Annotated in this window: 54 protein-coding genes and 1 riboswitch (2 of these 55 running past the window's edge); of the genes, 24 read left to right on the plus strand and 30 right to left on the minus strand. The window is 71.8% G+C overall.

All coding sequences use genetic code 11. The features are described 5' to 3' along the window. The 5 genes in view from ACIBLC_RS34280 to cobM are tightly spaced (at most 44 nt apart) and all read right to left on the minus strand, a layout consistent with a single transcriptional unit that may run on beyond the window. Positions 1 to 51, minus strand: partial view of a sirohydrochlorin chelatase gene (locus ACIBLC_RS34280; RefSeq protein ID WP_399215277.1) — the start only. 879 nt of this gene lie to the left of the window's left edge; only the first 51 of its 930 coding nucleotides appear in the window; its start codon is at positions 49 to 51; the stop codon falls past the left edge of the window. Continuing rightward, positions 48 to 647, minus strand: a complete 600-nt coding sequence (locus ACIBLC_RS34285; protein ID WP_399215365.1) for a precorrin-8X methylmutase — start codon at positions 645 to 647, stop codon at positions 48 to 50. The genes ACIBLC_RS34280 and ACIBLC_RS34285 overlap by 4 nt, the downstream gene beginning before the upstream one ends. A gap of 14 nt (positions 648 to 661) precedes the next feature. Further along, positions 662 to 2353 carry a precorrin-3B C(17)-methyltransferase gene (gene cobJ / locus ACIBLC_RS34290; protein WP_399215279.1) on the minus strand — a complete coding sequence of 564 codons (1692 nt, stop codon included), beginning with the start codon at positions 2351 to 2353 and terminating at the stop codon, positions 662 to 664. After that, positions 2350 to 3600: a precorrin-6y C5,15-methyltransferase (decarboxylating) subunit CbiE gene (gene cbiE / locus ACIBLC_RS34295; protein ID WP_399215366.1), complete on the minus strand. Its 1251-nt coding sequence runs from the start codon at positions 3598 to 3600 to the stop codon at positions 2350 to 2352. Before cbiE ends, cobJ begins: the two co-directional genes overlap by 4 nt. Positions 3601 to 3644: 44 nt before the next feature. Next, positions 3645 to 4481, minus strand: coding sequence for a precorrin-4 C(11)-methyltransferase (gene cobM / locus ACIBLC_RS34300; protein ID WP_399215280.1), 837 nt, complete (start codon positions 4479 to 4481; stop codon positions 3645 to 3647). A 213-nt stretch (positions 4482 to 4694) separates the two neighbouring features. On the opposite strand from cobM, the gene ACIBLC_RS34305 reads away from it, so the two are divergent. Next, positions 4695 to 5423: a ZIP family metal transporter gene (locus ACIBLC_RS34305; RefSeq protein WP_399215281.1), complete on the plus strand. Its 729-nt coding sequence runs from the start codon at positions 4695 to 4697 to the stop codon at positions 5421 to 5423. 26 nt (positions 5424 to 5449) lie between these two features. Here ACIBLC_RS34305 and cobI read toward each other — a convergent pair whose 3' ends face one another. Genes cobI through ACIBLC_RS34340 form a run of 7 tightly spaced genes read right to left on the minus strand, consistent with a single transcriptional unit; the run spans position 5450 to position 16375 of the window. After that, positions 5450 to 6199, minus strand: a complete 750-nt coding sequence (gene cobI / locus ACIBLC_RS34310; protein ID WP_399215282.1) for a precorrin-2 C(20)-methyltransferase — start codon at positions 6197 to 6199, stop codon at positions 5450 to 5452. Next, a complete protein-coding gene (locus ACIBLC_RS34315) occupies positions 6196 to 7635 on the minus strand; it encodes a cobyrinate a,c-diamide synthase (RefSeq protein WP_399215283.1) in 1440 nt (479 codons plus the stop codon). The genes cobI and ACIBLC_RS34315 overlap by 4 nt, the downstream gene beginning before the upstream one ends. Next, positions 7629 to 8228: a cob(I)yrinic acid a,c-diamide adenosyltransferase gene (cobO, locus tag ACIBLC_RS34320; protein WP_399215284.1), complete on the minus strand. Its 600-nt coding sequence runs from the start codon at positions 8226 to 8228 to the stop codon at positions 7629 to 7631. The genes ACIBLC_RS34315 and cobO overlap by 7 nt, the downstream gene beginning before the upstream one ends. Then, on the minus strand, positions 8228 to 10264 hold the full coding sequence (locus ACIBLC_RS34325) for a putative cobaltochelatase (protein WP_399215285.1): 2037 nt from the start codon (positions 10262 to 10264) through the stop codon (positions 8228 to 8230). The genes cobO and ACIBLC_RS34325 overlap by 1 nt, the downstream gene beginning before the upstream one ends. Continuing rightward, positions 10261 to 13929, minus strand: coding sequence for a cobaltochelatase subunit CobN (gene cobN / locus ACIBLC_RS34330; RefSeq protein WP_399215286.1), 3669 nt, complete (start codon positions 13927 to 13929; stop codon positions 10261 to 10263). The genes ACIBLC_RS34325 and cobN overlap by 4 nt, the downstream gene beginning before the upstream one ends. Then, the gene (locus tag ACIBLC_RS34335; protein ID WP_399215287.1) at positions 13926 to 15434 is read right to left on the minus strand and encodes a cobyric acid synthase; all 1509 of its coding nucleotides are present in this window, start codon (positions 15432 to 15434) and stop codon (positions 13926 to 13928) included. The genes cobN and ACIBLC_RS34335 overlap by 4 nt, the downstream gene beginning before the upstream one ends. Then, entirely contained in the window at positions 15431 to 16375 is a 945-nt protein-coding gene (locus ACIBLC_RS34340) for a cobalamin biosynthesis protein (protein ID WP_399215288.1), read from the minus strand. The genes ACIBLC_RS34335 and ACIBLC_RS34340 overlap by 4 nt, the downstream gene beginning before the upstream one ends. 99 nt (positions 16376 to 16474) lie before the next feature. Next, positions 16475 to 16618, minus strand: a riboswitch (cobalamin riboswitch). A 271-nt stretch (positions 16619 to 16889) separates the two neighbouring features. Between ACIBLC_RS34340 and ACIBLC_RS34345 the strand changes: the two genes are divergently transcribed. Further along, a complete protein-coding gene (locus ACIBLC_RS34345; protein ID WP_399215289.1) occupies positions 16890 to 17099 on the plus strand; it encodes a DUF397 domain-containing protein in 210 nt (69 codons plus the stop codon). Positions 17100 to 17336: 237 nt separating this feature from the next. Here ACIBLC_RS34345 and ACIBLC_RS34350 read toward each other — a convergent pair whose 3' ends face one another. The 5 genes from ACIBLC_RS34350 to ACIBLC_RS34370 form a co-directional block, all read right to left on the minus strand. After that, positions 17337 to 17978, minus strand: a complete 642-nt coding sequence (locus ACIBLC_RS34350) for a hypothetical protein (protein WP_399215290.1) — start codon at positions 17976 to 17978, stop codon at positions 17337 to 17339. 43 nt (positions 17979 to 18021) lie between these two features. Beyond that, complete coding sequence (locus ACIBLC_RS34355) at positions 18022 to 18876, minus strand: helix-turn-helix domain-containing protein (RefSeq protein WP_399215291.1); 855 nt, start codon at positions 18874 to 18876, stop codon at positions 18022 to 18024. 296 nt (positions 18877 to 19172) lie between these two features. Beyond that, entirely contained in the window at positions 19173 to 19394 is a 222-nt protein-coding gene (locus tag ACIBLC_RS34360) for a hypothetical protein (RefSeq protein ID WP_399215292.1), read from the minus strand. A gap of 12 nt (positions 19395 to 19406) precedes the next feature. Then, on the minus strand, positions 19407 to 20639 hold the full coding sequence (locus tag ACIBLC_RS34365) for an anion permease (RefSeq protein WP_399215293.1): 1233 nt from the start codon (positions 20637 to 20639) through the stop codon (positions 19407 to 19409). A gap of 211 nt (positions 20640 to 20850) precedes the next feature. Next, positions 20851 to 21594, minus strand: coding sequence for a lysozyme (locus ACIBLC_RS34370; RefSeq protein ID WP_399215294.1), 744 nt, complete (start codon positions 21592 to 21594; stop codon positions 20851 to 20853). Positions 21595 to 21792: 198 nt separating this feature from the next. Between ACIBLC_RS34370 and ACIBLC_RS34375 the strand changes: the two genes are divergently transcribed. The 3 genes from ACIBLC_RS34375 to ACIBLC_RS34385 all read left to right on the plus strand — a co-directional run bounded on the left by ACIBLC_RS34375 (position 21793) and on the right by ACIBLC_RS34385 (position 25538). After that, positions 21793 to 22524, plus strand: a complete 732-nt coding sequence (locus ACIBLC_RS34375; RefSeq protein WP_399215295.1) for a class II aldolase/adducin family protein — start codon at positions 21793 to 21795, stop codon at positions 22522 to 22524. A gap of 324 nt (positions 22525 to 22848) precedes the next feature. After that, complete coding sequence (locus ACIBLC_RS34380; protein ID WP_399215297.1) at positions 22849 to 23976, plus strand: alpha/beta hydrolase family protein; 1128 nt, start codon at positions 22849 to 22851, stop codon at positions 23974 to 23976. Between the two features lie 146 nt (positions 23977 to 24122). After that, on the plus strand, positions 24123 to 25538 hold the full coding sequence (locus tag ACIBLC_RS34385) for a hypothetical protein (RefSeq protein WP_399215298.1): 1416 nt from the start codon (positions 24123 to 24125) through the stop codon (positions 25536 to 25538). Positions 25539 to 25618: 80 nt separating this feature from the next. Here the strand turns inward: ACIBLC_RS34385 and ACIBLC_RS34390 are convergent, their stop codons facing one another. The 3 genes from ACIBLC_RS34390 to ACIBLC_RS34400 form a co-directional block, all read right to left on the minus strand. Then, complete coding sequence (locus ACIBLC_RS34390; RefSeq protein ID WP_399215299.1) at positions 25619 to 26032, minus strand: VOC family protein; 414 nt, start codon at positions 26030 to 26032, stop codon at positions 25619 to 25621. 105 nt (positions 26033 to 26137) lie between these two features. Beyond that, the gene (locus ACIBLC_RS34395) at positions 26138 to 27028 is read right to left on the minus strand and encodes a neutral zinc metallopeptidase (protein ID WP_399215300.1); all 891 of its coding nucleotides are present in this window, start codon (positions 27026 to 27028) and stop codon (positions 26138 to 26140) included. 326 nt (positions 27029 to 27354) lie between these two features. After that, positions 27355 to 27477 (minus strand): hypothetical protein, encoded by a 123-nt coding sequence (locus ACIBLC_RS34400; RefSeq protein WP_399215301.1) that lies wholly within the window; start codon positions 27475 to 27477, stop codon positions 27355 to 27357. 6 nt (positions 27478 to 27483) lie between these two features. Between ACIBLC_RS34400 and ACIBLC_RS34405 the strand changes: the two genes are divergently transcribed. From ACIBLC_RS34405 to ACIBLC_RS34420, 4 genes are all read left to right on the plus strand, one after another. Further along, positions 27484 to 28062, plus strand: coding sequence for a hypothetical protein (locus tag ACIBLC_RS34405; RefSeq protein ID WP_399215302.1), 579 nt, complete (start codon positions 27484 to 27486; stop codon positions 28060 to 28062). Positions 28063 to 28153: 91 nt separating this feature from the next. After that, positions 28154 to 29752: an ABC-F family ATP-binding cassette domain-containing protein gene (locus ACIBLC_RS34410; protein WP_399215303.1), complete on the plus strand. Its 1599-nt coding sequence runs from the start codon at positions 28154 to 28156 to the stop codon at positions 29750 to 29752. Between the two features lie 363 nt (positions 29753 to 30115). Next, positions 30116 to 30337, plus strand: coding sequence for a helix-turn-helix domain-containing protein (locus tag ACIBLC_RS34415; protein WP_006123601.1), 222 nt, complete (start codon positions 30116 to 30118; stop codon positions 30335 to 30337). Between the two features lie 131 nt (positions 30338 to 30468). After that, positions 30469 to 31260, plus strand: coding sequence for an enoyl-CoA hydratase/isomerase family protein (locus ACIBLC_RS34420; RefSeq protein WP_399215304.1), 792 nt, complete (start codon positions 30469 to 30471; stop codon positions 31258 to 31260). A gap of 122 nt (positions 31261 to 31382) precedes the next feature. Here ACIBLC_RS34420 and ACIBLC_RS34425 read toward each other — a convergent pair whose 3' ends face one another. Beyond that, positions 31383 to 32108, minus strand: coding sequence for a nucleopolyhedrovirus P10 family protein (locus ACIBLC_RS34425; RefSeq protein WP_399215305.1), 726 nt, complete (start codon positions 32106 to 32108; stop codon positions 31383 to 31385). 87 nt (positions 32109 to 32195) lie between these two features. On the opposite strand from ACIBLC_RS34425, the gene ACIBLC_RS34430 reads away from it, so the two are divergent. From ACIBLC_RS34430 to amaP, 5 genes are read left to right on the plus strand one after another with little or no spacing between them, the layout of a single operon-like run. Continuing rightward, positions 32196 to 32678 (plus strand): Asp23/Gls24 family envelope stress response protein, encoded by a 483-nt coding sequence (locus ACIBLC_RS34430; RefSeq protein WP_399215306.1) that lies wholly within the window; start codon positions 32196 to 32198, stop codon positions 32676 to 32678. 54 nt (positions 32679 to 32732) lie between these two features. Next, entirely contained in the window at positions 32733 to 32918 is a 186-nt protein-coding gene (locus tag ACIBLC_RS34435) for a hypothetical protein (protein WP_399215307.1), read from the plus strand. 45 nt (positions 32919 to 32963) lie between these two features. Next, on the plus strand, positions 32964 to 33302 hold the full coding sequence (locus tag ACIBLC_RS34440; protein ID WP_399215308.1) for a hypothetical protein: 339 nt from the start codon (positions 32964 to 32966) through the stop codon (positions 33300 to 33302). Further along, positions 33299 to 33943, plus strand: coding sequence for a DUF6286 domain-containing protein (locus ACIBLC_RS34445; protein ID WP_399215309.1), 645 nt, complete (start codon positions 33299 to 33301; stop codon positions 33941 to 33943). Before ACIBLC_RS34440 ends, ACIBLC_RS34445 begins: the two co-directional genes overlap by 4 nt. Positions 33944 to 33948: 5 nt before the next feature. Next, positions 33949 to 34527 carry an alkaline shock response membrane anchor protein AmaP gene (gene amaP, locus ACIBLC_RS34450; protein ID WP_399215310.1) on the plus strand — a complete coding sequence of 193 codons (579 nt, stop codon included), beginning with the start codon at positions 33949 to 33951 and terminating at the stop codon, positions 34525 to 34527. A gap of 43 nt (positions 34528 to 34570) precedes the next feature. On the opposite strand, the gene ACIBLC_RS34455 is transcribed toward amaP, so the two are convergent. The 5 genes from ACIBLC_RS34455 to ACIBLC_RS34475 form a co-directional block, all read right to left on the minus strand. Further along, the gene (locus tag ACIBLC_RS34455) at positions 34571 to 35326 is read right to left on the minus strand and encodes an SDR family oxidoreductase (RefSeq protein WP_399215311.1); all 756 of its coding nucleotides are present in this window, start codon (positions 35324 to 35326) and stop codon (positions 34571 to 34573) included. A 4-nt stretch (positions 35327 to 35330) separates the two neighbouring features. Continuing rightward, positions 35331 to 37136 (minus strand): glycoside hydrolase family 15 protein, encoded by a 1806-nt coding sequence (locus tag ACIBLC_RS34460; RefSeq protein WP_399215312.1) that lies wholly within the window; start codon positions 37134 to 37136, stop codon positions 35331 to 35333. Positions 37137 to 37221: 85 nt separating this feature from the next. Continuing rightward, on the minus strand, positions 37222 to 38016 hold the full coding sequence (locus tag ACIBLC_RS34465) for an SURF1 family protein (RefSeq protein ID WP_399215313.1): 795 nt from the start codon (positions 38014 to 38016) through the stop codon (positions 37222 to 37224). An 84-nt stretch (positions 38017 to 38100) separates the two neighbouring features. Then, positions 38101 to 38334 (minus strand): hypothetical protein, encoded by a 234-nt coding sequence (locus ACIBLC_RS34470; RefSeq protein ID WP_399215314.1) that lies wholly within the window; start codon positions 38332 to 38334, stop codon positions 38101 to 38103. Between the two features lie 86 nt (positions 38335 to 38420). Beyond that, positions 38421 to 39395 (minus strand): DEDDh family exonuclease, encoded by a 975-nt coding sequence (locus ACIBLC_RS34475; protein WP_399215315.1) that lies wholly within the window; start codon positions 39393 to 39395, stop codon positions 38421 to 38423. Between the two features lie 248 nt (positions 39396 to 39643). Between ACIBLC_RS34475 and ACIBLC_RS34480 the strand changes: the two genes are divergently transcribed. The 7 genes from ACIBLC_RS34480 to ACIBLC_RS34510 all read left to right on the plus strand — a co-directional run bounded on the left by ACIBLC_RS34480 (position 39644) and on the right by ACIBLC_RS34510 (position 46335). Next, positions 39644 to 40441: an acetoacetate decarboxylase family protein gene (locus ACIBLC_RS34480; protein ID WP_399215316.1), complete on the plus strand. Its 798-nt coding sequence runs from the start codon at positions 39644 to 39646 to the stop codon at positions 40439 to 40441. Continuing rightward, positions 40441 to 41325, plus strand: a complete 885-nt coding sequence (locus ACIBLC_RS34485) for an SDR family NAD(P)-dependent oxidoreductase (protein WP_399215317.1) — start codon at positions 40441 to 40443, stop codon at positions 41323 to 41325. The genes ACIBLC_RS34480 and ACIBLC_RS34485 overlap by 1 nt, the downstream gene beginning before the upstream one ends. A 9-nt stretch (positions 41326 to 41334) precedes the next feature. Then, on the plus strand, positions 41335 to 42618 hold the full coding sequence (locus ACIBLC_RS34490; RefSeq protein ID WP_399215318.1) for an amidohydrolase family protein: 1284 nt from the start codon (positions 41335 to 41337) through the stop codon (positions 42616 to 42618). Then, a complete protein-coding gene (locus tag ACIBLC_RS34495; protein WP_399215319.1) occupies positions 42615 to 43844 on the plus strand; it encodes an amidohydrolase family protein in 1230 nt (409 codons plus the stop codon). The genes ACIBLC_RS34490 and ACIBLC_RS34495 overlap by 4 nt, the downstream gene beginning before the upstream one ends. 81 nt (positions 43845 to 43925) lie before the next feature. Continuing rightward, entirely contained in the window at positions 43926 to 44636 is a 711-nt protein-coding gene (locus ACIBLC_RS34500) for a VIT family protein (RefSeq protein ID WP_399215320.1), read from the plus strand. A gap of 158 nt (positions 44637 to 44794) precedes the next feature. Then, positions 44795 to 45667, plus strand: coding sequence for a sterol desaturase family protein (locus ACIBLC_RS34505; protein ID WP_399215321.1), 873 nt, complete (start codon positions 44795 to 44797; stop codon positions 45665 to 45667). Then, positions 45664 to 46335 (plus strand): lysoplasmalogenase, encoded by a 672-nt coding sequence (locus ACIBLC_RS34510; RefSeq protein ID WP_399215322.1) that lies wholly within the window; start codon positions 45664 to 45666, stop codon positions 46333 to 46335. Before ACIBLC_RS34505 ends, ACIBLC_RS34510 begins: the two co-directional genes overlap by 4 nt. 91 nt (positions 46336 to 46426) lie before the next feature. Here the strand turns inward: ACIBLC_RS34510 and ACIBLC_RS34515 are convergent, their stop codons facing one another. The 4 genes from ACIBLC_RS34515 to ACIBLC_RS34530 all read right to left on the minus strand — a co-directional run bounded on the left by ACIBLC_RS34515 (position 46427) and on the right by ACIBLC_RS34530 (position 52197). Then, positions 46427 to 47437 carry a CopD family protein gene (locus ACIBLC_RS34515; RefSeq protein WP_399215323.1) on the minus strand — a complete coding sequence of 337 codons (1011 nt, stop codon included), beginning with the start codon at positions 47435 to 47437 and terminating at the stop codon, positions 46427 to 46429. 100 nt (positions 47438 to 47537) lie between these two features. Beyond that, positions 47538 to 48926 carry a CoA transferase gene (locus tag ACIBLC_RS34520; protein WP_399215324.1) on the minus strand — a complete coding sequence of 463 codons (1389 nt, stop codon included), beginning with the start codon at positions 48924 to 48926 and terminating at the stop codon, positions 47538 to 47540. A 122-nt stretch (positions 48927 to 49048) separates the two neighbouring features. Then, positions 49049 to 50581: a S8 family peptidase gene (locus ACIBLC_RS34525; RefSeq protein WP_399215325.1), complete on the minus strand. Its 1533-nt coding sequence runs from the start codon at positions 50579 to 50581 to the stop codon at positions 49049 to 49051. An 89-nt stretch (positions 50582 to 50670) separates the two neighbouring features. After that, complete coding sequence (locus ACIBLC_RS34530; protein WP_399215326.1) at positions 50671 to 52197, minus strand: S8 family peptidase; 1527 nt, start codon at positions 52195 to 52197, stop codon at positions 50671 to 50673. 373 nt (positions 52198 to 52570) lie between these two features. On the opposite strand from ACIBLC_RS34530, the gene ACIBLC_RS34535 reads away from it, so the two are divergent. From ACIBLC_RS34535 to moaA, 3 genes are all read left to right on the plus strand, one after another. After that, positions 52571 to 52927, plus strand: a complete 357-nt coding sequence (locus tag ACIBLC_RS34535) for a DUF485 domain-containing protein (RefSeq protein ID WP_399215327.1) — start codon at positions 52571 to 52573, stop codon at positions 52925 to 52927. Further along, positions 52924 to 54543: a cation acetate symporter gene (locus ACIBLC_RS34540; protein ID WP_399215328.1), complete on the plus strand. Its 1620-nt coding sequence runs from the start codon at positions 52924 to 52926 to the stop codon at positions 54541 to 54543. The genes ACIBLC_RS34535 and ACIBLC_RS34540 overlap by 4 nt, the downstream gene beginning before the upstream one ends. Before the next feature lie 147 nt (positions 54544 to 54690). After that, a protein-coding gene (gene moaA / locus ACIBLC_RS34545; RefSeq protein WP_399215329.1) for a GTP 3',8-cyclase MoaA crosses the window boundary here: on the plus strand, positions 54691 to 55639 show its 5' portion. 41 nt of this gene lie beyond the right edge of the window; only the first 949 of its 990 coding nucleotides appear in the window; its start codon is at positions 54691 to 54693; the stop codon falls past the right edge of the window.

Genomic DNA, 55639 nt, shown 5'->3' on the forward strand with positions numbered 1-55639 from the left:
GTCCCGGGTACCGTGTCCGGCGATGAGCAGGGCGGGGGGCGGGGTGGTCACGATTTCTCCTCAGACGGAACAGGAACAGAAACAGGCTGGTACAGCAGGGCGTTGAGCGCCGCCGCGGCGACCGCGGAGCCGCCCTTCTCGGACAGGTTGCTGACCGCGGGAAGCCCGCTCTCGCGCAACGCGGCCTTGGACTCGGCCGCGCCGACGAAACCGACGGGCAGGCCGATGACGAGCGCCGGATCGGCGTCCAGGGTCAGCAGTTCCTCCAGGGCGGTCGGCGCGCAGCCGATCACCCAGAGCGCGCCGGGCCCGACCTCCTGGTACGCGAGCCGGATCGCGTGCGCCGAACGGGTCAGCCCCGGACCGGACCTGGCGTCCCTGAGGCGGCAGACCGTGTCGCGGCGGGTGATGCCCGCGGCGACCATCTCGACGTCGACGACGACGGGCGCCCCGGCGTGCAGCGCGGCGTGCGCGCGCTCCAGGGTGCGTTCGTCGGTGACGAGATCGTCCGCGTACTCCAGGTCGGCCGCGGAGTGGACGACCCGTTCCACGACCGCCCGGGTGAGCGGCGGGAAGTGCGAGGTGTCCAGGCGCGTGCGCAGCCGCCGGAAGGACTCCTGCTCGATGGGGTGCACCACACGGGTCACCCCGGTCGTAGCGCTCACTTGGCCTCCTCCTGCCAGCGGTAGCCGCGCGGCGTCACCATACGGCCGGCGATCTCACGGGTCGCCGTGTTGCCCACGGTCACCACGGTCATCATGTCCACCGTCGCCGGGTCGAGTCCCGAGAGGGTGGTGAGACGGCTGGACTCGTCGGAGCGGGAGGCGTTCCGGACGACACCCACCGGCGTCGTCGGCTCCCGGTGCCCGGCGAGGATCGTCAGCGCCTTCGGGAGCTGCCAGTCGCGGCCCCGGCTGCGCGGGTTGTAGAACGTCACGACGATGTCGGCCTCGGCCGCCGCCCGTACCCGCCGCTCGATGACCTCCCACGGCGTGTGCAGATCGGAGAGGCTGATCGACACGTGGTCGTGCCCGAGCGGCGCGCCCAGGATCGCGGACGCCGCGAGCGCGGCGGTCACGCCCGGCACCCCGACCACGTCGATGTCGTCGGACGCCTCGGCCAGCGCGGGCGACGCCATCGCGTACACACCCGCGTCCCCGCTGCCGATCAGCGCGACGGCCTGTCCCCGCCTGGCCTCCGCGACCGCCGTGCGCGCCCGTTCCTCCTCGGCGCCGAGCCCCGACTCCAGGACGCGGGTGCCAGGGCGCAGCAGGTCGCGGATCTGGTCGACGTACTGGTCGAGCCCGACGAGCACGGACGCCCGCCGCAACTCCGCCTTCGCGCGCGGCGTCAGCAGATCACGCGCGCCGGGGCCGAGCCCGACCACCGCGAGCCGGCCGCGCGCGACCCGTCGTACGACCGCACAGGTCGCCATCGCCGGCTGCCCGTCGGCACGGGCCGACTTCCGCTTGGGGACGAGGAGTTCACCGCCGCGCACCAGCGCCGCGGCCTCCGCGACGGAGGGAGTGCCGACCGCGGCGAGCGGCGCGTCGGACGGGTTCGGCACGTCGACCTTCGCCAACTCCTCGGCGCTGTACGTCGCCACGGGCACCCCGAGCCGCTCGGCGGCCCCGACGATGCCGGGTTCGGCCGCCTTGACGTCGACGGTGGCGAGCTCGGCGACGGACTTCACGGACAGCCCGGCGTCCCGGAGGGCGGCCTCGACGAGCCCGAGGACCTCCTCGACGGGGGCGCCCCTGGACGCGCCGACCCCGACGACCAGGGAAGGCGGACGCAGTACCACGTTCCGGTCGGCGGGCGGGACGAGCCGGTCGGTGACCCGGATCGCGTGCACGCCCTCCCGCCCGACCGGCAGTGGCGGCAGCGGCCATGCCAACTCCGCGTGCAGAGCGACGGGTTCACCGTCGAGCAGGGCCCGGGTGACGCCGGCGACATCCCCCTCCACGGGGAATCCGAGGGTGTCGAGACCCGGCAGCCCCACCGCGTCGGTCGCCGTGGTCACCACCGGCTCGGCGCCGAGCAAGTCACCGACCTCCCGGGCGAGTTCATTGGCGCCCCCGGCGTGGCCCCCGACCAGCGACACCGCGAACCGCCCCGCCTCGTCGACGCACACGACCCCCGGATCGGACGCCTTGCCGTCGAGCAGCGGCGCGACCAGCCGCACCACCGCCCCCGTCGCGAGGAAACACACCAGCTGGTCGCACTCGGCGAACGCCCGCCGCACGGCGTCCCCCACGGGCCCCTCGTACACCCGCACGCGCGCGGGCCAGGCCGCGGCCAGCCGGTCACGGGCAGCCGCGCCCGCCGCCGTGGCGGAAATCAGGCCGATCACTGGGGGACTCCTTCGGTACGTGCCGGAGGCCGGACGCCCCACAGCAGGAAGACGGGATTGGTGGCCGAGAGCCGGTCGACACCACCGGGCAGCGGCGCGAAGCGGGACGACTGGAGCAGCACACCCTCGCAGTCGAACCCGGCACCGGTCAGAGCGTCCCGCGCCGCGGGCACCCGGTCGAGCGCGGCCATGGCGACCACGACGGCCCGCCGGGCCCGCCGCGCGCAGGCCGTGACGATGGCGGGCAGTTCGCGCCCGCCGCCGCCGATGAAGACCGCGTCCGGATCGTCCAGATCGGACAGCACGGTGGGCGCGGCCCCGTGCACCACGCGTACGTCCACGCCGTGCGCCTCGGCGTTGGCGCGGACGCGCGCGCAGCCGTCCAGCGTCTTCTCGACGGCGATGACGGCGGCGCCGAACCGCGCGCACTCGACGGCGACGGACCCGGAGCCCGCCCCGACGTCCCAGACCAGCTCGCCGAGCCGCGGCCCGATCCGGGCCAGCGCGAGCGCTCGCACCTCGAACTTGCTGATCATCGAGTCGCGGTGGGCGAACTCCCGCTCGTCCAGGGCCCATTGAGCAGGCCCGGCGGAGGGCCCGGCGACGGTCCGCGCGGGGGACACGGCACCTGATTCGTCCAGGCAGAGGACGACGCTCACCGCCGTGCCCCAGTCACGGGCCGCGGCCTCGGCGGGCGTGACCCGCTCCACGCGCTCCTGTCCGTCGTCGCCCAGGGCGCTCGCGACGACGAGGACGCGCTCCCGGGCGCGGTAGGCGAGCGCGGCGCCCAGCTCGGCCGGTCCCGCGCCGGGACCGGTCAGCACCGCCACCTTCGGCTGGGACAGACAGACGTTGACGGCCGTACGCAGCTCACGGCCGTGCGCGCTGACCACCACCGCGTCGTCCCAGGGCAGCCCGATCCGCGCGAAGGCGGTGGCGACGGAGGAGACACCGGGCCGGACGTCCAGCCGCTCGGTGCCGAAACGTTTGGCCAGCGCCCGCACGATCCCGAAGAACCCCGGATCACCGGAGGCGAGCACGACGACCCGGCCCCGCTTGTCCACATACCGTTCGATCACGTCGAGCGCGGGTGCCAGCGCACCGAGCACGACCTGCTCCGCGCCCTCCGGCAGCCGCACCCGCGCCAGATGCCGCCGGGCGCCGACGACCAGCCCGGCCTCGGCGACGGCGGACATCGCCTCGGGGGGCAACGGCGCCCCCGTACCCGTACCGACGACAGTGATCACCCCCGCGCCCGCGGCGGTGACCGCCTCGGTTCCCGCGCCGGTCGTCACGACGGACTGTCCTGCCGCGCCGCCCGGCGCTCCGCGCGCAGCTCGGCCCGCGCCCGCGGGTCGGCCTTGCGGAACTCGTGGAAGTGACCGGGGTGGTAGAGGTGCGAGCGGGTGCCGCTCGCGTCCAGCGCCGGGCCGACCAGGAAGAGGGTGTGCTTCCAGAGCTTGTGCTCCTTGACGGTCTCCTCCAGCGTCTCGATCGTGCACCGCACGAGCAGTTCCTCCGGCCAGGTCACCTGGTACGCCACCACGACCGGCGTGGACGTCGGATAGCCGCCCTCGAGGAGCTCGCGCACCAGCTGACCGCTGCGCGCCGCCGACAGGAACAGCGCCATCGTCGTCCCGTGCCGGGCGAACTCCCGTACCTCCTCGCCCGGCGGCATCGGCGTCTTGCCGCCGCCGAGCCGGGTGAGGATCACGGACTGCGCGACCTCGGGAATCGTCAGCTCGCGCTGCGCGAGCGCCGCCACCGCCGAGAAGGACGAGACGCCGGGGATGATCTCCGTCTCGACCCCGATGTCCGCACACCGGTCGAGCTGCTCCTGTGTGCCGCCCCACAGCGCCGGGTCGCCGGAGTGGATCCGGGCCACCTTCAGCCCTTCCGCGGCGGCCCGCTCGTACACGGCCACCACGTCCTCGAGCGACATCGTCGCCGAGTCCAGGATCTCCGCGCCCTCCCGCGCGTGGCCGAGGACCTCCGCCTGCACCAGGCTGGCCGCCCAGATCACCACGTCGGCCTCGGCGATGGCGCGCGCGGCGCGGAACGTCAGCAGGTCGGCGGCACCGGGGCCGGCACCGACGATCGTCACCTTGCCGGCGGGGGCATCGGCCATGGGATGGGGTCCTCTCCTACGGAACACGCGAGTCATGCGGAACAGGCGGGTCATGCGGACATATGAAACATGCGGAACGTGCGGAACATCAGTGCGTACGAGGGGTGCGTGCGCTCGGACGCGTCGGGCGGGTGCGACGAAACTTCAGGACGTACACGCGGACACGGGGCCGCGGAGGTGCGTGAACGGCGGTCGATCGGATAGCAAGGGCCTATGGCGGTCCTCGTAGCGCTCGGCGCGTTCCTGATGACGCTGGCCGGCGGCTGGACGGCACAGCGGGTGACCGACCGTCGTCATCTGGTCCTCGGCCTGGCCGGCGGCCTGATGCTCGGGGTGGTCGGCCTGGATCTGCTGCCGGAGGCGCTGCACGCGGCGGGCCAGGAGGTCTTCGGCGTACCGGCCGCGTTGCTGCTGTTCGTGGCCGGGTTCCTGCTGGCCCACCTGGTCGAACGCCTGCTGGCCGCACGGCAGGCGGCGCACGGCGGCGAGGAGAGCGACGGCCGGGCGCCCGAGGTGGGCCTGACGGCCGCCGGAGCGATGGTCGGCCACAGCGCGATGGACGGCGTGGCGATCGGCGCGGCCTTCCAGGTCGGCGGCGGAATGGGCCTGGCCGTGGCCCTCGCGGTCATCGCCCACGACTTCGCCGACGGCTTCAACACGTACACGATCACGAGCCTGTACGGGAACGACCGCCGCAAGGCGATCATGATGCTCGTCGCCGACGCGGCGGCCCCCGTGGCCGGCGCCGCCTCGACGCTCTTCGTCACCATCCCGGAGCGACTGCTCGGCTGCTATCTCGGCCTCTTCGGCGGCGTGCTCCTCTATCTCGCGGCCGCCGAGATCCTCCCCGAGGCACACCACGAACACCCCGCCCGTTCGACCGTTCTGTGCACGGTCGCGGGCGCGGCCTTCATCTGGCTGGTGGTGGGCCTCGCGGGCTGACGCCCCGGGGTCCGGCACGCCGGGTTTCACAGCTTCCCGCCGCGCCCGCCCTCGCGCCGCGGGGGCGCGATGAGCGTGGAGAGGTACGGCAGCGGCCCGCCGTCGAGGTCCGCCGCGGGCCGGATCGACTCGCTCTCGAGACCGAGCGCGGAGCCCCACACGGCGTCGTCGAGCCGCCCGGTCTCGCGCAACGCCTCGGCCACCTCCACGGCCTGCCGCCCGAACTTGTACGCCACGACGGTGCCCGGCCCGTTCAGGGCGTCCTTGAGGACCGCCGCCCCGGCCGTCACCGGCACGAGGGTGAGCGGCTCGGTCCCCTCCGTGAGTACGGCTCCCGACCGCGCGGCGAGATCCTGCATGGCGGTGATACCGGGCACGCTCTCGACGACGGTCCCCGGCACGAGCTCCGCGACGGTCTGCGCGAGATACGTGAAGGTGGAGTACACGTTGGGGTCGCCGATGGTGGCGAAGGCGACGACGTCGTGCGCGCGCAGCAGCCCGGCCACCCGCTCCCCGGCCGCGTTCCAGGCCGCCTCCCGCCGCCCCCGGTCGGTCCGCTCGTTCAGCGCGAACACGATCCGTACGATCTTCTCCCCGGGCACGTAGTGCAGGACGGTCGCCTCGGCCCGGCCCGGCTCCCCGCCGTCGGTTCCGTCGGACGCGGCCATCACGGGGACGACGACGACCTCGGCGGCACGCAGCGCGTTGACACCCTTGACGGTCACCAGCTCCGGGTCACCCGGCCCGACCCCGACTCCGATCAGCTTGCTGCTCATGACGTCAGGCACCTCTCCACGAACCGACGGGCGACACCGGGCTCGGACGCCCAGTGCGTGTGCAGATAACTCGCGTGCACACCGTCCTGTACGAAACCTTCGACCCGCTTGCGAGGGACGCGCACGCCCCAGGCGGGAGCCGCCCCGGCGCCGGGCTCGACGACGGTGCGGTGGAACTCGTGTCCGCGCATCCGGGTCCCGGTCACCGCGAGCACACTGTCCGACAGAGCGACGGCGTCCCGGTATCCGAGGGTCAGGCCTTCGTCCATCCGGGCCTTGGCGTCGATGACCCCGCACATGGGCTTCCCGTCCAGCTCACGCGAGAGATACAGCAGCCCCGCGCACTCGGCGGCGACCGGCGCACCGCCCTCGACGAGCGCGGCGACCGCCTTCCGCAACGGCTCGTTGGCCGACAGCTCGGGCGCGTACACCTCGGGAAACCCGCCCCCGATGACCAGCCCGCCCACACCTGGGGGCAGTCGCTCATCGCGAAGAGGATCAAAGACGACGACCTCGGCCCCGGCGGCGCCGAGCAACTCGGCATGCTCGGCGTACGAGAAGGTGAACGCGGCCCCCCCGGCAACGGCGACACGTTTCAGCCCGTCCGGCGTTTGAGGACGAGCCCTTCGGGCGACCGGGAGTTCGGGGGCGGAGCCCTCGAGGACGGGAACGGGAAGGGGCGGAGAGGGCGAAGAACCCACAGCCTCGGCCGCGTCCCAAGCGGCACCCGACAACGCGGGAGCACTCCGCGCCAGCGCGAGAAGCGCCTCCAGGTCACACCCCTCCCGCACCTGCGAGGCCATCGCCGCAACCGCCTCGACGGCATCCGCCCGCCGCTCGGCGACCGGCACAAGACCCAGATGCCGCGAAGGCGTGTCCACCTGCGGAGCCCGCCGCAGCACCCCGAGCACGGGCACCCCCGACTCGTCGAGAGCCTCCCGCAGCAGGCCCTCGTGCCGTACGGACCCCACCTTGTTGAGGATCACCCCGGCCACCCGCACCTCGGGATCCCAGGAGACGAACCCGTGCACCAGCGCGGCCACGGACCGGGACTGTGACGAGGCGTCGACCACGAGTACCACCGGCGCCCGCAGCAACTTCGCCACCTGAGCCGTGGAGGCCAGCTCCCCCTCCCCGGCGGCCCCGTCGTACAGCCCCATCACCCCCTCGACGACAGCGAGTTCGCACCCCCGGGCCCCGTGCCCGAACAACGGCGCGATCAGCTCCGTCCCGCACAGATACGCGTCCAGATTCCGTCCCACCCGCCCGGTGGCGAGCGCGTGATACCCGGGATCGATGTAGTCGGGCCCCACCTTGTGCGCGGACACGGCGAGCCCCCGCGCGGCGAACGCGGCCATCAACCCCGTGGCAACGGTGGTCTTGCCGCTGCCCGACGAAGGCGCGGCGACGACCAGCCGAGGAACAGAAATCACCACTCGATGCCCCTCTGGCCCTTCTGCCCGGCGTCCATCGGATGCTTGACCTTGGACATGTCGGTCACCAGATCGGCCAACTCCACAAGCTTCTCAGGCGCGTTGCGCCCGGTGATCACCACATGCTGGGTGCCGGGCCGATCCCGCAGCACGGCGACGACCTCATCGACATCGACCCACCCCCAGTGCATGGGATAGGCGAACTCGTCCAGCACGTACAGCTGGTACGTCTCGGCGGCCAGGTCCCGCTTGACCTGCTCCCACCCCTCGCGGGCCTTCTCCTCGTTGTCCATCTGGGAGTCGCGCTGCACCCAGGACCAGCCCTCGCCCATCTTGTGCCAGTCGACGGACCCGCCCTCGGCACTGGCGCCGAGCACCCGCAGCGCGTTCTCCTCGCCGACCTTCCACTTCGCCGACTTGACGAACTGGAACACCCCGATGGGCCACCCCTGGTTCCAGGCGCGCAGGGCGAGCCCGAACGCGGCCGTCGACTTGCCCTTGCCGACTCCCGTGTGCACGACGACAAGTGGCCGGTTCCGCCGCTGACGCGTCGTCAGTCCGTCGTCCGGTACGACACTCGGCTGTCCCTGCGGCACTACGCGGCCCTCCTGTTGTCGCCCTGCACGTCCCTGACCAGACCGGCGATGGAATCGGCCCGCAACTCCTGAAGGGTCACCGCGGTGCCCCCGAGCTCCACCGCGAGCTGCCCGGCCAGACCCAGCCGCACCGCCCCCGCCTCGCAGTCCACGACCACGGACGCGACCGAGTCGGCCGCGAACAGCCGCGCCGCCCGCCCGGCCAGCGCCACCGGCTCGGGACCACCGGTGGCCCGCCCGTCCGTTACCACCACGACCAGCGGTCGCCGCGCGGCATCCCGCAGCCGCTCGACCCGCAGGACGTCACGCGCCTTCAGCAAGCCCGCCGCGAGCGGTGTCCGCCCACCCGTGGGCAGCGATTCGAGGCGCGCCGCGGCGGCGTCCACCGAGGAGGTGGGAGGCAGCGCGACCTCGGCCGCCGACCCGCGGAAGGTCACCAGACCCACCTTGTCCCGCCGCTGGTACGCGTCGAGCAGCAGCGACAGCACCGCACCCTTCACGGCACTCATCCGCTGCCGCGCCGCCATCGACCCGGAGGCGTCCACCACGAACAGCACGAGGTTGCCCTCACGCCCCTCCCGGGTGGCCTGCCGCAGATCGTCCCGCCGCACGACAAGACCGCGCCCCGAACGCCCGCGGGCCCGCTGATGCGGCGCCGCCGCCTGCACGGTCGCCGCCAGGTGGAGCTTGGTGAGAGCCCCCTGGGGCCGCCGCGATCCGGTCGTCCGCCCGTGCTGGGTCCGCGCCCGCGAACGCCGCCCGGCCGCACCCTCCCCGAGCCCGGGCACGCTCAGCACCTTCGTACGGAAGGGCTCCGCGGCCCGTGCGGGGGACTGCTCGCCGCCGCCCTGCGCGCCCGGTGCCCGGCCCTCCTCCGAGGGCTCGCCCTGCGCCGGAACCTCACCGGCGGGGGAGTCGTCGGCGGGAGAGTCACCGTCCGGCCCGTCCTGCGGAGGCTGCCCGCCGCCACCGGGCCCGTCCGGATCCGGATCGTCGTCCTCGCCGCCCCCTTCGCCGCCGTCCTGCCCGCCGAACTCCTCCAGCGTCTCGTCGAGCTTGTCCTCGTCGATCCCCGGAGCGTCGAAGGGATTACGCCGCCTGCGGTGCGGCAGGGCGAGCAGCGCCGCCTGCCGCACGTCCTCCGCGAGCACCTCGGTGCGCCCCGCCCACGCGGCCAGCGCGGTCGCCGTCCGTGCCATCACGATGTCGGCGCGCATGCCGTCCACCTCGAAGGCCGCGCAGGTCGCCGCGATCTGCCGCAGCGCCCCGTCCCCGAGCCGCACCGAGGGCAACAGCGCACGCGCCGCCACGATCCGCGCCCGTACGGCGGACTCCTCGTCCGCCCACCGCGCCGCGAAGCCCTCAGGATCGTCGTCGTACGCGAGCCTCCTGCGCACCACCTCGACCCGCTGGTCGGGCTCCCGGGACGCGGCGACCTCGACGGTCAGCCCGAACCGGTCGAGCAACTGCGGCCGCAGCTCCCCCTCTTCGGGGTTCATGGTCCCCACGAGCAGGAAACGGGCGGCATGCCGTACGGAGACACCCTCGCGCTCGACGTAGGAGGCGCCCATCGCCGCCGCGTCCAGCAACAGGTCGACCAGGTGGTCGTGCAGCAGGTTGACCTCGTCGACGTACAGGATCCCGCGGTGCGCGTCGGCCAGCAGCCCCGGCTCGAAGGCCTTCACGCCCTCCGCGAGCGCCCGCTCGATGTCGAGGGCACCCACCAGCCGGTCCTCGGAGGCACCGACGGGCAGCTCGACCATCCTCGCCGGGCGCTTCGTACCGGGACCGACCTCGTGCGGCCCGTCCGGGCAGGCGGGATCGGGGGCAGCCGGCGCGCACGAGAACCGGCACCCGGCGACCACGTCCACCTCCGGGACGAGAGCCGAAAGGGCGCGTACGGCGGTGGACTTGGCCGTCCCCTTCTCGCCGCGCACCAGCACACCGCCCACGGCGGGCGACACGGCGTTCAGCAGCAGCGCGAGCCGCAGGTCGTCCTGGCCGACAACGGCCGTGAACGGAAAGGGAGTACTCACTGGTCGTCGCCCTCCAAGTCGCCTTCGAGCTCCAGATAGGTGGCACGCAGCCGCTCCAGCGTCTCCGCGTCCGGCTCGGCCCACAGCCCCCGGTCGGCGGCCTCCAGGAGCCGTTCGGTGATCCCGCGCAGTGCCCAGGGGTTGGACTTCTTCATGAAGTCCTGGTTCTCCGGGTCGAAGACGTACTCCGCGCTGAGCTTCTCGTACATCCAGTCGTCCACGACCCCGGCCGTCGCGTCGTACCCGAAGAGGTAGTCGACGGTCGCCGCCATCTCGAAGGCACCCTTGTAGCCGTGCCGCCGCATCGCCGCCATCCAGCGGGGGTTGACGACCCGGGCGCGGAACACCCGGTGCGTCTCCTCGCCCAGCGTCCGCGTCTTCACCTGGTCCGGTACGGCGGAGTCCCCGACGTACGCCTCCGGGCTGGTGCCCGTCAGATGGCGCACCATGGCGACCATCCCACCGTGGTACTGGAAGTAGTCGTCCGCGTCGACGAGGTCGTGCTCGCGGGTGTCGACGTTCTTGGCGGCGACGGCGATCCGCCTGAACGCGGTCTCCATGTCCCCGCGCGCCGCCCGCCCGTCGAGCCCGCGCCCGTACGCGTAACCGCCCCACACCGCGTACACCTCGGCCAGGTCGGCGTCCGAGCGCCAGTTCCGCGCGTCGATCAGCGGCAGCAGCCCGGCCCCGTACGCACCCGGCTTCGACCCGAAGATACGAGCCGTCGCGCGGCGCCGGTCACCGTGCTCGGCGGTGTCCTCGTCGGCGTGCCTGCGCACGTAGTTGGACTCGGCGGGCTCGTCCAGCTCCGCCACCGCCCGCACGGCGTCGTCGATGAGACCGACCACGTGCGGGAACGCGTCCCGGAAGAACCCGGAGATACGGACCGTGACGTCGATGCGCGGCCGGCCCAGTTCCTCCAGGCCCACGATCTCGAAGCCGGTGACGCGCCTCGACGCGTCGTCCCACACCGGGCGGCAGCCCAGCAGCGCCAGGATCTCCGCGATGTCGTCGCCCTGGGTGCGCATGGCGGAGGTGCCCCAGACCGTCAGACCGACGGACGTCGGGTACGCGCCGGTGTCGGTCAGATAGCGCTGGATCAGCGAGTCCGCGAGCGCCTGTCCGACCTCCCAACTCAGCCTGGACGGGATGGCCTTGGGGTCGACGGAGTAGAAGTTGCGGCCGGTCGGCAGGACGTTGACCAGCCCGCGCGTCGGCGATCCGGACGGGCCCGCCGGGACGAAACCGCCGTCAAGTGCCTTCAGGATGTGGTCGATCTCGTCAGTGGTCCTCGCCAGTCGCGGCACGACCTCGTCGCACGCGAACTCCACCACCGCGATGGCGTCCGGGAGTTCGACGCCGAGGACCTCACGTACGAGCGCGGTGCTCTCGGCCGACACCCAGCCGCGCTCCTCCATGCCCTCCGCGATCCGGCGGCACAGCTGCTCAAGGAGGTCGATGGCGTCGGCGCCGGTCCGCGCGGGCCCGTCGACGAGGTCCGTCAGTTCCACCGGCACCTTCACCGGCGCGCCGGGCTCGCCGAGCAACTCCTTCTCGACCAGGCCGAAATGCTCGGCGAGACAGGCCCGCAGACCGGGCAGCGCGTTCGCCTTGCCGCCCCACACCTGCGAGGCCCGCAGCACCGCCAGCACGAGGTTCACCCGCGGCTCGGCCTCCGGACCGCCACCGAGAATGTGCAGGCCGTCCCGGATCTGCACGTCCTTGATCTCGCACAGATAGCCGTCGATGTGCATGACGAACGAGTCGAAGTCGCCGTCGTCCGGCTGGTCGTCGACATGCAGGTCGTGGTGCAGCTCGGCCGCCTTGACCAGCGTCCAGATCTGCGCGCGCACGGCCGGGGCCTTCGTCGGGTCCAGGTCGGACACGAGCGCGTACTCGTCGAGAAGCTGCTCCAGCTTCGCCAGATCGCCGTAGGTGTCCGCGCGCGCCATCGGCGGCACGAGGTGGTCGACCACCGTGGCGTGCCCGCGCCGCTTGGCCTGCGTGCCCTCGCCTGGGTCGTTGACGATGAAGGGGTAGATGAGGGGGAGTTCGCCGAGCACGGCGTCGGGCGCGCAGCCGCCGCTGAGCCCGAGTCCCTTGCCGGGCAGCCATTCCATCGTGCCGTGCTTGCCCATGTGCACGACGGCGTCGGCGCCGAACCCTGCTTGAGAAGATGCAGTCTCCAGCCACCGGTACGCCGCCATGTAGTGGTGCGACGGCGGCATGTCCGGGTCGTGGTAGATCGCGATCGGATTCTCGCCGAAGCCGCGCGGCGGCTGGATCATCACGACGACGTTCCCGAACTGGAGGGAGGCCAGCACGATGTCGTCCCCGTCGAGGTACAGGTTGCCCGGCGGCTCGCCCCACGCCTCCACCATCCCGCCGCGCAGCTCGGGGTCGAGCTTGTCGAACCAGGCCCGGTAGTCGGCCAACGGCACGCGCGCGGGAGCGGAGGCGAGCTGTTCCTCGGTCAGCCACTCGACATCATGGCCGCCGGCCGCGATGAGGCGGTGGATCAACTCGTCGCCGTTGTCCGGGTATTCGGTCAGCGCGTACCCGGCGCCCCGCAGCGCGTCGAGCACCCGCACCGCCGAGGCGGGCGTGTCGAGACCCACCGCGTTCCCGACCCGGGAGTGCTTGGTCGGGTAGGCGGTGAAGACCAGCGCGAGCTTCTTGTCGGCGTTCGGCTTGTGCTTCAACCGGGCGTGGCGCACGGCGATCCCGGCGACGCGCGCGGCCCGCTCGGGGTTGGCGACATAGACCGGAACGTCGTCGGGGCCCTGCTCCTTGAAGGAGAACGGCACGGTGATGAGCCGCCCGTCGAACTCCGGGATCGCGACCTGCATCGCCGCGTCCATGGGGGACAGGGCGGCGTCCGAGGCCTCCCACGCGGCATGCGAGGAGGTGAGGCAGAGCCCTTGCAGCACCGGGATGTCGAGATCGGCGAGCGCCCCGATGTCCCAGGCCTCCTCGTCACCGCCGGCGGAGGCCTCCGAGGCGTGGGTGCCGCCGGCCGCGAGCACGGTGGCGACCAGCGTGTCGGCCCTGGCGAGGATCTCGTACAGTCCCGCGTCGGCGTCGCGCAGCGAACCGCAGTACACGGGAAGGGCGTTGGCCTCCCGCGCCTCGATCGCGTCGCACAGCGTGTCCACGAAGGCGGTGTTGCCGGACAGTTCGTGCGCCCGGTAGAAGAGCACGCCGATCGTCGGGCGCCCCTCGACGAACGCGCGCTCGCCGTGCACGCCGTACGCGGCCATCAGCCGCGGCTCCTCGAAGCCCTCGCCGGTGAGCAGCACGGTGTCGGAGAGGAAACGGGCCAGCTCGGTCAGGTTCTCCGGGCCGCCCTCCACGAGATAGCGCAGCGCCTCGGCGACCACACCGGCGGGCACGGACGACTCGGCCATCAACTCCGCGTCGGGAACGGCCTCCCCGCCGAGCAGCACGGTCGGAACGCCGGACGCCTTCAGGAAGGCGAGCCCGTCCTCCCAGGCACGCTTCCCGCCCAGCAGCCGTACGACGGCGACGTCCGCGCCCGCGACCAGCGCGGGGAGTTCGGCGGCGACATCCACCCGGGTCGGATTGCCGATCCGGTACGCGGCGCCGGAGGCCCGGGCCGCCAGCAGATCCGTGTCGGCGGTCGACAACAACAAAACTGTGCTCATGCGGGCGCTCCCGGTGGAATGAAAGGCAGTCCTGACGGCGCGCCCGACTCGATGAGCCGCCACAGCGCGTCCGTATCCGCGTGTTCCTCGATCAGATCGCCGAGCAGGTCCAACTGCGCCTCGCGCAGCGCCGCGAACGACGTGTCGGCGGCCGGTACGAAACGACGGCCCGCGGCGGCCGCCACCTCGCGCAGGAACGCGCGCCTGAACCCGTCCGACTCCAGCGAGCCGTGCCAGTGCGTGCCCCAGACCGCGCCGACCCGGCAGCCGTCCAAGAAGGCCTCGCCGCCGGTGACTCGGGCGATGCCGTGATGGATCTCGTATCCCTCGACAGGCTCGCCGAGCGCCTCGCCGACGGGCCGTGCGAGCGTCTTCTCCCGCGCGAACCGCACCCGTACGGGCAGCAGTCCGAGCCCGTCGACGTGCCCGGCCCGTGACTCGACCTCGTCCTCGATGTGCTCGCCGAGGAGCTGGAAGCCGCCGCAGATGCCGAGCACGGGCCGTCCCTCGGCGGCCCGTCGCGCGATCGCGTCCGCGAGGCCGCGCTCCCGCAGCCACTCCAGCGCCTTCACCGTCCCCCGGGTCCCGGGGACGACGACGAGGTCCGCGTCGGTCAGTTCCTCGGCGCGGTCCACGAACCGCACGACGACACCCGGTTCGGCGGCCAGCGCGTCCACGTCCGTGAAGTTGGACATCAGGGGGACGGCGCAGACGGCGACCCGGAGGATGTCCTGGCCGACGGGGGCGGCCACCACCGACTCCCGGACCGTGCCCCTCAGCGAGACCCGCAGCCCGTCCTCCTCGTCGATCCCGAGCCCGTGCCGGAAGGGCAGCACACCGTAACTGGGCCGCCCGGTGAGCCCCTTGAGCATGTCGAGGCCCGGCTCCAGCAGGGAGACGTCCCCGCGGAACTTGTTCACCAGGAACCCGGCGACGAGTTCCTGGTCCTCGCGGGAGAGCAGCGCGACGGTCCCGAAGAAGGACGCGAAGACGCCGCCACGGTCGATGTCACCGACGACGAGCACGGGCAGCCGCGCGTTCCGCGCGATCCCCATGTTCACGATGTCGGTCCGCCGAAGATTGATCTCGGCGGGACTGCCCGCCCCCTCGCAGATCACCGCGTCATACGTGCCCCGCAGTTCGGCGAGACACTCCAGCACGGTCCCGAGCAACGACTCCTGCCGGCCGCCGTGATAGCCGCGGGCGCTCATCTCGCCCACGGGCCTGCCCATGAGCACGACCTGACTGCTCCGGTCGCCGCCCGGCTTGAGCAGCACGGGGTTCATCAGCACGCTGGGCTCCACCCGGGCGGCCTGCGCCTGCATGGCCTGCGCCCGCCCGATCTCGGCACCCTCCCGCGTCACGAACGAGTTCAGCGACATGTTCTGCGCCTTGAAGGGCGCCACCTTGACACCCTGGCGCACCAGCCACCGGCAGATCCCGGCGGTCACCACGCTCTTGCCGGCGTCGGAGGTGGTTCCGGCGACCAGCAGCCCGCCGCTCATGAACCGCCTCCCCGCCGCTTCGGCAGCAGGCCCGCGGCACACACGCCGAACGCGAGCCAGCTCACACGCCGGGACAGCCGCACGGCGCGCTCGATGTCGCCGACCGCGACGGCCCGGCCCTCCCCGTTCAGTACGGGCCGGTGCTCGACCCTTCCCCCGTACGCGAGGGTCCCGCCGAGCCGCACCCCGAGCGCCCCCGCGAACGAGGCCTCCACGGGACCGGCGTTGGGGCTCGGATGCCTCCCCGCGTCAGCGCGCCAGGCGCGCACGGCGCCCCGCGGGTCGCTTCCGGCGGCGGCGGCGAGTACCGCGGTGAGCCGCGCGCCCGGCCAGCCCGCGACGTCGTCGAGCCGTGCGGAGGCCCAGCCGTAGCGCCGGTACCTGGAGGACTTGTGCCCGACCATCGCGTCCAGGGTGTTGACGGCACGGAACCCGACAAGACCGGGCACGCCGGCCACCGCACCCCACACCAGAGCCCCCACCACGGCGTCGGAGGTGTTCTCGGCGACGGACTCGACGACGGCCCGGGCGATCCCGTCCGCGTCGAGAGCCTGCGGATCCCGCCCGCACAGACGCGGCAGCCGCTCCCGGGCCACCTCGACGTCGCCGGCCGCGAGCGCGCCGCCGATCGCCCGGGCCTCCCGGCCGAGGGAGGTGCCGCCGACGACGGCCCAAGTGGCGGCCGCGGTCAGTGCGATGGAGGCGGTACGGGAATCACGTACGGAACGGGCGGCGAGCGCCGCGAGCCCGGCGGCACCGCCGGCGCACACGGCCGTGTGCAGCGCGCCCCAGCCGCGGTGGTCCCGCCAGAGCGTCCGTTCCACGGCACCCGCGGCCCGCCCGAAAGCGGCGACCGGATGTCCACGGCGGGGATCGCCGAGCAGCAGGTCACCGAGAAGGCCGGCGGCGGCGCCGTACGCGAAGACGCGATCGGCACGCACCGGCTCAGCCGGCCGTCAGGTCAGGCACAGCCGTCGTTCGCAGGGCACTTGGGCAGCCGCGCATGGCGATATGTCCTCACTCAGGGTGTCCACGCCCTGGTTCGAAGAGACCGGCGGTGAGAGTTCCTGGCTCCCGGGGAATTCCTTCCCCGATGACAGTGGCGGGACCGCGCCGGACTCACACCGGCTTCCTCTCTTGCCGCCGTACTTGGCCCCGGCAGTCCACCACGGGGTTGGAAGACCCGTCAACTTGCTGTTGACCTGCGACGGAGGAGTGTGCTGAGGCCCACACGGGGCCGGTTTTCCTCTAGGCCGACAAAAAGACCTTTCATAGACTCGAATACGACAATCGGGGAGCGGTCCGAGGGCGGTTGCCTCCGTGTGGTGACGTGGTGGGGCTCCTCTCGGCGGCCCTCTGGGCCGACCAAGATCACGGCGCTATCGTGACTCGGCATGGGGGAAAGAGACGGACACGCGTCGGGGGACGCCGGCTCTTGGGCAGCAGGAGGTAGGCGTGTCCTATGAGAACTCGTCCGAGCGGTTCTGGCACAAGAGCAGCTTCAGCGGGGCCGATTACGACTGTGTCGAGGTGGCGTTCGTCGGAGACGGCGTGATCGTCCGTGACTCGCAGAACCCGTCGGGGCCGTATGTCGTCCTGTCCGCCGAGCGGTGGCGGACTTTTCTGACGGCTTTCGCCGGCTCAGGGGGAGGGGGAGAGACGTGACGGATCATCATCTCGCCGAGATGCGGCACGCGGTGAACGGACTGCGCGGGGGGCCGCGGAGGATCTCGGTGTCGCTCGGGACCGTGCTGATGTGCGCGGTGCTCGGCGCGATGGCCGCGCTGACCGGCGCGGCAGCCGCACTGCTGGTGGACGGCATGGCCGCGCGGCTTACCGCCTGGGTGCTGGTGGCCGCGGTGACAGCCGTGGCCGCGGGACTGTGGTGGGGCTTGGCGGAGTTCAGGAGGAATCGTCCGCCGACTGCCTGTCCGCCGGCAGCTCGGACTGCCGCTGAGCCGGGACCACGGCCCGGCGGTCGTCGCTGAGGGCGGGTTCCGTCGAACCGGTCTGCGCGATCACCTTGGCCAGCTGACGGCTCATAGCGACCACCGGGGTCATCACGACGCCGGTCACGGTACCCATCAGCCATGGGTTGGTCAGTCCGAAGGCCGCCATGGCGCCGAGCAGTCCGGCGAGGCCCGCCACCAGCACGAGGATGCAGCTGGTGCAGTAGACGATCTTCGTGGTGAAGACCCGGAGATGGTCGTCCGTGCGATGACGGTCCAGGGTGTCCATCCGGTCGGCACGGTCCTGGTCCGCCATCGCGTCCCGCACGAGCTGGTTGTAGGAGAGGTCGGCGACGGGGGTCTGCCACCGAGCCGAGTCGGCGGAGGGGATGTCGTCGGCGTCCGCGTCGCCGCTCCCGCCGTCGTCGCCGTCGGAAGGGTCACCGGCGTGAGCGGCGGTGGCTCCAGCGGGCGCTTGGGCACCGGTGGCTCCACCGGCCCCTTGGGCACCGTCCGCACCGCCGGTACGCCAGGGTGCCCGCCCGATGGCAGTGAAGACCTCCCGCCACCACTCATTCCACGCGGCTGGCAGCATATGAGGCCTCCTCGCTTCTCCCGGGCTGCTGGGGCCCGGCAGATCAGCTGCTGTCGATACCGTCCCTGATCCGGCTGATCAGTTCGATGGCCTGCTCTCCGCCGAGGGCGACCTCACGGAGATATTCGAAACACTCCTGGTGGCGCACGATCAGTTCGTGGTCGTCACGGGTGGACTGGTTTCCCTGGACCTCGAGATAGAGCAGGTCCTCGTCGTCGAGAAAGCCCAGCAGGATGAAGCTGCCGCGGGTGGAGTAGTGGGCGCCCGCGGCGAAGGGGAGCACCTGGAGGGACACCTGGGGGCGCTTCGAGGTGTCGATGAGGTGCTGCAACTGGGCGCGCTGCACCCTCGGTCCGCCGACCTGCCGGTGCAGTGCCGCCTCGTCGACGACGAAGAAGGTCAACGGCGGGTCCTCGCCCTCCATCGTGCGTTCCTGGCGCGCGGTGCGCAGCTCCACGATTCGCCGGGCCCGCGCCTCATCGACCCGGGGGGTGAGCAGGGCCATCGCGTAGTCGTCGGTCTGGAGAAAGCCGGGCACCACGATCGGGTTGTAGGTACGGATCGACGCGGCGGCGCTCTCGTAGCCCAGGTACTGACCGAACCCCGGTCCCAGGATGTCGTTGTACTGGGCCCACCAGCTCGCGCCCTTCGAACCGCGCGCGGCTTCCTCCAACTCCGTGACGAGTTCGAGTTCCGCCACCTCGTACTGCTGGAGCAGGGCGCGCAGATCGGTGACCGAGAGGCTGACCGTGCCCTGCTCGATTCGCATGATCTTGGAGAGTGACCAGTCGAGGGCGTGGGCGGCCTGCCCCTGTGACTGCCCCGTGGCCTCGCGGGCCTTGCGGAGCGCGAGCCGCAGTCTGCGGCGGTTCAGGCTCGGATCGACATCCCTCGGCATGGTGGCTCCTCGCTGTCGTCGTGACGGCTCCATGAATGGCATATGTCAGGGAGCCGTATGGTCGGTCGACGCTATCAGAGAGCTTGGTGCCAGTATGACATATGTCGCTTCGCCGCATCGCGTACGCTCGATCGAGTGAGTCGCCTGAGGTCAACGGGCAGAAAAAAGCCGGGTGGGGCGCACTTTGACGTGCGCCCCACCCGGCTTCGGTCGTCGAGGCGGGCCGTCGGACCGCGGCCCGGGCGGGCCTTCGGGCCGCGGTCGGGAGGGCTGCCGGATCGTGGCCGGATGGAGCGTCAGGCCACGATCAGATAGATGCCGTACGCCACCGCCGCCGCGCACGCCGCGAAGCAGGCGTACGCGCCGGTGACCGCGAGGGCGGCGCTGCCGCCCCCGGCCGGTGCCGACTCGCGCTTGGAGAGGCCGACGATGCCCAGGGTGAAGAGGCCTACGAGGCCCACGGTGGCCACCAGGCTGACTCCGAACACGGAGCCGAGCGCTGCCCAGTCGATGTGCATGCTGTTCGTTCCTTACACCGGGGCCGGAGCGGTGGGCTCCGCGTCCGGGGACGGGATGGTGGCCTTGAGGTCACCGGGGAGCGGGCCCGCGGGAGGCGGAGTGACCGCGGCGATCGCGTTGGTGACGACGCCGGAGGGCCCGGCGTCGGTCTCGTTGACGTTGTCGATGGTCACCGGCTGACGGCGCGACAGGTTCCAGATGACACCCGCGCCGGTCACCAGGAGGCCGCCCGTCAGGACGATGCCCCAGGTGCCCTGCTTGGTGAGGAACTCCGCGCCGGCACCGACCAGGCCCGCCGCCGGGAGCGTGAGGCCCCAGGCGATGAACATCCGGGTCGCGGTCGACCAGCGGACGACACCGCCCTTGCGGCCGAGACCCGAGCCCATCACGGCGCCGGAGCAGGACTGCGTGGTGGAGAGCGAGAAGCCCAGGTGGGAGGAGGCCAGGATGACCGTGGCGGCACTGGTCTGGGCGGCGAAGCCCTGCGGCGGCGCGAGGTCGGTGAGGCCCTTGCCCATCGTGCGGATGATGCGCCAGCCGCCCAGGTAGGTGCCAAGCGCGATCGCCATACCGGCCGAGATGATGACCCAGGTCGGAGGGTTCGAATCCGGCGCGATCACACCGCCGGTGACCAGCGCGAGGGTGATGATGCCCATCGTCTTCTGCGCGTCGTTCGTACCGTGGGCCAGCGAGACGAGCCCCGCCGAGGCGATCTGGCCGGCGCGGTATCCCTTGGCGGTCGCCTTTTCGTCGGCACGGCTGCCGATCCGGTACGTCAGCCGGGTGGCCAGCATCGCGGCGAGTCCGGCCACCAGGGGCGCGGCGATCGCGGGAAGCAGCACCTTGGTGACCACGGTCGAACCGTTCACCGACGACCAGCCGGCCGACATGACCGCGGCGCCGATGAGGCCGCCGAAGAGTGCGTGGGAGGAACTGGAGGGCAGGCCCAGAAGCCAGGTCAGCAGATTCCAGAGGATGGCGCCGACGAGCGCCGCGAAGATCACTTCGGTGCGGATGCCCTCTTCGTTGATGATGCCGCCGGAGATCGTCTTGGCGACCTCCACGGAGAGGAACGCACCGACGAGATTCAGCACGGCGGACATGGCCACCGCCGTCTTCGGTCTCAGGGCACCGGTCGAAATGGTCGTCGCCATCGCATTGGCGGTGTCGTGGAAACCGTTCGTGAAATCGAACACGAGAGCGGTAACGATCACGATTCCGAGGAGGAGCGTGATGTGTTCCATTAACCCAGACTTCTATTGGACGTCAGTGGCAGGTGGACCGTAAGCAACCTGAATGAACGGAAGATGAACTTGGGGGGCATTGAAAGTGTCGCATGCGTCGAGCAAGCCCTTCGATGGTGCGAAAGGGGTGGTTCGTCGCTGATTCGGCACGAGTCCGACACCTGTTCCGACGTCTCGAACGCAGGCGGAACAAGGGATTCCGCCGCTTGCGCTATCCCTCGGCGAGCTTCTGGAGCTGAGCCGTGGATCCGTTGAAGAGATTCTGGTCACCCGGCAGGCTGCCGCTGTTGTCGTACTGCCAGAAGGTCCAGAGGGACCAGCCCGCCGGCAGGGCGCCCGCGGTCGCGGAGTCGTAGCGCGCGAGCCACAGGGCGTGGTTCGCGCCGAAGGCCCGGCTGCTGCCGGTGCAGGTGTTCCACCAGTGCGTGGTCGTGTAGATCACCGGACGGCGCCCGGTCCGGCGCCTGACCTCGTCGCTGAACGCCTTGATCCAGGTCACCATCCCGGCCTTGGTCAGGCCGTAGCACTTGTTCCTGCCGTACGGGTTGTACTCGACGTCGAGCGCGGGCGGCAGCGTCCAGCCGTCCGCACGCCAGGCGCCTCCGTTGCGTACGAAGTGCGCGGCCTGGGCGGTGCCGGACGACCTGTCCGGCAGGGCGAAGTGGTAGGCGCCGTGCAGGATGCCCACCTCGCGCGCCCCGTTGTACTGCTGGTCGAAGTACGGATTGCGGTAGGTGTGGGACTCGGTCGCCTTGACGTAGACGAACCGTGCGCCTTTCGTCCTGGCGCTCTGCCAGTCGACGTTCTTCTGGTGCGAGGAGACGTCGTGCCCCTTGGGCTTGCCGGCCGCGGAGGCCGACGCCTCGGCGAGAGCGGACCCTCCGACGGTGAGGGCGGCGACGGTGGCCGCGATGACGCGGGCGCGATGGCGGGACAGTCTGTGATCACGGGCCATGTTTCCCCCCGGAATGGCGACGTACGCGACAAATCCACCCAGAGGTTACTGGAAGATCGTCGAAAGCTCGGCAAGCTCCGGCCAACTGCTCACAAGCGGGCGACACATGCCTATATGTGGTCTTACGGATGCCTGGGTTCCGCCCTGAAATGCCTTCGCCGTCGTCGTGTCGAAGCCGGCGCCTGGCAGGATCGCGGGATGGCTGAGCAGCGGCGGGACGCACGGGGCGATCGGGGCGGGCGCGAGGGTGCACAGGGGGCGCGTGAGCGGCACGCGCCCGACGCGCGGGGCGCGGAGGAACGGGCGTGGGACGAACTCGTCGCGACGGCCCGCCGCACGGTGGCCGACGGGCTGGTCGTCGGCACCTCGGGCAACGTCTCCGTACGCGTCGGGGACACCGTCCTGGTCACGCCGACGGGAGTTCCCTACGACAGGCTGACGCCCGGTGACGCGGTGGGTGTCGACCTCGACGGCCGGCAGGTGCGGGGTTCGCTCCTTCCGACGAGCGAACTGCCCATGCACCTCGCCGTCTACCGCGCCACCGACGCGCGCGCCGTCGTCCACACCCACGCCCCGCACGCGACGGCCGTCTCGACACTCGTCGCCGAGCTCCCCCTGATCCACTACATGGCGGGTGACCTCGGCGGCCCGGTCCGCGTCGCCCCCTATGCGACCTACGGCACCCCGGAGCTGGCCGAGAACATGCGCCTGGCCCTCAGCCGACGCACCGCCTGCCTCCTCCAGAACCACGGCACGATCGCCCACGGTGCTTCGCTCTCCCAGGCCTACGACCGCACAGCCCAGCTCGAGTGGATGTGCCGCGTCTGGCTGACCGCGTCCTCGGTACCCGGCCTGTCCCCCTCACTGCTGACACGCGAGCAGGTGGACGAGGCGGGGGAGCGGCTGCGGGGGTACGGGCAGCGGGGGTAGCCCACCCCCCGGTCGCGGGCGGAACGCCTGCCCGGCTGCCGGTCCGCCCGGCATCCGTTCGCGTTCCGCTTACGGCCCCGACGGTCCGCTTTCCTCAACCGGGACGCGGCTCACGGCCGTGCCGGACACCGGCCACTTCCCGCACGAAGCCCGCCCTCGCCCGTCTGGGCGCACCGTCCGTCCCGCCGTCCCGGAACCGCCGAACCCCGTACGCCATGGAAGGCGCCGGTTTCGCCCTCGCCGGGAGGCGTGAGTCCGAGCCCTGCCTCCACCGGAGAGCTCACCCCGCTGGCCGGAAACCGGCACCCCCAGGAGACTGGACGCGTGCGCACTGTCAAAGCGGCGGCCGCTGCCGTCACCGTAGCCATCGCCGCGGGCGCGGCCTCCGTTCTGGCGGGCCGGTTCGCCAGTGACGCCGCGCTGAAGGCGCCGTCGGGGAGGCCGCTGCCCACCGAGCCCCGGCTCACCGTGCACGCCACGACAGCGGGCGGGATCACGCTCACCCGGGATCTGGCCTCGCTGCGCCCCGGCACGTACGGGCTGGCCGGCGACGGCTCCCACGCGGTTGTCGGCCCGGTCGTGGAGAGCGAGCCACACCCCGTCGACACGGTCGTACGGCGCCTGGAACGCGTCACCCACGGCACCCTGGAGCCCGGCGACAAGGTGTGGTTCACCCCGAACGTGCACATCGGCAACCCGGGCTCCGCCCTCGGCCTCGACCACGCCGACATCGACGTCCCCGGCGAACTCGGCGCCCTGCCCGCCTGGTTCGTGCCCGGCGTCCGCGACACCTGGGTGATCACCGTGCACGGCCTGGGCACCACGCGCGAACACCCGATGAACGTGATGGAGTTCCTGAACCGCCACCAGTTCCCCGTCCTCGACCTCGCCTACCGCGGCGACCTCGGCGCACCCCGCTCCCCGGACGGCCTGCACCACCTCGGCGAGACCGAGTGGCGCGACCTCGACGCGGCGATCCGCTACGCGGTGCGCTACGGCGCCGACCGGATCGTCCTGTTCGGCTGGTCCACCGGCGCCACCATGGCCCTGCGCGCCGCCGCGCACTCCTCGCTGCGCGACCGGATCTGCGGCCTCGTGCTGGATTCGCCCGTCCTCAGCTGGGAGACCACGCTGCGCGCCCTCGCCACCGCCCGGCACACCCCCAGCGCCCTGCTGCCGCTCGCGGTGCGCGCCGCCCAGGGCCGCACGGGCCTGCACGGCGACCGCACCGAGAACGCCGCACGCCCCGACCGTCTCAAGGTGCCGGCCCTGCTGCTGCACGGCCCGGACGACACCATCGCCCCCTGGGGCCCCTCCCGCCGGCTCGCCGAGCGGCGGCCGGAGCTGGTCACCCTGCACACGGTCCCGGACGCCCCGCACGGTGCCATGTGGAACGCCGACCCGGCAGGCTACGAAGAGGCCCTGCGCCGCTTCCTCACCCCGCTGATGTAGGAGCGGCGGAGGGGCTGTTTTCAGCCGGTCCGCCGTGCGGGGACAGCCCCGTTTCCGGGCGCGCGCGGGCCCGCGGGCGGTGTCCGCGGAAGGGCAAAGGCTCATTCCGTTTGGGTTTTCGGACGGTCAACCGGAAGACTGCACCCGTGACGTCCCGTAACCCGCGCGACTCCAGGCTCCGACTCGTCCGCCCGCGGCCCCTTGCCGCCGCTCCCCGAGCGGTGACCCAACGCCGCTCGCAGCGCCCCGCACCGCGCCCGCCCGAGGGCACTCCGCCGCCCGGGGAACTGGCCCGCATGGCACGCACCTGCCTCTCCGACGCGGCCCGCGTGGCCCGCTGGGCGGACGCCGCGCTCGGCCCCGGCCGCAACGGCGCGACACCCGACAACGCGACCCCCGACGGCAAGGGCACTCTCTCCGACGCCTCCGCCGAACGGGCCGCCGCCGACCTGGGACTGACCCCGGCTCAGATCCGCGCGGACTGGGACACCGCACGTCTGGCCGGCCTCGTCGAGGTGCACGGCGGCAGCGCCCGCCCCGGCTGGCGGCTGCGCGCCTGGAACCGCGACGACAGCGCCGTACTGCGCGGCTGGGTCGCCCTCTTCGACGCCTGGTCGCTCGCCCACCCGGAGCCCGCGGACCGGGAGCCGTCCGCCGTCGCCGAGGTCGTCTCCGCGATGCCCCAGGTGCTCTCCTTCCTCCAGCTCTCCGCGGGACCCGTCCCGGTGGAGCAACTCCTGGACCTCCTCGAACAGCGCGTCACGGAACTGCGCACCGAGCGCTGCGAGATCCCCTACGGCCCTCAGCCCGAGCCGGTCGACCAGGCCGCCGCCGAGGACACCCCGCTCGCCCCTCTCCTCGACTGGGCCCTGCACGCCCTGGCCTCCGTGGACGCGCTCACCTGCGCCGACGGCCAGGCCACCCTCACCCCGCTCGGCAACTGGGCGGTCTGGGTCAAGCTGGAGCAGATCTGCGTGGCCGCGCAGAGCCCCGCCGGGAACATCGAGCACTCCGCCGAGGACATGCTCCGCGGCTGCGCCCAGCTCCGCCCGAACGCGGCCCGCGCCGAATACCGCGCCTGGCTCGCCGCCCGCCCCGTCGGCAGCGCCATCACCGAGCTCCTCGACGCCGCTCGCGGCGAGGACGCCCTCAGCCGCGGCCTCGCCTTCGAGGCGCTGCGCGTGGTCGGCGCCCCCGCGGAACCCGACGTACGCGCCGCGGCCGAGGAGACCTCGCTGCGCCCCTACGCCCTGCTGTGGCTCGCCGAGCACGACGGACACGACCCCGAGGACGCCCACAAGGTGCTCACCCGCGCGGAGGCCACCTGGCTCTGGGTCGACACCGCCGCCGCCGTCGCCGACCACGGGGAGGCGCCGCTGCTCGTGCGCCACCTGGAGTCGGCCGTGCAGCCCACCGTGCCGAAGCTCCTCGACGAGGTGCGTGCCGTCGGGCATCCCCGCACGGTGCAGGTCCTGGTCGCGCTCGCCGCCGCCCACCCGGACCCGGCGCTGGCCAAGGCCGTCCGCCGGGCCGCCTTCCAGGTGCACACCTGGGGGAGCTGACCAGCCACTCGGTTCCCGGCGCCGGGGAGGGACGGGCCTCCAAGCCCATGTGCCGGGGGCCACGCCGCGATGTCGGAGACCTACGCCGCTATCTCGGGGGCGTACGTCCCGAAGCTCCAGATGTTGCCCTCGATGTCCCGGGCCATGTAGTCCCGTGAGCCGTAGTCCTGGTCCGTCGGGGGCATCAGGATCTCCGCGCCGTGGTCCACGGCCTGCTGATGGTGGGTGTCGACGTCGTCCACGACGACATACACCCCCACCGGCCCGGCGCCCTTCATCGCGTTGTCGAAGACTCCGCCGCGGCCCTTGGAGCCGAGCATCACCGCGCCGTTCCCCTGCGTCAGCTCGGCGTGCATCACCGCGCCGTCCTCGCCCTCGTACACCGAGAGCTCGGTGAAGCCGAAGGCCTCCGTGAGCTGCCTGATCGCCGCTTTCGCGTCCGCGTACAACAGTGTCGGGTAGATGCTCGGGCGCCCGCTGTCGATGACTGCCATGCCGATCACTCCCTCTCGTCCCGCCGCCGGAATCCGATCTGTGCCCAGTCTGGCACCGGGCACTGACAACGCCCTGCCGAGCGACCGCGAGAGGTCGGCCAAAGGTCAGCGGAAGGTGTTGCACCGGGCCATGTCGCCGGTGCGGTAACCCTGGTTGAACCACTGCTGCCGCTGCCCGGCCGAGCCGTGGGTCCAGGTCTCCGGGGTCACCCGGCCCTGGAACCTCTCCTGGATCCGGTCGTCCCCGACGGCCGCCGCCGCGTCCAGGCCGTCCCGGATGTCGGCGTCCGTGAGGCTGGTCAGCAGCGGCCTACCCGTGGACGGGTTCTTCGTGGTCGTCGCGTGGTGCGCCCACACCCCGGCGTAGCAGTCGGCCTGGAGCTCGACCTTCACGGCGTTGCTGTTCGCGCCGGTCGCACCGTCCTGCGCCCTGCCCAGGGTCCCCATCAGGTCCTGCACATGGTGCCCGTACTCGTGCGCCACCACGTACGCCTGCGCGAACGGACCGCCGCTGGAGCCGAACTTGGTGCGCAGCTCGTCGAAGAAGTCCAGGTCCAGATAGACCTTGCGGTCGCCCGGGCAGTAGAAGGGCCCGACCGCTGAGGTCGCGGTGCCGCACGCCGTGCCGACGCGACTGCTGAAGAACACCGTGGGAGAGCCTGTATAGGTGCTGTCGCGGCGCGTGAACTCCTGCGTCCAGTAGGTCTGCACGCTGTTGACGACCGCCACGATGCGGCAGTCGTCCTTGGTGTTCGCGTCCTGTCCGGTCCGGCAGGTCTCCTGGACCTGCGCGAGGGAGGAGGCGGTCGCCGCGGGCTGGTCGTCACCGGACGAGAGCCCCAGCTGGTCGGGCCCCACCCCGAAGAACAGGCCGAGGAGGAGGGCGATGATTCCGGCGAGGCCGCCTCCCACGGTCGCCCTGCCGCCGGGGATTCGACTGCCGCGCACATCCTGCACCTGGGAGGTGTCCAGGTTGGCGTCGTCGTCGAACTGCATGGGCACTCCACCCTCTGCCGTACATCCGTCGATCTCTGGCGTCGGTCTCTGGCGTCATCCTCGTACGCCCCCAGGACCCCGGCTCCGGGCGGAGGTCCGAACGGGGGACGCCTCCTCGCCCACCCGCCGTGTCCCGACGACTACCCCTCCGGCCCGCGCCTACGCTCTGCGCCTGATCCGAGGACCGAGTGGGCGAGAGACCGAGTGGGCGTAGAGGGGGAAAGGTGGTCGTTCTACCCGTCGAGCTACCGGTCGAGGTGACCGCACCGGCACCGTGTCCGGCCCCAGCCCCAGCACCCACGCCTCCGCACCCGCACCCGCCGGAGTCACGGCGCCACGCCCTCCGCCGCCTCCTCCCACCAGCTCTCGCCCTCCTCCTCGCGGCCCCCGTCCTCGTCGCGGCCCAGCAGGCGCGACCCACCCCCTACGGGGACCAGATCACCGTCCACGCGCGCGTGGACAGTGACGCGCGTCCCTCGCTGCGTACGACGAAGGACGCGGTCGAGGCGTACGACGGGACGACCGGGCGCCCTCGCTGGAGCTACGCGCGGGAGGGGCGTCGTCCGCTGGCCGTGGTCCACGCGCGCGGGGAGGCCTTCGCGCTCTGGGACGACGGGCTGGTCACCGACACCGCGCTCGGCGGCGCGGTGCGCTGGCACCGGGGCCTTCCCGGGGCCGCCCGGTGGCTCGCGGCGAACGGGGGGAGCGGCGTACTGCGGCCCCTCGGCGCCCGCATGCTCGCCGTCGTCACCCCGCGGCGCATCGCCGCCTACCGCGTCGCGGACGGCGATCTGCGCTGGGTACTGCCCGCCCGGCAGGGATGTGAGTTCGCGCCCACGCGCGCGTTGCGCCACGGCACGGTGCTCCTGATCGCACAGCCCTGCCCCGCCGGTGACGCCGTGGACTCCTGGACCGACGAGATCATCGCGGTGGACGACCTCGGCAGGATCACCCCGGACCGGACGCCGCTGGGCAACGAGCGTCACAGTCCCGAACGCCCCAACGCAGAAAAAGTGGTTGCACCGCCCCGTTAGACTGGGCCCATGGCCATTCTCCTCGCGCACTAGACGGCGGGAACGTCCTCAGCCGTCCACCCCGTCAATCACCCTGCCCTGGAGTCTGTCCGTGATCTCCGCCTCCGGAATCGAGCTGCGCGCCGGCGCCCGCCTCCTCATCGAGTCCGCCACCTTCCGTATCGCCAAGGGCGACCGCATCGGTCTGGTCGGCCGCAACGGCGCGGGCAAGACCACACTCACCAAGGTCCTCGCAGGTGAGGGCACCCCCGCCGCGGGCAACGTCACCCGCTCGGGCGAGGTCGGTTACCTCCCGCAGGACCCGCGCACCGGCGATCTCGACATGCTCGCCGGCGACCGTATCCTCTCGGCCCGCGGCCTGGACACCCTGATCCGCAAGATGCGTGAGAACGAACAGCGCATCGCCAGCGGAGCGGGCGCCACCCGCGAGAAGGCGATGCGGCAGTACGAGCGCCAGGAGACCGAGTTCCTCACCAAGGGCGGGTACTCCGCCGAGGCCGAGGCCGCCACCATCGCCGCCGCGCTCAACCTGCCCGACCGCGTGCTCGGCCAGCCCCTGCACACGCTCTCCGGCGGTCAGCGCCGCCGTATCGAGCTGGCCCGCATCCTCTTCTCGGACGCCGACACACTCCTCCTCGACGAGCCGACGAACCACCTCGACGCCGACTCGATCGTCTGGCTGCGCGACTACCTCAAGACGTACCGCGGCGGCTTCATCGTGATCTCCCACGACGTCGACCTCGTCGAGACGGTCGTCAACAAGGTCTTCTACCTGGACGCCAACCGCGCCCAGATCGACGTCTACAACATGGGCTGGAAGCTCTACCAGCAGCAGCGCGAGGCCGACGAGAAGCGCCGCAAGCGCGAGCGGCAGAACGCCGAGAAGAAGGCCGCCGTACTGCACTCGCAGGCCGACAAGATGCGCGCCAAGGCCACCAAGACGGTCGCCGCGCAGAACATGGCCAAGCGGGCCGACCGGCTGCTCGCCGGACTCGACGCCGTGCGGGTCTCCGACAAGGTCGCCAAGCTGCGCTTCCCCGAGCCGGCGCCCTGCGGCAAGACCCCGCTGATGGCCGAGGGACTGTCGAAGTCGTACGGCTCCCTGGAGATCTTCACCGACGTCGACCTGGCCATCGACAAGGGCTCACGCGTCGTGATCCTCGGCCTGAACGGCGCGGGCAAGACGACCCTGCTCCGCCTGCTCGGCGGCGTCGAGACCCCCGACACCGGCTCGGTGGTCGAGGGCCACGGCCTCAAGCTCGGCTACTACGCGCAGGAGCACGAGACCCTCGATCCGGAGCGCACGGTCCTGGAGAACATGCGCACCGCGGCCCCCGACCTGGACCTCGTCGAGGTGCGGAAGACGCTCGGCTCGTTCCTGTTCTCCGGGGACGACGTCGAAAAGCCGGCCGGTGTCCTCTCCGGCGGCGAGAAGACCCGGCTGGCCCTGGCCACCCTCGTGGTCTCCTCCGCGAACGTCCTGCTCCTGGACGAGCCGACCAACAACCTCGACCCGGCCAGCCGCGAGGAGATCCTCGGCGCCCTGCAGACCTACAAGGGCGCCGTCGTCCTCGTCACCCACGACGAGGGCGCGGTCGAGGCGCTCCAGCCGGAGCGCATCATCCTGCTGCCCGACGGTGTCGAGGACCTATGGGGCGCGGACTACGCGGACCTGGTGGCCCTCGCCTGAGCCCCCGGCGGTCGGTCACCGCCGCTTGATCGAACGACTGATCCACTGCGTATGGATCATTCGGCCGATCCGTGATCCATCAATGGTGTGAGATCTCCTCGTACCGAGGTGTGTCCTACACCGATTTTCCGGCCGAGCCCTTCGTTCCCAGGGGCTCGGCCGTCTCGCGTCCCTGACCTGGCACTTCGCGGATGAACCCGTTCGGCCGTACGGAGAACGACAGCCGGAATGCCTGGTTCCACTCGTGGGGACGGGCTCCTGTCGTCAAAACCTTGTCTCACCGACCTTGCCGAATGGGTGGCCATGAAGCCCGGGAGGGGTGATCATGAGAGTCCAGAGCGCACTTCCCACGAGGAGGCACGGGTGGCCGAGACTCTGAAGAAGGGCAGCCGGGTAACCGGCGCCGCGCGCGACAAGCTCGCGGCAGACCTGAAGAAGAAGTACGACTCCGGTGCGAGCATCCGAGCGCTGGCCGAAGAAACCGGCCGCTCGTATGGCTTCGTGCACCGGATGCTCAGCGAATCGGGCGTCACCCTTCGTGGGCGTGGCGGAGCGACGCGGGGCAAGAAGGCCGCCTCGGCCTGAGGCCGGGCGTCCCCATCGGCTTCGGTGGTGACCACCCGGTCGGTCCCGTGATCGACCGGGTGGTTACTGTGCAGTCACTTACGGATGTCCAGGTACGGCATCCACCCTGACCGCACGCATCGGAGGCGTCCATGGCTTCTCTCGACCCGGTATTCGACAAGGACGGCGTACGGCTCACCATCGACGACTCCGTCGCCACGGTGACACTGACCAACGCGCCCAAGCGCAACGCCCAGAGTCCCGCGCTGTGGCGGGCGTTGACGCAGGCCGGTCAGTCGCTGCCGGGCACCGTCCGGGTGGTGGTGCTGCGCGCCGAGGGCAAGTCCTTCTCCGCGGGGCTCGACAGGCAGGCGTTCACGCCCGAGGGCTTCGACGGCGAACCGTCGTTCATCGACCTCGCGCGAGGCTCCGACGCCGAGCTCGACGCGACCATCGCCGAGTACCAGGACGCGTTCACCTGGTGGCGGCGCAACGACATCGTGTCCATCGCCGCCGTGCAGGGACACGCCATCGGTGCGGGGTTCCAGCTCGCCCTCGCCTGTGACCTGCGCGTCGTCGCGGACGACGTGCAGTTCGCCATGCGCGAGACCAGCCTGGGCCTGGTGCCCGACCTCACCGGTACGCATCCGCTGGTCGGCCTGGTGGGCTATGCCCGTGCGCTGGAGATCTGCGCCACCGGGCGTTTCGTGACGGCCGAGGAGGCCGAGCGCACCGGGCTCGCCAACCTCGCGGTGCCCGCCGACCAGCTCGACGACGCGGTACGGGACCTGGTGGGCGCCCTGGTGGCCGCGCCGCGCGACGCCGTCATCGAGACGAAGGCGCTGCTGCGCGGGGTGCAGGGACGGACGTACGAGGAACAGCGCGGCGCCGAGCGCGCCGCCCAGGCCCGTCGCCTGCGCGACCTCGCCGGAGTGGGCGACTGAGCCCGTCGCCCGGCCACGAGCACGAGGGACGGCCCGGTCAGCCGCGAAGGCCCGTCGACCGTGCCTTGCCGGGGTCGGTGATCGAGCCCGTCGCCGGGCCCGGGGCGCGTGGAGTCACCCGTTCAGCGGACCGCCGTCACCAGGACCGCCACCGACGGGCTGCCCGGCAGCGCGTTCGTGACCGCTTTCCCGACCTCCCGCGCCACCTCGGATGCGCGCCCCGAGACCGCCAGCTCCACCCGGACGTGACGGCGGGGCAGAGCGCCCTCTCCGGCACGGCCGTCCTCGATGTGCACCGAACGGCCCAAGGTGTCCGTCAGATGGGTGACACCCGGGACGGACAGCGCGGCCGTGGCCACCCGTGCCTCGTCGGCACCGGCCGGCTCGGCGGCAGGTCGTACGTCATCGGGGCGTACGGCGGCGGGTTCCTGGTCCTCCGCCGGCAACCCCGTCACCCGCAGGTCCACTTCCGTGACCGCCAGGCCGAGCAGTTCCGTGGCCGCCGTGGCCAGGGCCAGACGCAGCCGGGCAGCCGTCATCGGCAGCGGTTCCGCGTCGGGGGCGGTGGGATCCGCCGAGGCCGTGAACTCCGCGCTGACGCGCAGGGGGCCGGGCGGCAGCGCGCTGGGCGGCGGGGGCACCGCCGGGTCCAGCGACCGGTCGGGGTCCGCGAGGGCGATCCGTAGCGTGCCGAGGCGGACCCCGCGCACGGGAGCCGCCGCCCGCCGCAGCACGGACTCGGCGGCCACCTCCGTGATCCACGCGCCGTCGCCCGGGACACCGAGGGACAGCAGCCTGCCGAGCCCGAGCCGATGTCGTACCTCTTGCGCCCACGAGTCCGCCGTCATTGCTCCAGCCTGCCGCATCCCCGGCGCGCGAGCGCGCGACCCGACTTACTGTGGGCGAAGGACGACGACCGAAAGGGATGTACGGCGATGACCGACATGACAGAGCGGAAGCGGCCGGAGACCCCCGAGGGCGAGCGGGAGCCGCTGGGCACACGCAAGCCCTCCAAGCGCGGCGGCGGTGATCCCGCGACCCGGGGACGCACCACCATCGCCGACGGGGTCGTGGAGAAGATCGCCGGGCTTGCCGCCCGCGACGTACTCGGCGTGCACGCGATGGGCAGCGGGCTGAGCCGGACCTTCGGGGCCGTACGGGACCGGGTTCCCGGCGGTACGAAGTCCGTCTCGCGGGGCGTCAAGGCCGAGGTCGGTGAGCTTCAGACCGCGCTCGACCTGGAGATCGTCGTCGAATACGGCGTGTCGATCGCGGACGTGGCCCGCGCGGTGCGGGAGAACGTCATCGCGGCCGTCGAGCGCATGACCGGACTCGAGGTCGTCGAGGTCAACATCGCCGTCAGCGACGTGAAGCTGCCGGACGAAGAGGACGAGGAGCCGGAGTCGCGGCTCCAGTGACACGCTGGGCCCCGATCCGCCCGACGCAGCAACCGAATCGCTGAGGAGCGCACCATGAGCTTGGCCGTGATCGGCATGATCGCCGGAATGGCGCTGGGCTTCGCCGGGTACTTCGGGGGTTTCGGGGCCTTCCTTCTGGTGGCCGCCCTCGGTGCCGTCGGCTTCGTCGTCGGGCGGTTCCTCGAAGGGGACCTGGAGCTCGGTGACTTCTTCCGTTCCCGCGACGACCGGCGGCGGTGACGCGTGACCACTCAGCCCGGCCGGCTCGGTGACACACGGCGGCCCGTGACGGACATCGAGCCGGCCGAGCGGGGCGCGACCCGGATCACCGACCGGGTGGTGGCGAAGATCGCCGGCCAGGCGGCACGCGAGGCACTGGCGGCGCTGCCGCCGGACGCCGTGCCCCCGCACGCCACGGTCGTCGTGCACCAGAACACCGCCCGCATCCGTGTCAGCCTCGAACTCCAATATCCCTCCGACATCGGCGCGCAGTGCGGTGCGGTGCGTTGTCATGTCGTTGAGCGGGTAGGCGCGTTGGCGGGGATGGAAGTACCGGAGGTGGCCGTCCAGGTGGAGCGGCTGCATCTGGCACAGGCGCCGGGCGCACACGGGAGGACGCAGTGAGCGAGTCCCAGGGAACCGAGGGCACCACCCAACGGCTGCCCGTACTGGAGAAGGCCGCAGAGGAGGAACCGCTGCCCGTCCTCGACGAGGGGGGCGGGGGATCGGGCCGCTTCTGGTCGGCCCGCCGCGTCCCCGCGGGGATTCTCGCGGTACTGGTCCTCGTCGGCGCGGGCGCCTTCCTGTACGACGTCGCGGCGGTGCGCGCCGACCGGCCCGCCATGCACTGGCGCAGGTCGCTGGCCCGGCAGCTCGCCGAACGCCCTCTGGACGACACCTGGGTGCTCGTCGGCTCCGGAGTGGCCGCGGCCCTCGGGCTCTGGCTGATCGTCCTCGCGGTGACACCGGGGCTGCGCGACATCCTGCCGATGCGCCGCCCGCACGCCGACGTACGGGCCGGGCTGCACCGGGGCGCCGCCGCGACCGCGCTGCGCGACCGGGCCATGGAGGTCGCCGGAGTGCAGTCGGTCCGCGTCCGGATGGGCCGGGCGAAGGCCGACGTCCGGGCGGTCGCCCACTTCCGTGAACTCGACGACGTACGAACCGACTTGGACGCCACGCTCGCCGACGGCATCAGGGGACTCGGCCTCACCCGGCCGCCCGCCCTGTCGGTCAGCGTCGGACGCCCGGGCCGGAAGGGGTGAGCCGGATGCTGCGGATCGTCAACCGTGTACTGCTGGGAGTCGTCGGCCTGGCGCTGGTCGTCCTCGGCGGCTCCGTGCTCGCCGTGGGACTCGGGGTGAACCCGCCCTCGTGGTGGATCCACGACGGGCGGCACGACGTGCTGGTCAGCGACGCCGACCGGGCGCGGTGGCGGGATGAGGGCTGGTGGTGGCCGGTCGTCATCGCCGCCCTCGCGGTGCTCGTCCTGCTCGCGCTGTGGTGGCTGGCGGCCGTACTGCGCCGGCGCCGCCTCGCGGAAGTCATCGTCGACACCGGCGGCGGCGAGGGCGCCCTGCTGCGCGGGCGGGCCCTGGAGGGCGTACTGGCTGACGAGGCCGGGCAGTTGGACGGCGTCCAGCGGGCGCAGGTCCAGCTGACCGGACGGCGCGGCGGCCCCGAGGCGCGTGTGCAGCTCCTGTTGGAGCCCCATGTGGACCCCGGGCAAGCACTGCACTCACTGACCACCGAGGCGCTCGCGCACGCACGCGACTCGGCGGGCCTCGCCGCGCTCCCCGCCGAGGTACGCCTCCGCGGGGTCAAGCACCGCGCCGAGCGGGTGAGTTGAGTCACCCGGAGGCCCCGCAAGCCGCGGAACCTCCGGGAAGGCCCTAGAACCCGCTCCGCATGCCGCCGTCCACCGGCAGCATGATGCCCGTCAGGTAGGACGCCGCCGGGGAGAGCAGGAACGCGGCCGTGCGCCCGAACTCGTCCGGAGTGCCGTAGCGGCGCAGCGGAATGCGGGACTCGTTGGCGGCGCGGGCGGCTTCCGGGTCCGGGGAGAGGCCGTCCAGCTCGCGGACCCGGTCCGTGTCGATGCGGGACGGGAGCAGTCCGACGACCCGGACCCCGCGCGGGCCCAGCTCGTCCGCGAGGGACTTGGCGAAGCCCGCGAGGCCGGGGCGGAGCCCGTTGGAGATGGTCAGACCCGGGATCGGCTCGTACACGGAGCCGGAGAGCACGAAGCCGATGACACCGCCCTCGCCGAGTTCCGCGGCGGCGGTGCGGGCCAGCCGCACCGCGCCCAGGAAGACCGACTCGAAGGCGGCCGTCCACTGCTCGTCGGTGTTGTCCGCGACGAACCCGGGCGCCGGGCCGCCGACGCTGATCAGGATCCCGTCGAAGCGGCCGAAGTGCTGCCGCGCCGCCTCGACGAGCCGCTCGGCCGCCGCGGGGTCGGCGTTGTCGGCGGCGACCCCGAACGCGTTGGGGCCGAGCGCGGTCGCCGCGGCGGTGACGGTCTCCTCGTCGCGTCCGGTGACGATCACCTTCGCGCCGTCGGCGACGAGTTCACGCGCGGCGGCGTTGCCCAGACCACGGGTGGCGCCCGTGACGACGTACACACGGTCCTTCAGTCCAAGATCCATGGTCCTATTCTGTCCTCTTGCCCCCGAACAGGACGAGGGCGGTGTTCACCAGGCCGATATGGCTGAACGCCTGCGGGAAGTTCCCGAGCTGGCGGCCGGCCAGCGGGTCGTACTCCTCGGCGAGCAGACCCACGTCGTTGGCCAGCGCCACCAGCCGTTCGAACAGTTCGCGTGCCTCCCGCGTACGGCCCGTCAGATGCAGTGCCTCCGCGAGCCAGAACGAGCAGGCCAGGAAGGTGCCCTCGCTGCCCGGCAAGCCGTCGACGCCGCCCTGTTCGCTGTCGAAATCAGTCTCCCCGACGCTGTAGCGGCGCAGGAAACCGCTGTGGCCCAGCTCGTCGCGGATCGCGTCGATGGTGCCGACCACCCGTGGATCGTCGGGGGGCAGGAAGCCGACGCGGGGGATGAGCAGCAGCGAGGCGTCCAGTTCCCGGGATCCGTAGGACTGCGTGAAGGTGTTCCGTTCGGCGTCGTAGCCGCGCTCGCACACCTCCTGGTGCACCTCGTCCCGCATCCCGCGCCATACGGCCAGGTCGCCGTCGAGCCGCGGGTCGGCCTCCAGGGCGCGGACGGCGCGGTCGGCGGCCACCCAGGCCATCACCTTCGAGTACACGAAGTGCCGGCGCGGGCCGCGCACCTCCCAGATCCCCTCGTCCGGCTGCCGCCACGCCGTCCGCAGGAACTGCATCAGCGCGACCTGCACGCGCCACATGTGAGGTTTGACGGGCAGGCCCGAACTCCGGGCCAGCGACAGCGAGTCGATGACCTCGCCGTACACGTCCAGCTGCAACTGCTTGACGGCGTTGTTGCCGACGCGGACCGGGCTCGAGTGGGCGAAGCCGGGCAGCCACGGGATCTCGTACTCGGTCAGCCGGCGCTCGCCGGACAGGCCGTACATGATCTGGAGGTCCGCCGGGTCGCCCGCCGCGGCGCGCAGCAGCCAGTCGCGCCAGGCCTCGGCCTCCTCGTGGTAGCCCGCCGATAGGAGCGCGCCGAAGGTCAGGGTGGAGTCGCGCAGCCAGCAGTAGCGGTAGTCCCAGTTGCGTACGCCGCCGAGCTCCTCGGGCAGGGAGGTGGTGGGGGCGGCCACGATGCCGCCGGTCGGCGCATAGGTGAGGGCCTTGAGGGTGAGCAGTGACCGCATCACGATGTCCCGGTGCGGACCGTCGTACCGGCAGCGCGCCGACCACGCCTGCCACTCCTCGACGCTGGTGGCCAACGCCTCGTACGGGTCGCACAGCGGCGGGCGTGGCTGGTGCGAGGGGTACCAGGTCAGGACGAAGGCGACCTTCTCGCCCTCGGCGACCGTGAACTCCGTGTGCGTACGGAAGTCCTTGCCCCAGGTGCGCACGGTCGGTTCGCTGCGCAGCGCCACCGCGTCCGGGCCCGCGACCGCAACGTGGTGGCCGTCCGCCCGGCGCATCCACGGCACGACCAGCCCGTAGTCGAAGCGCAGCCCGAGCAGGCCGCGCATCGTCACCCGGCCGCTGAGCCCTTCGACGATGCGTACGAGATCGGGGGCGCCCTCGCGCTGCGGCATCAGGTCGGTCACCCGGACCGAGCCCTCGGGCGTGTCCCACTCGGTGTCGAGCACGAGGGTGTCGGGGCGGTAGGCGCGCCGGGTGCAGTCGCCCGCCCCCTTGGGCGCGAGCCGCCAGTTGCCGTGCCTGTCGTCGCCGAGCAGCGCGGCGAAGCAGGCCGCGGAATCGAACCGCGGCAGACACAGCCAGTCGACGGAACCGTCCCGTCCCACCAAGGCGGCGGTCTGTTCGTCCCCGATGAGCGCGTAGTCCTCGATGCGTCGGTGCACGTCTGCGGGGTTCCCGCCGGGGACGAACGGCAATCCGCGAGGGAGCCGACCGGGTGACGGCGCGGCGGGAGCCGGGGGTGAGGTCCTACACGGTCGCCGGGGTCGCTTCCGGGGTGCTCGCGGCCGTGGCCGCCGCCTCCGCCCGGTCGCGGCGTTCGCGGCGGACCAGGACCACCCAGCCGACGGGGACGCCCGCGGAGAAGAGCCACCACTGGACGGCGTACGCCATGTGGGGTCCGATGTCGCCGTGTTCGGGGTCGGGGATCAGCTCGGGGGAGTCGCCCTTGGGCTCCGGGGCGGTCTGTTCGATGTAGCCGCCGAGGACCTGCTCGCCGAGCCGCTTCGACTCCTGCTCGCTGTTGATCAGCATGACCATGCGGTCGGGCAGGCCCTGGACGTTCTTGATGCCGCTGTCGGCGGTCGTCTCGTCGCCCTTCAGCCTGCCGGTGACGGTGATCTCGCCCTTCGCGGGCGCCGGGATCCTCGGGAACGCGCTCTGTGAGGCGTCCGCCGCGATCCAGCCCCGGTTGACGATGAGGACCCGGCCGTCGTCCAGGACGAACGGCGTCAGGACGTGGTAGCCGACCGCGCCGTCGGAGTCGGTGCGACGGCGTACGACCTCCTCGCGCGCGGTGTCGAAGTGGCCCTTGGCGGTCACCCGGCGGTAGAGGTCGTCGTGCTTGATGCCCTTGCCCGGGGCGGTGAGCGACTCGGCGGACACCGGCGTGGCGGCGAGCGAGTCGGCGATCACCGTGTTCAGCGCCACCTTGTGCTCGTGGCGGTGCAGCTGCCAGTAGCCCAGCTTGATCATCGTGGGGATGAGGGCGAGGGCCACGAGGGTGAGAATCACCCACTGCCGGGTCAACAGGAAGCGGTACACCCCACGACCGTACAACTCGGTCGTGGGGTGCATCGAAGGGGGTGCGGATCGAAGCGGGCGCGGGGCCCGGCCGCCGGGAGGGGCTCAGACGTTGTCGATGATCCCCACCTTCCCCTCCGCGCGGGCGCAGTGCGCGCCGCAGAACCAGCGTCCCTCGACCTCGACCCCCTGGCCGATGATCTGGACGCGACAGTGCTCGCAGATGGGGGCCATCCGGTGGATCGCGCAGGAGAAGCAGTCGAAGACGTGCACCGCGCCCTGCGCGTGGACCTCGAACGACATGCCGTAGTCATTGCCGCAAACTTCACATCTCGCCATGCGCCACAGGGTGGGGCGCCGACGGGACGGGGGCGAGCGGACGCCGGGCGAGTCGTCCCGCAATCACCCGTCTGACGTCCACCCGGTCACGGTCGCGTGGCCGGTTCCACATCCCGCAGGAGCTGTCCGAACGCCGCCTCGTCGATCACCGGTGTCCCGAACTGCCTGGCCTTGGCCACCTTGGACGTACGGGAGTCCGGGTCGTTGGTGACGAGCAGGCTGGTGAGCCGGGACAGGCTCGTCGCGACATGCAGCCCGGCCTCGACGGCACGGTCCTCCAGCAGCTCACGGTCGACGGACGTGTCCCCGGAGAAGGCGACCCGCATGCCCTGCCTGAGCGGCCTGTCCGCCACGTAGCGGCCGGGGTTGGGGTAGGGGCAGGCGGGTCGCTTGCGCGAGGGGCGCCAACTCCCGGACGGGTAACCGCCGCCCTGCCGCCCGATCGAGGGGCCGGAGGACCACTCCGTGAGCGGCCGGCACTCGAGGAGGGGCAGCCGGACTCCGTCCCGCGCGGCGGCCCGCAGGCTCGGCCTGAACGCCTCGGCCAGTACTCGCGCGTCGTCCAGCGCGTGGTGCGCCCGCTGCTGTACGACGCCGAAATGCGCGGCCAGTGACGCCAGCTTGTGGTTGGGCAGCGGAAGCCCCAGCTCCTTGGAGAGCGCGATGGTGCACAGCCGCTGACGCACCGGAGCCTCGCGCTCCGCGCGCGCGTACTCCCGGGCGATCATCGACCAGTCGAAGACCGCGTTGTGCGCGACGAGCACGCGGTCGGCGAGCCGGGCGGCGAACTCCTCGGCGATCTCCTGGAAGAGCGGGGCGCCTTCGAGCACGTCGCTCGTCAGGCCGTGGATCCACACCGGGCCCGGGTCCCGCTCCGGGTTGACCATCGTGTACCAGTGGTCCTCGACCTCACCGCGCGCGTCCAGCCGGTAGACGGCGGCCGAGATTATCCGGTCGTCCCGGGCCAGGCCTGTGGTCTCGACGTCGACGACCGCGTACCCCTGTGGATACGCGGCCGGCCAGGAGACGGGGGACGCTGCGGTCGTCAGGTCTTCGAGCATGGTCACTGAGAATACGGGTCGCGACTGACAGTCCGTCCCCAAACTCCGCACTCTCCGGAGGGTCCGTCAGACGCCAGTGCCACGGGCGGCCCGTGCGGCGAGCGCGGGGAGTTGCGCGGGTTTCTCCAGGGCCGGCCCGGGCGGGAGCGGCGCGAAGCCCGACGCGCACGGCTATGGACCTTTGGCCCGCCTGGTGCCAACGTGCTGCGCGCCCGGTGGACGACGGCCTGCGAAGGGCGGTACGAGACATGGCACGAGTGAGGTACGGCGCGCGTACAGAGGCGGAGATCGCCGCCGCGCGCACCGCGAGCTCGAAACTCCCCGACATCTGGTCCACCGGTGTGGTGGCCCTCTGGGAGAGCGACCCGGACGCGGTCGCGGCGGTCCTGCCGCCTCCGCTCAAACCCACCGGGCGACCCCTGGTGCGGGTGAACATCAGCAGGGTCGACCTGGCCGGATACCCGCTGGGCGCCGGTTCGTTCGCCGTCGCCGCCGCGCACGACGGCGTCGAGGGCTGGTATCCGCTCGTCATGCCGATGACCCACGAACGGGCCCTCATCGGCGGGCGTGAGGTCTTCGGGGAGCCCAAGAAGCTCGGTGAGGTGACTCTCGAACGCGACGGTCTCGTCGTACACGCCTCACTCGCCCGGCACGGCATCGCGTTCGTAGAAGTACGCGGCGCCGTCAGCGGTGACCTGCCGCTGCCGGGGCCCGTCCAGAAGACCGACTTCTACTTCAAGTTCCTTCCCGCGGTGGACGGTTCGGGCTTCGACGCCGAGCCCGTCCTCGTGCACTGCCTGCGCGAGGAGAAGGTGCGCAGGCTGGAGCGGGTCACCGGGGACGTCGTCCTGCGCGAGTCGATGTACGACCCGGTCGCCGACCTCCCCGTCCGGCGGCTCCTCGAGATCACCCTCGGCGAGAAGACCACCGACCAGCGCGGCAGGGTCGTCGAACGCGTCAGCGCCCAGGCCCTGTTGCCGTACATCCACCAGCGCTACGACGATCCGCGGCAGATCCTCGACGGGCCGCCCGAGGGGAGCGTCTGATGGAGCTGCGGGAAGGGCAGGTCGCCGTCGTCACCGGGGCGGCGAGCGGCGTCGGGCTCGCGATGGCACGGCGGTTCGCCGCCGACGGCCTGAAGGTGGTCCTCGCGGACGTCGAGGAGGCGGCACTGGAGAACGCCGCCTCCGGGCTGCGGGAGGACGGGGCCGAGGTGCACGCGCGCGTGGTGGACGTCGGGGAGCGCGCGGAGGTCCTGGCGCTCGCCGAGGACGTGTACGAGACGTACGGCGCGGTGCATGTGCTGTGCAACAACGCCGGTGTCGGCTCGGGCGCCGAGGGCCGGATGTGGGAGCACGACCCGAACGACTGGAAGTGGGCGTTCGCCGTCAACGTCTGGGGCGTGTTCCACGGCGTCCAGGCCTTCGTGCCGCGGATGATCGCCTCGGGGGAGCCCGGTCACGTCGTCAACACCTCGTCCGGTGACGGCGGGATCGCCCCGCTGCCCACGGCCTCCGTGTACGCCGTCACCAAGGCGGCCGTCGTGACGATGACCGAGTCCCTGTACGCCCATCTCAAGGCGGAGCACGCGCGCGTGGGCGCCTCCGTGCTCTTCCCCGGGCCCCACATGCTCCGTACGGGCCTGTGGGAGTCGCACCGCAACCGGCCGTCGCGGTACGCGAAACAGAGGCCCAGGAAGACGCCGTACCGCAGCCTCGGACAGTGGGAGGCCGCGATGAAGGAGGCGGGCCAGGAGGTGCGGTTCACGCCGGTCGAGCAGGTCGCCGACCTGGTGGCCGACGGCATCCGGGCGGACCGCTTCTGGCTGCTGCCCGAGAGCGAGCACAGCGACCGGCAGATCCGGGCGAGGTCGCGGTCGATGCTGGACCGGGCCGAGCCGTCGTACTTGGAAGACTTCATCCTGGACTGAGGGGGCCCAATGACCGACCAGGACCCGTACCTGATCATCTCCTCCGACTGCCATGCCGGGCTCCCCACCGAGGAGTACCGGCCCTATCTGGACGCCCGGTTCCACCGGGACTTCGACGACTTCCTCGCCGGGCGTGAGGCGCGCCGCGAGGAGATGACGCGGCTCGGAATCCGCAACGAGGCGTTCGCCGACAAGTGGTTCCACGACAACGAGGAGGGCCTGAAGGGCGGTTGGGACAGCGCGCAGCGGCTCAAGGAGCTCGACGGTGACGGGGTGGCCGCGGAGGTGGTCTTCCCCGACGCGGACGCGGTGGACAGCCGGACGGCGGCCCCCTTCGGCGTGGGTCTCGGCCTCTCCGGCGACCAGGACCCGGAACTGGGCATGGCGGGCGCGCAGGCACACAACCGCTGGCTCGCCGAGTTCGTGGCGCACAACCCCGAACGGCACTGCGGGGTAGCCCTGTTGCCCATCACCGGCGAGGTCGCCCGTGTCGTGGCCGAGGTGCACCGCGCCAAGGAGTCCGGGCTCGGCGCCCTGATGATCCCCGCCATGTGGGTCGACAAGGCGCCCTACCACGACCGCCGTTACGACCCGGTGTGGGCGGCGGCGGCCGAGTGCGGGATGCCGCTGGTGACCCACTCCGGGGCGGCGCCGCGCCATGAGTACGGCGACCATCTCGGCATCTACGTCAGCGAGGTGACCTGGTGGCCCGCCCGTCCGCTGTGGTTCCTGCTCTGGGCGGGGGTCTTCGAGCGTCACCCCGGTCTCAGATTCGGGGTGGCGGAGTCGGGTTGCTGGTGGCTGCCGAACCTCCTCTGGTTCATGGACCGTCTCTACCTGGGCGCGCACGGCGGCAAGAAACTTTCGCCCTTCGCCGAGCTGAAGCGGCCCCCGCACGAGTATCTGGACCGCCAGGTCTTCATCTGCGCGACGAACACCAAACGCCGCGAACTGGCCCAGCGCTACGAGATCGGCGTCGACAACATCCTCTGGGGCAGCGACTTCCCGCACCCCGAAGGCACCTGGCCCGACACGCGCGCGTGGCTGTCGAAGACCTTCCACGACATCCCGGTCGAGGAGACCCGCCGCATGCTCGGTCTCGCGGCGGCGGAGGTCTTCGGCTTCGACACGGGGAAGCTGGCCCCGTTCGCCCGGCGCATCGGTCCGACACCTGCCGAACTGGGCCAGCCGGACGACCAGTTCGCCGTCGAGGCGTCCTGGGCCCGCTCGCGCGAGGTGGGCCGCCACTGGCTGACGGACCACGACTTCCCGACCCTTGGGGTGAGCCCATGACCGGCGACCGCTACACGGTGATCTCCGCGGACTGCCACGCGGGCGCCGATCTCCTCGACTACCGGCCCTACTTGGCCAGGGAGCACCACGAGGACTTCGACGACTGGGCGGCCACCTACGTCAACCCCTACGAGGACCTGCTGGCCGACACGGCCGACAGGAACTGGAACTCCGAGCGGCGCCTGGCGGAGCTGGAGACGGACGGGATCGTCGCCGAGGTCGTCTTCCCGAACACGATTCCGCCGTTCTTCCCGTCGGCCTCCCTGATGGCTCCGGCGCCCACGGCGGCGGAGTTCGAGCAGCGGTGGGCCGGGCTGCGGGCCCACAACCGCTGGCTCGCGGACTTCTGCGCGGCCGCGCCCGGCCGTCGCGCGGGCGTCTTCCAGATCCTCCTGAACGACGTGGACGAGGCGGTGAAGGAGATCCGGTGGGCCGCGGGCGCCGGTCTCAGGGGCGGCTTGTTGCTGCCCGGCACCCCTCCGGGTTCCGGCCTGCCCGAGCTCTACTCAGCGGCGTACGACCCGATCTGGGCGGTCTGCGCGGAGCTGGGCGTGCCGGTGAACCATCACGCAGGCTCCGCGTCGCCGCCGCTGGGGGACGAGCCCGCCGCGCGTGCGGTCTTCATGGTGGAGACGACCTGGTTCTCCCACCGGGCCCTGTGGCACCTGGTGTTCGGGGGCGCGTTCCGCCGTCACCCGGAGCTGCGGCTCGTCCTGACCGAGCAGGGCTCGGGCTGGATTCCGGGTGTGCTCGACATGCTGGACTACTACCACGGCCGGCTGGTCGCCGCGGCGACCAGGTCGTCCACCGCGGAGTCCAGGTTCGGCGTGGGCCTTGCGGCTTCGATGGGCAAGGGGCCCTCGCAGGTCTGGCGCGACAACTGCTGGGTCGGCGCCAGCTTCATGCGCCCGCACGAGGTGCCGCTGCGGGACCGCATCGGCCTCGACAAGATCATGTGGGGGAGCGACTACCCGCACGACGAGGGCACCCACCCCTACTCCCGGGAGGGCCTGCGGATCGCGTACGCGGGTCTGCCGCGGGACGAGATCGCGGCGATGGTGGGCGGCAACGCGGCCCGGGTGTACGGCTTCGACCTCGGCCTCCTCGACCCGGTCGCGGCGAAGGTGGGACCGACCGTGGAGGAACTGGCGGAGCCGCTCGGAGAGCCGCCGGCGGACGCGACGAGCCCGGTGTTCGCGAAGGGAGGCTCGGTACGCGTGTGGTGACGCGTGGGTACGCGGGTGGGTGACGCGGGTGGTGACGGGTCGGTACGCCGACGGCGGCACCCGGGGTGCGATCCTCCCCACGTGACGGAACCCACGCACGACGAAGCCCACGGCGGGACCCTCGGTTCGCGGCTGAACTGGCTGCGGGCCGCCGTCCTGGGCGCCAATGACGGCATCGTCTCCACCGCGGGCATCGTGGTCGGCGTGGCGGGCGCCACCAGCGACCGCTCCGCGCTGTTCACGGCGGGGCTCGCGGGACTGCTGGCCGGGTCCATGTCCATGGCCGCGGGCGAGTACGTCTCGGTGTCCACCCAGCTGGACTCGGAGAAGGCCGCGCTGGCGATGGAGAAGCGGGAGCTGCGGGACCGGCCGGAGGCCGAACTCGAGGAGCTGACCGAGCTCCTGCGGGAGCGGGGCCTGACCCGGAAGGTGGCCCGCGAGGCGGCCGAGCAGCTCACCGAGCGGGACGCGCTGAGGGCGCACGCGCGCGTGGAGCTCGGCATCGACCCCGACGACCTCACGAACCCGTGGCACGCGGCCTGGGCGAGCTTCCTGTCGTTCACGGTCGGCGCGCTCCTGCCGCTGCTCGCCATCGTCCTCCCGCCGAGCGACTGGCGGCTGCTCGTCACGGTGGTCTCGGTTCTCGCCGCCCTGGTCGTCACCGGGTGGGTGAGCGCGGGCCTTGGGGCGGCGGACGTGCGGCGGGCGCTGCTGCGGAACGTGGGCGGCGGCGCGGTGGCGATGGCGGTGACCTACGCGGCGGGGGCCCTGCTGGGCGCGACGGGGATCTGAGTGCGCCGCCTGGGCCCCCGCCCGAGGCAGTGCTGTCCGTGGCCGAAGGATCGGCGTACCTGTTGGCGGAGACCGCCAAGAAGCAAGCGCGTACCACCGGTAATACTTGTCGGTAACAACCCCTAGCCGCAGGCCACCAGCGGTTCTACGGTTCACCCATGCCGAACCTGCCCGATGTCGTGCTGTGGTCGATACCCGCCTTCGTGCTGCTCACCGTGATCGAGGTGGTGAGTGTCAGGATCCATCCCGATGAGGATGACGCGGGGTACGAGGCGAAGGACGCCGCGACGAGCGTCGGCATGGGGCTCGGCAGCCTCGCCTTCGACTTCCTGTGGAAGATCCCGATCGTCGCCCTCTACACGGCGGTCTACGAACTGACGCCCCTCCGGGTGCCCGTCCTGTGGTGGACCGTCCCGCTGATGCTGCTCGGGCAGGACTTCTTCTACTACTGGTCGCACCGCGGACACCACGTCATCCGCATCCTCTGGGCCTGCCACGTCGTCCACCACTCCAGCCGGAGGTTCAACCTCACCACCGCCCTGCGCCAGCCCTGGACGACCTGGACTGTCTGGCCCTTCTACGTCCCGCTCATCGCCCTCGGCGTGCATCCGGCGGCGCTGGCGTTCTGCTCGTCCGTGAACCTCGTCTACCAGTTCTGGATCCACACCGAACGCATCGACAAGCTGCCCCGGGCCATCGAGTCCGTCTTCAACACCCCCTCCCACCACCGGGTGCACCACGCCTCCCAGGGCGGCTATCTGGACCGTAACTTCGGAGGCATCCTCATCGTCTGGGACCGGCTCTTCGGCTCGTTCGTCGCGGAGACCGAGCGGCCCGTCTACGGACTCACCAAGAACATCTCCACGTACAACCCGCTGCGCGTCGCCACCCATGAGTACGCCGCCATCGGCAGGGACCTGAGAGCGGCGGGGAACTGGCGCGAGCGGGCGGGGCGGGTCTTCGGCGGGCCGGGCTGGCAGCCGAAACCGACCGCGGCTCCCAAGGCGCCGGTCACCGAGCCCGTCGCGTGAGCCCACGCCTCGCGCGCGTGCTCCTCGTCTCCTTCGGCGCGGCGGCGGCCGTGGACCTCGTCTCGGTGGCCGCCGGCTTCGACCCGGGGCACACGCTCGCCAAGCCCCTCCTGATGCCCCTGCTCGCCGCTCACGTGGCCGCGTGCGGCGGCCCCCGGCTGCTCGTCGCCGCGCTGCTCTTCGGCTGGGGCGGCGACACCTTGCTGCTGTCCGACGCCGACCCCGCCTTCCTCGCGGGGATGGCCTCCTTCGCGGCCGGGCACGCGTGTTACCTCGCGCTCTTCGCACGCGCTCCACGCGCGCGTGGAACGTGGCTCGTCGCCGCGTACGCCGTCGCCCTGATCGCCACCGTCGCCCTCCTGTGGCCCGGCCTTCCCGCCGGACTGCGTGTCCCCGTCGCCGGGTACAGCCTGCTGCTGACCGCGATGGCGTACGGCGCGACCCGGCTCGGGCCGGTGGGGGGACTCGGCGGCGCCCTCTTCATGCTCTCCGACACGCTCATCGCGACCGGGGTGGCCGACTGGCCTCAGCTCCCCAGGCCGGACTTCTGGATCATGCTCACCTACATTGCCGCCCAGTTCCTTCTGGTCAAAGGCGTGCTGGGCACTCTCGGAGCGCGTCCCGCGACGACGGCGGCGTACGGCGGGACGCCCTCGGCCACCCCCTGAGCGCATCCACCGACACCCCGTACGAGAAGAACCGTCGCCGTGCGCGGGGGCTACGAGGCGACGGACGAGCGCACGGCACTCAAGGCGCTCGTCACCACCTGATCGGCAGCGGCAGGGCCGTCAGCACCCCCGACACCACGACGACCACGCCCAGTGCCACGAGCTCCGCCCGCGCGGGGGAGCAGGCACTGAGCGGGTCCGTGGCCCGGCGCAGCCGCAGCCGCGCGGACACGGCCAGCCCGGCCACGGCGGCCACCAGCAGCAACTTGGCCAGCAAGGTGCGGCCGTACGCCGTCGACGTCAGCTGGTCCAGGACCGTCGACGGCGGCATCCGGCGCAGCGCGCTCCAGGTGCCCGTCGCGGTGAGCGCCGCGAACAGGACGGCCGCCACGCGCGCGTAGAGGCCCAACAACGCGGCTCCCGGCTCCGAAGGACCCCATTTCCGCAGCATCCGCAGGACGTGCAGCAGACCGCCGGTCCACAGTGCCGCGCAGATCACGTGCACGAGCGTCAGACCGGAGCCGACCAGCGGGCTGTACTCCGTCGTGGGGTGGGCGCGCAGCGCCTCCGCTACGGCCACCGCGGCCAGCGGCCACAGCTGGAGGGCGGGGCGCCGGTTGAGGGCGCAGAGGCCGGCCACCGCGAAGGCGTTGACCTCCAGGAGCGCGAGCTTGCCCTCCCGTGACTGGTAGAGCCCGCCGAGGTCCATGTCGGAGAGCTGGTCGGGCAGCAGGTTCCCGGTGGCCACGACCGAGGCAAGACCGAGCGCGGCCACGAACCCCGCGCCCGCGGCGAAGGGCGCCCAACTGCGCGGCGCGTCCGCCAGGGGCGCGCCCGGCACTCGCCGGGCCAGCCGGGCCGCGAACAGTTCCCCCACGGGGACGCACAGCGCCGCGAACAGCACCCCGCGCAGCAGGGCGATGCCACCGGCGCCGGGGGCCGCGGCCTCTCCGGTGCCGTCCAGCGCGGCGCGCGGGCCGAGCAGAGGTATCAGGGCCGCCACCGCCAGCAGGGCCAGCAGGGCGACGGCCCTTCCGATGGCCGGGCGCCGCGCAGGCCCGTTCGCGTCGGTCACCTCGGCGGGCGGTCTGGTCAACGTCACCTCAAGATCTTCACCAGTCGTCACAGATCCGGGCAAGTCCAGGGAAACAACTGGCGGAACGGCGTTCCGCCGACAGGTACGTTCGCGGCCGGCCCATGGCTCAGGACCAGCGTGCCGGATCGGTGCCCCAGACCCCCGGTGGCCGTGCCCAGTCGTCCGGCCCGCCCGCGAAGGACACCGGCGGCCGGGCGTACCGCAGCCGCCCCAGGTCGCTGTCGGTCCCGGCGAGCCGGGCGCCCGGCTCGTACGAGCCCCGCGCGGGCTCAGGAGCGATCCCGTTCACCAGCCACGCCGCCGTCCGTGCCAGGGCCAGCCGTACGAGGCGGGTGCCGCCCTCCCGCGTCCGCTCGGTCAGCGAACGGAGCACCGCCGCCGCCAGCAGATATCCCGTGCCGTGGTCGAGGGCCTGCGCGGGCAGCGCGCCCGGCCGGTCCGCCGAACCCTCCGTCTCCGCGATCCCGGTGGCGGCCTGCACCAGGCTGTCGAAGCCGCGCCGCCCGGCCCACGGCCCGTCCGCGCCCCACGCCGACAACCGCGCCACCACCAGTCCGGGCCGCCGCCCGGCCAGCGCCTCGGGGGCGAGCCCGAACCGGTCCAGGGCGCCGGGCCGGTATCCGGTGACCACGACGTCGGCTCCGCCGAGCAGTTCCTCGAAGGTCCGCCGGTCCGTGGCGCGGTCGAGGTCGAGAGTGGCGGACCGTTTGCCGAAGCCCGTGTCGGCGTGCTGGTCGGGGAGTTCGGGCAGCCGCGGCGAGTCCACCCGCAGCACGTCGGCGCCGAGGAGGGCGAGGGTGCGGGTCGCGACCGGGCCCGCGATGACCCGTGTGAGGTCCAGGACGCGTACGCCCGCCGCGGGGAGCAGGGGCGCACCGGCGGGAGCTCCGGCGAGGGGCGCGAGCGCGCGTACGGGCGCGTCGCCCAGCCGCTCCCGGCTCAGCAGCGGCCCGCGCGACACCGCCGCGCCCTGCTCGTGTGCCGCCCACTCCTTCGCCGAACGCAGCGCGACGGCGAGACCTCCCGCCGCGTACACCGTGTCCTCCACGTCCACGGCGGACCGCCCGGCGAGGTGCGCCTCGACGGTGTCCGCCGTCGCGTCCGCGGGCAGTCCGAGCGCGGACAGCAGCCGCGCCCGATGGTGCGGATAGTTCGCGTGGGTCCGCACCCAGCCGTCCGAGGTCCGCCAGAACCGGGACAGCGGCGCGAAGTTGACCGGCGCCCGTCCGTCGATCAGCAGATGCCGCTCACTCACGAACGCCGCGGCGACGGCACCGTCGTCGACCCGCACCTCGGGCACGTCCGGGAGCCCGGCCCGTAGCGCCCCCAGCTCGGCAGCGGCGAGAGCGCACACCCCCACACATGCCCGCGCCAACTCCCGTACGGGCAGCCGCGCTTCCAGCACCGCGCCCCGTTCGACGTTCGAGATCCGCCGCAGCAGGGCGGGATCGCCGCCCAGGGCCGACCAGACGAACCCGATGTCCTCAGCAGTCATGGAGGCACTATGCCGGGTGTACTGGATCAACATGTCGACCCGGGGGGAAAGCAAGGGGCCGGGCGGCGCGCTGCCGCCCGGCCCGTCCGGACTCCGTACGGGTCCGGTCGCTCGCTACTCGCCTACTTCGTCACCGCGTCCAGCGCGTCCGCGATGCCCCAGCCGTAGAAGCCGTTGCGGTTCTTGGAGCCCTCGCACACCGCGTCGACCTTGCCGTCGCCGTCGATGTCGTACGGGTCGGTGCACGGCGTGGCGTCGGCCTCCGCGTACAGCAGCGCCTTCACCAGGGCCGGCGTGGCGTGCGGGTGCGTCGACTTGATGAGGGCGGCGACGCCCGCGACGTGCGGGGACGCCATCGACGTACCGGCCATGTAGCCCCAGCCGCCACCGGGCAGCGGGCCCAGGATCAGGCCGCTCGTGGCGGGCGGGGCCGGGGTCTGGTAGCGCGTCGAGTCGCCGCCGGGCGCGGCGATGTCGACGACGCCCAGGCCGTGGTTGGAGAAGGACGACTTGATGCCCTTCGCGCCGGTCGAGGCGACCGTGACGACACCCGGCAACTGGGTAGGAATGTCGAGGCACTTGGACGGGTCGATCACCCGGTCCGAGGCCGTCGCGTCGTTCGGGGAGACCGGGTCGGTGATCGAGTCGGCCGCCAGGTCGTAGTTCTCGTTGCCCGCCGCGGCGACGTTGACGGTGCCCTTCCTCTCGGCGTACTGCGAAGCGCGGGTGATCGCGTCGACGAGGGCCCGCTGGTCCGGGTCGCCCTTGCAGTTGAAGTACCAGGGGTCCGTGTAATAGCTGTTGTTGGTGACATCCACGCCGTGCTCGGCGGCCCACACGAAGCCACAGACGACGGCCTCGGTGTAGAAGTAACCTTCCGTGGTCGACACCTTGATGCCGGCGACCTTCACACCGGGCGCGACGCCGGTGATGCCGACGCCGTTCTTGGCAGCCGCGATCTCGCCCGCCACGTGCGTGCCGTGCGGGCTCTCGGCCGCGCTCGGCCGCCACGCGCCGTCGGCCGTGTCCGGCTTGCCCGTCACGCAGTTGACCGACGCGGCGCGGTCGAAGTTGGGCGCGATGTCGGGGTGGGTGTCGTCGACGCCGGTGTCGATGACGGCGACCGTCACCTTGCGGCTGCCGAGCGACTTCTCGTGCGCCTTGTCCGCCTTGATGGCGGGCAGGTCCCACTGCAACGGCTCCAACGGGTCCTGCCCGGCGACGGCCTGAGCGTCCGTCACCTCGGTTATCTCATCGGCGGTGAGCGCCTTCGGCGTGCCCACGTCGGTGGTCGACTGGGCGGGCAGCGGCGCGTTGCGCGTGTTGCCGGCCGACTGCACACCCCGTACGCCACGGATCGTCTTGGCGAAGTCGGCGTTCGAGGAGTGGACGACGATCACGCCGATCTGCTTGTACGTCGTCACGATCGTGCCGCCCGCCGCGGTGATGGCCTTCTTCACGGTGGAGGAAGGCGCGTGCCCGGGGCGGACGTTGACGACATAGCTGAGCGCGGTCGCGTCGGCGGCGGCCTGCTGGGGTGCCTGAGGCACAGCCGCCGAAGCGCTGACGTTCGGCAGGAAGGCGAGGGCGGTCACCGTGGCCATCCCCAGCGGGATGGCCATGGCGCGGCGGGAGCGCGTGAGAGGCGCTGTCATGGGTGTCTCCAGTTCGTTCGCGGTACGAGCCGTACGAGCCGTGCGGAAGCTCGATCGGCGGTCGGTCGTGGATATTTGCCGGCGGCGTGCTACTTGACCGCCCGCAGTGCGTTGACGATCCCGGCCCCGTAGAAGCCGTTCAGGCGCTTGCCACCCACGCAGGTGGCGTCGACGACACCGTCGCCGTCCCAGTCGTACGGGTCGGTCGGGCAACCAGGGTTGCTCGCCTGGGCCTTGAGGAGCGCCTGGAGCTGGGCCGGTGTCGCCCTGGGGTACTTGGACTTCAGCAGCGCGGCCACGCCCGCGGCGTGCGGCGACGCCATCGAGGTGCCCTGGAGGAAGGCGTACTGGTTGTTGGGCATCGTGGAGAGGATGCGGCCGTTCTTCGACGGCGTGTCCGGGATCTGGTAGCGGTCGCCGCCCGGCGCCGCGACGTCGACGACACCGTAGCCGTAGCTGGAGTAGTACGACTTGGCGCTGTTGACGCCGGTCGAGCTCACCGTGACGACACCCGGCAGCTGGGTCGGGATGTCGAAGCACTCGTGCGGGTCGACCGTACGGGGCACCGGGGTCGAGTCGTCGGGGCTGGACTCGTCGACGAGGGCGTCCGCGTCGAGGTCGTCGCCGGAGTTGCCCGCCGCGGCCACGTTGAGGGTGCCCTTCTTCTGGGCGTACAGCTGGGCCCGGTTCACCGCGTCGACGATCGCCCGCTGGTCGGGGTCGTCGAGGCAGTTGTAGAGCCACGGGTCCACGTAGTAGCTGTTGTTGGTGATCTCGACGCCGTGGTCGGCGGCGAACACGAACGCGCAGACGACGCTCTCCGGGAAGAAGAGCTGCCCGGCGTCCGGCTCGGCCACCGTGATGCCCGCGACCTTCACCCCGGGCGCGACCCCCGCCACACCGATGTCGTTGCGGGCGGCGGCGATCTCACCGGCGACATGCGTGCCGTGATAGTGCTCGGCGTCCACCGGACGCCAGGAGCCGTACGTCGTGTCCGGCTTGCCGCCCACACAGTTCGCGGACTGCGAGGCGGAGAAGTTCGGGGCGAGATCCGGGTGGGTGTCGTCGACGCCGGTGTCGATCACGGCGACCGTCACGTTCCTGCTGCCCGGGTTGATCTTCGCGGCCTTGTCGGCGCCGATCGCACGGAGGTCCCACTGGTCGGCCTCCAGCGGCTCCGAGCCCGCCGGGGCACTCCGCGCGAGCTCGGCGGCGTCCGCGGCCGACAGCGGTTGCGCCGCGCCCTCCTGGGTGGTTCCGGCGGCGGTCAGCGGCGCCGTCCGGGTGGCGCCCGCGGACTGCACTCCGCGCGCCGCGCGGATCTGCTCGCCGAAAGCCGGGTTCGCCGAATGAACGACGATCACACCGATCTTCTCGTACGCGATGACGACGGTGCCGCCGGCCCTGGCGATGGCCTTCTTCACCGACTCGACCGTGCGGTGGTCGGCCTTGGTGTTGACGACATAGGGCAGAACCGGACCGTCCGCACTCGTCGCCGCGGCCGCCGTGAGCGGGGCGGCCGACGCGACACCCGGCAGGAAGCCGAGCGAGGCGGTGAGTGACAGCGCGACCGGTATCGCGAGTGCGAGCCGGTGTCTTGAACGCAGATGAGCCATGGGATCTCCACATCATCCGAGAAACGTGCTGCCCGAACACAGGTTGGTGCTCGGGCAGGTACATGACGGAGTGGTGCAGGGTGAAGCTATCTCCCGCCCGACCTGGGCAGCAATGACTTCCGGCGATGACTTCCGAAAGAAGGGCGGCGAGTTGAACCTGCCCACGCGCGGCGCCGTGACGTTGAACAGGGAGCCCGAGCACGATCGGGCCCCCTGCTGGATCACGCCCGTGGGCACCCGACAGAGCCGTCGGGACCACGTGATCCACGTATTCGTGAGGTCAGAAACAGCCATGTCCGTGCCCAGCCCGTCCGAGAGCCCCGGCTCGCCCCCGTCCACCGTCGCAACCGCACCCGCAACGCGAGGAGACTTCGTGGCCACCGACGCACCACCCCCCTCGAAGACAGATCCCCAGCTCCCCTCGACCGAGAAGTTCGTCGAGATGCAGGAGAGTGCGGAGTTCGGTGAACTGCGCCGCTCCTACCGCTCCTTCGCCTTCCCGGTGACCATCGGCTTCATCGCCTGGTACCTGCTGTACGTCCTGCTCTCCAACTACGCGGGCGGCTTCATGGGCACCAAGGTGCTCGGCAACATCAACGTCGCCCTGCTCCTGGGCCTCGCCCAGTTCCTCACCACGTTCCTCATCGCCTGGTGGTACGCGCGATACTCCGCCGCGAACCTCGACCCCAAGGGCGAAGCCATCAAGTCCCGGATGGAGGGCGGCGAATGAGCCCCCAGTTCGTTCTCGCCGCCGGTGAAGCCAGCGAGCACCGGCCGCTGATCGTCTCCCTGTTCGCCGTCTTCGTCGTGGCGACCCTCGTCATCACCGTCTGGGCGGGCCGCCAGACCAAGGACGCGGCCGACTTCTACGCGGGCGGGCGCCAGTTCAGCGCCTTCCAGAACGGGCTCGCCGTCTCCGGCGACTACATGTCCGCCGCGTCCTTCCTCGGTATCGCCGGCGCGATCGCCCTCTTCGGGTACGACGGCTTCCTCTACTCCATCGGCTTCCTGGTCGCCTGGCTGGTGGCGCTGCTCCTGGTCGCCGAACCGCTGCGGAACTCCGGCAAGTACACGATGGGCGACGTCCTCGCGTACCGCATGCGCCAGCGGCCGGTCCGTACCGCCGCCGGCACCTCCACGATCGTCGTGTCGATCTTCTACCTGCTCGCGCAGATGGCGGGCGCGGGCGTCCTGGTCTCGCTGCTGCTCGGCATCACCAGCGACGCGGGCAAGGTCGCCATCGTCGCGCTCGTCGGCCTGCTGATGATCGTGTACGTGACGATCGGCGGCATGAAGGGCACCACCTGGGTCCAGATGGTCAAGGCCGTCCTGCTCATCAGCGGCACCCTGCTCATCACCTTCCTGGTGCTGCTCAAGTTCAACTTCAACATCTCCGACCTGCTCGGCTCGGCCGCCAGCAACAGCGGCAAGGGCTCGGCCTTCCTGGAACCGGGCCTCAAGTACGGTCTGACGACCACCTCGAAGATCGACTTCATCTCGCTGGGCATCGCGCTGGTGCTCGGCACCGCCGGCCTGCCGCACATCCTGATCCGCTTCTACACGGTCCCGAACGCCAAGGCCGCGCGGAAGTCCGTGAACTGGGCGATCGGCATCATCGGCGGCTTCTACCTGATGACCATCGCGCTCGGCTTCGGAGCGGCCGCTCTCATCTCGCAGGACGAGATCGTCGCCTCCAACAAGGCGGGCAACACGGCGGCCCCACTGCTCGCGCTCCATCTCGGCGGCGTCGACTCGGCCTGGGGTGCGATCCTGCTCGCCACCATCTCGGCGGTCGCCTTCGCCACGATCCTCGCGGTCGTCGCCGGCCTGACCCTCGCCTCGTCCTCCTCGTTCGCGCACGACATCTACGCGAACGTCATCAAGAAGGGCACGGCCACCGAGAAGGAAGAGGTCAGGGCCGCCCGCTATGCCACGGTCGCCATCGGTGTCGTCTCCATCGGCCTCGGTGCCCTCGCCCGCGACCTGAACGTCGCCGGTCTGGTCGCCCTCGCCTTCGCGGTCGCCGCCTCCGCCAACCTGCCGACGATCCTCTACAGCCTCTTCTGGAAGAAGTTCACCACCCAGGGCGCGCTCTGGTCGATCTACGGCGGTCTCACCACGGCCGTCGGCCTGGTGCTGTTCTCGCCGGTCGTCTCGGGCAAGGCCACCTCGATGTTCCCGGACGTCGACTTCCACTGGTTCCCGCTGGAGAACCCCGGCATCATCTCGATCCCGGTCGGCTTCCTGCTGGGCTGGCTCGGCACGGTCCTCTCCAAGGAGCAGCCGGACACCGGCAAGTACGCCGAGCTCGAGGTGCGGTCCCTCACGGGCACCGGAGCGCACTGAGCACTTCCTGGTGACGGCCGCGTCGTAGATCTCTACGACGCGGCCGCGCCGTGTCTCGTGGGATCGGGCCTCAGCCGATGTCAGTCCTGTCACGTAGGCTCGCTGGTGTCTGGAGAAAATGATCCGCATCGAGGGTAGGGGGCCCACGTGCTCATCGACACCTACGGCCGGGTGGCCACCGACCTGAGAGTCTCGCTGACCGACCGCTGCAATCTGCGCTGCACCTACTGCATGCCCGAAGAGGGCCTTCAGTGGCTGGCGAAGCCCGACCTGCTCACCGACGACGAGATCGTCCGCCTCATCGGCATAGCGGTCACCCGCCTCGGCATCACCGAGGTCCGCTTCACCGGCGGTGAGCCCCTGCTGCGCCCCGGCCTCGTCGGCATCGTCGAGCGCGTCGCCGCCCTGGAGCCCCGCCCCCAGATGTCCCTCACCACCAACGGCATCGGCCTCAAGCGCACCGCCGAGGCCCTGAAGTCGGCGGGCCTCGACCGGGTGAACGTATCGCTGGACACCCTGCGCCCCGACGTCTTCAAGACCCTCACCCGCAGGGACCGCCACAAGGACGTCATCGAGGGACTCGAAGCCGCCCACGAGGCCGGCCTGACCCCGGTCAAGATCAACTCGGTCCTGATGCCGGGCCTGAACGAGACCGAGGCCCCGGACCTGCTGGCCTGGGCCGTCGAGCACGACTACGAACTGCGGTTCATCGAGCAGATGCCCCTGGACGCCCAGCACGGCTGGAAGCGCGACGGCATGGTCACCGCCGGTGACATCCTTACCTCGCTGCGCACCCGCTTCGAGCTGACCGAGGAGGGATCCGCCGAGCGGGGCTCCGCGCCCGCCGAGCGCTGGCTCGTCGACGGCGGCCCGCACCGCGTCGGCGTGATCGCCTCGGTCACCCGCCCGTTCTGCTCGGCCTGCGACCGCACCCGTCTCACGGCCGACGGCCAGGTCCGCACCTGCCTGTTCGCCTCCGAGGAGACCGACCTGCGCGCCGCTCTGCGTTCGGACGCTCCCGACGAGGAGATCGCCCGCGTCTGGCGGGTCGCGATGTGGGGCAAGAAGGCGGGGTCCGGCCTGGACGACCCCTCGT

The sequence above is a fragment of the Streptomyces sp. NPDC050535 genome, assembly GCF_044457665.1.
GTDB lineage: Bacteria > Actinomycetota > Actinomycetes > Streptomycetales > Streptomycetaceae > Streptomyces.

Coding starts and splice junctions, on each gene's coding strand:
- ACIBLC_RS34490 (WP_399215318.1), top strand. CDS start 41,335: ATGACCGACCAGGACCCGTACCTGATCATCTCCTCCGACTGCCATGCC.
- ACIBLC_RS34390 (WP_399215299.1), bottom strand. CDS start 26,032: ATGGCAGTCATCGACAGCGGGCGCCCGAGCATCTACCCGACACTGTTG.
- amaP (WP_399215310.1), top strand. CDS start 33,949: ATGCTGCGGATCGTCAACCGTGTACTGCTGGGAGTCGTCGGCCTGGCG.
- ACIBLC_RS34455 (WP_399215311.1), bottom strand. CDS start 35,326: ATGGATCTTGGACTGAAGGACCGTGTGTACGTCGTCACGGGCGCCACC.
- ACIBLC_RS34505 (WP_399215321.1), top strand. CDS start 44,795: ATGCCGAACCTGCCCGATGTCGTGCTGTGGTCGATACCCGCCTTCGTG.
- ACIBLC_RS34530 (WP_399215326.1), bottom strand. CDS start 52,197: ATGGCTCATCTGCGTTCAAGACACCGGCTCGCACTCGCGATACCGGTC.
- ACIBLC_RS34420 (WP_399215304.1), top strand. CDS start 30,469: ATGGCTTCTCTCGACCCGGTATTCGACAAGGACGGCGTACGGCTCACC.
- ACIBLC_RS34305 (WP_399215281.1), top strand. CDS start 4,695: ATGGCGGTCCTCGTAGCGCTCGGCGCGTTCCTGATGACGCTGGCCGGC.
- ACIBLC_RS34485 (WP_399215317.1), top strand. CDS start 40,441: ATGGAGCTGCGGGAAGGGCAGGTCGCCGTCGTCACCGGGGCGGCGAGC.
- cobM (WP_399215280.1), bottom strand. CDS start 4,481: ATGGCCGATGCCCCCGCCGGCAAGGTGACGATCGTCGGTGCCGGCCCC.
- ACIBLC_RS34360 (WP_399215292.1), bottom strand. CDS start 19,394: ATGCACATCGACTGGGCAGCGCTCGGCTCCGTGTTCGGAGTCAGCCTG.
- ACIBLC_RS34370 (WP_399215294.1), bottom strand. CDS start 21,594: ATGGCCCGTGATCACAGACTGTCCCGCCATCGCGCCCGCGTCATCGCG.
- ACIBLC_RS34375 (WP_399215295.1), top strand. CDS start 21,793: ATGGCTGAGCAGCGGCGGGACGCACGGGGCGATCGGGGCGGGCGCGAG.
- ACIBLC_RS34495 (WP_399215319.1), top strand. CDS start 42,615: ATGACCGGCGACCGCTACACGGTGATCTCCGCGGACTGCCACGCGGGC.
- ACIBLC_RS34435 (WP_399215307.1), top strand. CDS start 32,733: ATGAGCTTGGCCGTGATCGGCATGATCGCCGGAATGGCGCTGGGCTTC.
- ACIBLC_RS34475 (WP_399215315.1), bottom strand. CDS start 39,395: ATGCTCGAAGACCTGACGACCGCAGCGTCCCCCGTCTCCTGGCCGGCC.
- cobI (WP_399215282.1), bottom strand. CDS start 6,199: ATGAGCAGCAAGCTGATCGGAGTCGGGGTCGGGCCGGGTGACCCGGAG.
- ACIBLC_RS34395 (WP_399215300.1), bottom strand. CDS start 27,028: ATGCAGTTCGACGACGACGCCAACCTGGACACCTCCCAGGTGCAGGAT.
- ACIBLC_RS34335 (WP_399215287.1), bottom strand. CDS start 15,434: ATGAGCGGCGGGCTGCTGGTCGCCGGAACCACCTCCGACGCCGGCAAG.
- ACIBLC_RS34480 (WP_399215316.1), top strand. CDS start 39,644: ATGGCACGAGTGAGGTACGGCGCGCGTACAGAGGCGGAGATCGCCGCC.
- ACIBLC_RS34425 (WP_399215305.1), bottom strand. CDS start 32,108: ATGACGGCGGACTCGTGGGCGCAAGAGGTACGACATCGGCTCGGGCTC.
- ACIBLC_RS34430 (WP_399215306.1), top strand. CDS start 32,196: ATGACCGACATGACAGAGCGGAAGCGGCCGGAGACCCCCGAGGGCGAG.
- ACIBLC_RS34355 (WP_399215291.1), bottom strand. CDS start 18,876: ATGCCGAGGGATGTCGATCCGAGCCTGAACCGCCGCAGACTGCGGCTC.
- ACIBLC_RS34520 (WP_399215324.1), bottom strand. CDS start 48,926: ATGACTGCTGAGGACATCGGGTTCGTCTGGTCGGCCCTGGGCGGCGAT.
- ACIBLC_RS34365 (WP_399215293.1), bottom strand. CDS start 20,639: ATGGAACACATCACGCTCCTCCTCGGAATCGTGATCGTTACCGCTCTC.
- ACIBLC_RS34470 (WP_399215314.1), bottom strand. CDS start 38,334: ATGGCGAGATGTGAAGTTTGCGGCAATGACTACGGCATGTCGTTCGAG.
- ACIBLC_RS34540 (WP_399215328.1), top strand. CDS start 52,924: ATGAGCCCCCAGTTCGTTCTCGCCGCCGGTGAAGCCAGCGAGCACCGG.
- ACIBLC_RS34350 (WP_399215290.1), bottom strand. CDS start 17,978: ATGCTGCCAGCCGCGTGGAATGAGTGGTGGCGGGAGGTCTTCACTGCC.
- ACIBLC_RS34525 (WP_399215325.1), bottom strand. CDS start 50,581: ATGACAGCGCCTCTCACGCGCTCCCGCCGCGCCATGGCCATCCCGCTG.
- cobN (WP_399215286.1), bottom strand. CDS start 13,929: ATGAGCACAGTTTTGTTGTTGTCGACCGCCGACACGGATCTGCTGGCG.